Source organism: Methylobacterium sp. Leaf111 (assembly GCF_001423285.1).
Lineage (GTDB): Bacteria > Pseudomonadota > Alphaproteobacteria > Rhizobiales > Beijerinckiaceae > Methylobacterium.
Window position 1 is genome coordinate 1 of sequence record NZ_LMNE01000018.1, and the last position, 50,368, is coordinate 50,368.

The window sequence follows — 50,368 nt, forward strand, 5'->3', positions numbered from 1 at the left end:
AACGTGTCAGCAATCGTCTCACAATCCTCTTCACAGAGGATCCGCAAGAGCAAAATCGCCGCCCACGCTTCTCTTTCTCAGATTCACTTGTCAAAGAACATTGTACCGAACACGAACCGTTCGGTCCCAATGCCGCTACAGACAAAAACAGTTGGTCATCCAGCTCTTCGCCGGATCCCCATCCGAAAGTCTCTGCAGAAGCGTCGGTGCGCCGCCAAACCCGTTGGCCGGCGCCGATGAACCGGGGTATACGGGCGCCGGCCGGGGCCGTCAACACCCAACATCACATTTTTACGACGCCCATGCGCAAGGCATCCCAGCGACCGCCGGGTCGGGCGCGCAGGGCCCCCATGCGTCGCCCCCACCCCTATTCGGCGGTACTCTCGCACGGTGCCGATCGGCGGGGGAGGGGCGGTCTCGGCCTGTCCACGGCGGATTGTGCCACCGCAGCCCCGATCGGCCCCAATTTCGGCGGAGGGCGCATTCACCGCATCTTCACACGATTGCCACATGCCTATGGAATGCGCCGCGGCCGCTTCGCGGGGCGTCTTCGCTCCGACCTCGCAGCGCGCTCCGCTTCGGTATCAGATGTAATCCCGACTGATTACGGGCGCGCACGAGGGAGCATCAGCGCGCGGAGACACTTGCAACGACTAAGTGGCTCGCTCAAAATACAGTTGTGGAGAGGGGCGGGCCGCACCGGTCTCGCCGGGAAGGAAGCAGATCGTGACGCAGGCCCGGGATTCCGCCGAGCTGGCCTCGGCACTGGCGCAGTGCCGGACGGCCTTCATCGGCGTGGCCGCCATGAGCGGGCTCGTGAACGTGCTCTATCTCACCGGCTCGTTCTTCATGCTCGAGGTCTACGACCGGGTGATCCCGAGCCGGTCGGTACCGACCCTGATCGGCCTCTGCATCCTGGCCTTCGTGCTCTACATCTTCCAGGGACTGCTCGAAGCCCTGCGCTCGCGCATCCTGGCCCGCATCGGTGCCGCCCTGGACGAATCCCTGAGCGGGCGAGTCTTCGACATCGTGGTACGCGCGCCCCTGAAGGGGGCCGCCCCCGGCGACGGCCTCCTGCCTCTGCGCGACCTCGACCAGCTGCGCGCCTTCCTCGGCGGCTCGGGCCCCTCCGCCTTCTTCGATCTCCCCTGGATGCCGATCTATCTGCTGATCTGCTTCCTGTTCCATCCCCTGATCGGCGTCGCCGCCCTCGTGGGCGCGGCCGTCCTCGCCACCCTCGGCCTTCTCACCGACCGGGCGACCCGGCATCCGGCCCAGACCGCCACCGCCCACGGCCTGCGTCGGAACGGCCTGGCCGAGGCCGGCCGCCGCAACGCCGAGGTCTTGGCCGCCATGGGCATGCAGGGGCGCTTCGGCACCCGCTGGGCCCTGGCCAACCGCGACTACATGCAGTCCCAGCAGCGCGCCTCCGACATCGCCGGCGGCTACGGCGCCGGCTCCAAGGTGTTCCGCACCGCCCTGCAGTCCGGGGTGCTGGCGCTGGGCGCCTACCTCGTGATCAACGGTCTGGCCTCCGCCGGCATCATCATCGCCTCCTCGATCCTGGTGGCCCGGGCCCTGGCCCCGGCGGAGCTCGCCATCGCCAACTGGAAGAGCTTCGTCCAGGCCCGCCAGTCCTGGGCCCGCCTCTCCGAGCTCTTCGCCCGCATGCCCGCCGGCGCGCAGCCGCACGCGCTCCCGGCGCCATCCCGCGCGCTTCAGGTCGAGAGCGTCAGCGTCGCCCCGCCCGGAACCCCCCGCCTCGTGGTCCAGGACGTCAGCTTCGCCCTCCAGGCCGGCCAGGGCCTCGGCGTCATCGGCCCCTCGGCCTCGGGCAAGTCGAGCCTGGTGCGCGCCCTCGTCGGGGTCTGGCCGGCCGTGCGCGGCAAGGTGCGCCTCGACGGCGCCGCCCTCGACCAATGGTCGGCCGACGATCTCGGCCCCCATATCGGCTTCCTGCCCCAGGAGGTGGAGCTGTTCGCCGGCACGGTGGCGGAGAACATCGCCCGCTTCGATCCGCAGGCCCCCTCCGACGCCGTGATCGCGGCCGCCCGCGCGGCCGGCGTGCACGAGCTGATCCTGCGCCTGTCTGAGGGCTACGACACCCGCATCGGCGAGGGCGGTGCCGGCCTCTCCGCCGGCCAGCGCCAGCGCGTCGGCCTGGCCCGGGCCCTCTACGGCGATCCCTTCCTGGTCATCCTCGACGAGCCCAACGCCAATCTCGACGCGGAGGGCGAGAACGCCCTGACCCAGGCGATCATCGGGGTGCGCCGCCGCGGCGGCATCTGCATCGTCATCGCCCACCGGCCGTCCGCCCTCGGCGCGGTCGACCTCATCCTGATGATGGCGGAGGGCCGGGCCCAGGCCTTCGGGCCGAAGGACGAGGTCCTCAAGCGCGTGCTGCGTCCGGCCTCGGTCCCCGTGGAGGCCCGCCCCGTGGACACGCAGGCCGGCCCCGGCGCCCTGCAGGAGAGTGCATGATGTCCGTCGCCCTCAGCCCCGTCGACCTGCATCCCGCCCTCACGGCCCCGCGTCCCACCGCGCAGGGCTCGATCCGCCGCCACCTCGCCCTCGGCCTCGCCCTGGGCGCGGTGCTGGTGGTGGGCGTGGGCGGCTGGGCCACCTTCACCCAGATCTCCGGCGCCGTGATCGCGCCGGGCCAGCTCGTGGTCGAAACCGACGTGAAGAAGGTGCAGCATCCCACCGGCGGCGTCGTCGGCGAGCTGCGGGTCCACGACGGCATGCGCGTCAAGGCCGGCGACATCCTGATCCGTCTCGACGAGACCCAGACCCGGGCCAACCTCGACATCATCCTGAAGGCCCTCGACGAGCTCTCCGCCCGGCGCGCCCGCGACGAGGCCGAGCGCGACGGCGCCGCCACCATCGCCTTCCCGCCCGAGTTGCTGGCCCGCAAGGACAGCGATCCCTCGGTGGCCCACCTGATCGAGGGCGAGACCCGGCTGTTCAGGTCCCGCGTGGCCGGCCGCGAGGGCCAGAAGGCGCAGCTGCGCGAGCGCGTCCAGCAGCTGCGCGAGGAGATCAAGGGCCTGACCGAGCAGGTCGCGGCCAAGGCCCGCGAGGTCGGCTTCATCACCGGCGAGTTGCAGGGCGTGCGGGAGCTCTACGCCAAGAACCTGGTGCCCCTGGCCCGGGTCAACGCCCTCGAGCGCGACGCCGCGCGCCTCGACGGCGAGCGCGGGCAGCTCCTCGCCTCGACGGCCTCGGCACGCGGCAAGATCGCCGAGACCGAGCTGCAGATCCTTCAGATCGACGGCGACATGCGCACCGAGACCGGCAAGGACCTCGCCGAGATCCGGGGCAAGTGGTCGGAATACGTCGAGAAGCGCGTGGCCGCCGAGGACCAGCTCAAGCGTGTCGACATGCGCGCCCCGCAATCGGGCACGGTGCACCAGATGACGGTGCACACGATCGGCGGCCTGGTGACGCCCTCCGAGCCCGCCATGCTGATCGTGCCGGAGGCGGACCAGCTCGCGGTGGAGGTGAAGATCCAGCCGCAGGACATCGACAATGTCCGCCTCGACCAGGCGGCGGTGCTGCGCTTCTCGGCCTTCAACCAGCGCACCACGCCGGAGATCGACGGGGTGGTGTCGCGGGTCTCGGCCGACGTCACCTCCGATCCGAAGACCGGGATGAGCTACTACACGGCCCGCATCCGCGTGCCGGAGGACCAGAAGGAGCGCCTCGGCACCGCCCGCCTCGTCCCGGGCATGCCGGTCGAGACCTTCATGCAGCTCGGCAACCGCTCGGTGCTCAGCTACCTCACCAAGCCGCTCACCGACCAGATCGCCAAGGCCTGGCGAGAAAAGTAAGGCCTGGTGAGAAAAGTAAGGCTTGGCGCGAGAAGTAAGGCCTGGCGAGAAAAGGAAAACGTGGCGCGAGGCGTTCGTCTCGCCGGAAGCCGGATGGCCCCGGCCTGCGCGAAGGCCGCTGCGCCTGAACGGGGGATGGCCCGTGCGCTGGCGGGAGGGATCAGCAGGCCGGCTGGATCGCGGACATCAGGCTTCGAAGGACGGCCCGGAGATGGGCGCGGAGCGCCAGGACCCGCTCGTCCGGCAGGGCCTCGGTTCCTGCCCTCTCGCTTCCGGGACCTGCAAGATATCCGTCGAACCCGCTCATCGGCAGCGCCCCTCAATGCCACGACGCATTTTTGCAGTGCACAAAAGACAAAAAGTATTATTCCAGACCGATTGTCAATACCTGCTTCTAGCGCAATTGCGCATCCCATTCGCCAATTGCATCTTCGATGAATGAAGCGCTTAATTCTACCTGAAGTTAATCGGGATTGAGCAACGATATCCGATACTGAGCACGCCACGGCCTCCCTTTGACTGGCCCGTCGCCCATACCCTGAGACCTGGATCCCTTCCGGCCTGGAACGGACGTGCGGCGGTTCGGGCGGCAGGCCAGCGGGGGCGACAGGCCCATGCTCGTCCCTGCGTCCCGAGGGCCATTTCCCCGATGCGCTTCCATTTCGATCTCACCGATGGCCGGACCACGATGCCCGACGCGAGGGGCGCCGAAGCGGCCGACCTCGCCGAGGCCATCGCCCAGGCCGCGCTGGTCATCGAGGAACTTCGCAGGGGCGGCGAACTGGTCCATGTCGAGGGCGCCTGGGATCTCGTGATCCGGGATGCGGACGGGCGGGACCTGCACCGCATCCCCGTCGTCCCGAGGGCGTGAGTGCGCGGACCTGCGCGTCCGAAGCCGAAGCTATGCCGCATCGACGGGGCCGTGCATTAACTTTCCATGAGCGCTTCACGATCAGCGGTTCACGATGCGTGGCCTGCCCTGAGCCGAGGCGGGTCGGAGGAGGGGCCGACCGGGCGAAGGCGGGGCGATTCGCGTCCGGGACGACTCAGGAATGGCCCAACGCGGCGGCGATGCGGGCCAGGCGCCCGTCCGGATGCGCCAGGGCCTCGAGGATCGAGAAATGATCCGCGCCGTCGAGCGCGACGCAGCGGGTCTCGGGCTCCACCGCCGCGCGCGCCGCGGCGTAGGCCTTCGACTGGCGCCGAAGTTCGGGCAGTTCGTCGGCCCCGTAAGCGACCACCAGGGGGACGAAGCGGCGGGGGGCCAGGCGGATCGGCGACAGCGCCTCCACCTCCCCGGGCGTGAGCCGGAGCGCGTCGTCGAGGGACGTCCGGCGGATGGGCGCGAGATCGTAGATCCCGCTGATCGCGAGGCCGGCATCGGCGTCCGGCCCGTCCAGCGCCAGGGCGGCGAGGTGCCCGCCCGCCGACCAGCCGGAAACCACGAGGCGCCGACGCCCCAGGCCCACGGCGGCATCGTGCGCCCGCAGGGCGCGCAGGGCCGCCCGGATCTCGTCCGCGATCCGGGTCAGCGACGCCTCCGGCACCAGGGTGTAGCCGATCAGGGCCACGTCGAGGCCGAGGGCGAGCGGCCCCTCGGCCAGACAGGCGAAGCCCTCCTTGGCGTTCCGCTGCCAGTAGCCGCCATGGATGAAGGCCAGCAGCGGGGCGCCGGCCCGTCCGCAGGCGAACAGGTCGATCCGATTCCGGGGGCCGGCAGCGTGGGGCGGCCCCGGATCGTAGGGGAGATCGAGGGTGTGGCCCGGGCGGGCCCGGAGGGCGGCGCTGCGCGCGCTCCAGTCGGCGAGGCGGGCGGCGCTGTCGGCGACCGCCCCCGCATTGTCGTAGGCCCGGCTCAGGGCCGCGCGGTCGAGGTCCCGCCAGTCCGTCGGCGGCGTCCCGTCGGTCTCAAGCCTCATCGCCGGTTCCCCGATACCAGTCCACGAGTTCGCCCCCTTGGGCGAACCAGACGTCGTCGCGGGCGAGGAGCGCGTCGAGGAGCCGCTCCAGCAGCCCGATGCGGTGGGGGACGCCGGTGATGTAGGGGTGGAGGGCGAATCCCATCACCTTGGCGCCGCCCAGCGGCCCGTCGCCGGCCGCCTCCGCGGCGAGGCGCTCGACCTGGGCCAGCGCCCGGGCCACGAACTCGTCGGCACGGTGATGCTGGATCGCCAGCAGGGGGATGTCGTTCAGCTCCACCGAGTAGGGCAGGGCGATGAGCGGGCGCGTCGCGGTGGCGATGCGGCTTGGCCGGTCGTCCACCACCCAGTCGCCCACATAGTCGAGACCGGCGGCGGCGAGGTGGTCCGGGGTGTCGAGGGTCTCGGTCAGGCCGGGCCCGAGCCAGCCGCGCGGGTTCGTCCCCGTCACGGCGCGGATCGCCGCCAGGGTCCGGGCGATCATCGCGGGCTCGTCCGCGATGCGGTGGGTCGGGACCTGGTGGAAGCCGTGGCCCATGAACTCCCAGCCCGCGGCGTGGGCTTCGTGCGCCACGCGGGGATAGGCCTCGCAGACCGAGCCGTTGACCGACAGGGTCGGGCGGACCCCGCGCGCCTGGAACGCCGCGAGGAAGCGCCAGAACCCGACGCGCATCCCGTATTCGTGCCAGCCCCAGTTGGCGAGGTCGGGCAGGAGGGTCGCGCCGGTCGGCGCCACCAGGATCTGGCGCGGCATCGGGTTGTCGATGAGCCAGTGCTCGACATTCACCACCGGCCAGATCGCCACGTGCTTGCCCTTCGGCAGGACGAGGCGCGGCCGGTCGATGGCGGCCCGGTAGGCGAGGCGGCGCTCGGGGCGGCGGGGGTCCGACAAATCCGGTTCGGTCATGCGGGCTCGGCGCGGCACCAGGGGTTGGACATGTGGAGGGCGGCGGGCGCCGCCCGTTCCCCTTCCCCTCGAGGGGGAGAGGGACCCGTTCCGGACGTCAGCGCCTCACGCGGCGACGCGGCCGTGATGGCTGTGGAGCTGGGCCGAGAGCATCCGGCGGATGTCGTTGAAGGCCGGGCTCGAGACGTCGCGGCGGCGGGGCAGGGCGATGTCGTGCACGGCGTCGATCCGGCCGGGGCTCGGCGACATCACCACGACGCGGTCGGCGAGGAAGATCGCCTCCTCGATGGCATGGGTGACGAACAGCACGGTCAGGCCCGTGCGGCTCCAGAGCTCGAGGAGCTCGTCCTGCAGGCGCTCGCGGGTCATGGCGTCGAGCGCCCCGAAGGGCTCGTCCATCAGCACCACCTCCGCCTCGTTGGCCAGCACCCGGGCGATGGCGACGCGCTGCTTCATGCCCCCCGAGAGCTGGTGGGGATGCGCGTCCGCAAAGGGGCCGAGGCCCACGAGGTCGATGTAGCGGGCCACCGTGTCGCGGATCTCAGGCGCAGGGCGCCCGCGGGATTTCGGACCGAATCCGATGTTGTCGCGGACCGAGAGCCAGGGGAACAGGCCGTAATCCTGGAAGACCATGCCGCGCGACGGGTCGGGGCCGGCGATGGGCTTGCCCCACATGCACGCTTCGCCGGAGGAGGGCGCCTCGAAGCCGGCGGCGATGCGCAGCAGGGTGGACTTGCCGCAGCCCGAGGCGCCCAGCAGGCAGACGAACTCGCCCCGCGTCACCGTGAGGTTGGCCCCCTTCAGGGCGGTCACCGTCCTGCCCTGGACCGCGAAGGTCTTGCCGACGTCGCGGATCTCGAGAATCGGAAGCGTCGGATCACCCATGAGACGGACTCCAGGCCAGGAGGCGGCGGCCGATCAGCATGACGATCCGGTCCGACAGGAAGCCCGCGACGCCGATGACGATCATGCCGCAGATGACGATCTCGGTGCGGGAAAGCTGGCGCGCCTCCATGATGATGGCGCCGAGCCCCGTCTGCACGCCGGTCATCTCGCCGACCACGATCACCACCCAGGCGAAGCCGAGACCGAGGCGCAGGCCCGTGAAGATCGACGGCAGGGCGGCGGGCAGCACCACCCGGGCGAACTGGGCCGAGCCCCGGCAGCCGAGCATCGCCGCCGCCTCGAACAGGCGCGGCTCCACCGAGCGCACCCCGAAGATGGTGTTGACCAGGATGGGGTAGAACGCCCCGAGGAAGACGAGGAAATAGGCCGAGCGCGGCCCGAGGCCGAACAGGATCATGGCGAGCGGCAGCCAGGCGGTGACCGGCACCGGCCGCAGGATCTGGAAGGTCGGGTCGAGGAGCTGGCGCATCAGCGGCACCCGCCCGATGAGGAGGCCGAGGGGGAGCGCGAACAGCACCGCGAGAGCGAAGCCCCCGTAGACCCGCGACAGCGAGGCGCCGAGATGGGTGAGCAGGGTGGCGCTGAAGGCGTCGTCGTTGATGCCCCCCACGGCGAGGTCGACCAGCGCCGTCCAGACCTCCGCGGGCGGCGGGATCAGGCTGTAGGGCCGCCCCGTCGTCAGGAGATGCCAGATGACGGCGAGCCCGGCGGGGATCGCCAGGGCCAGGGCCGCCTCGCGCAGGCGCCCCCAGGGCCATGCGACGCGCGGGCGGGGCGGGGCCGCCGGCACGGACGCCGCGACGGCGGCCGGCGCGGCGCTCACGCGTCCCTCATGGCATCGACGAAGCGGGTGTCGATGAAGGTCGAAAAATCGGGCAGGCGCTTGATCTGCTTCAGGGCGAGCATGCGGTCGGCATAGACCTTGGCCTGGGCGACCTCGGTCTCACCGAGCTTCCATTTCAGCTCGACGTTCGGGGCGGAGAGTTCCAGCGCCTCCCGCTTCTGCCCGAGCTTGGCCACCGCCATGGCGATCATCGCCTCGCGGTTGCCCTGCGCAAACTCCGTGGCCTTGCGGTGGATCTCCAGCATCGTGCGGACGATCTCGGGCCGCTCCGCCGTGGTGTCGGCGTGCGCGCCGAACACCATGTTGAGGGCGCCCATCTCGGTCCCGTAGGGATACTCGACGAGGCTGCCGACGCCGCTGGCGAGGCTCACGCCCGGGGCCGGCTCGGCGCCCACATAGGCGTCGATGTCGCCGCGCGCCAGGGCGATGTGCATCTCCGAGAACGAGATCCGCACCGGGGTGATGTCCTTCACGCTCATCCCTTCCTGGCGCAGGCGCTCCAGGGCGAAGACCTCCTGGGTCGAGCCGGGCCACAGGGCGACGCGCTTGCCCTTGAGGTCCTTGAGGGCGGCGATGCCCGCATCCTTCCTGGCGATGATCGCCATGCCGCGGTTGCAGGTCGAGGCGATGATGACGAGGGGCTCGCCGGCGGCCGCTCCCAGGGTGCCGGCGGCGATGCCGAAGGTCCCGAAATCCACCGACTTCGTCACCACCGCGTTCTTGCACTCGGTGGGGCTCTCGAACGGCACGACCTCGACCTTGTATCCGGCCGGGGTGAACGACTCGTAGAAATGCGGCGCGATCGAGTGGATCAGCTTCAGGGAGCCCATCCGGATCACCGTGGGGGCCTGCGCCCGGGCCGGACGGGGAAGGCCGAGGGGCGTGGCCAGGAGGCCGGCGCCGAGGCCGGCCAGGAGGGTGCGACGGCGGATCATGGCGGGGCTCCGGACGGCAAGTCTCGACCACCGAGGCTAGGGTCATCGCCTGTTGCACGCGAGTGCTGTTTCTTGACTGCCCCGTTGCCGATCGGGCAACAGGGGCGGGACCAGCGGACCCGCACGATGAAGCACCTACGCATCCTCACCTACGTGGCCGAGGTGGCCCGCCACGGCGCGATCCGCCGGGCGGCGGAGCGGCTCAACATCACGCCCTCCGCCCTGACCCGGCAGATCCAGGACCTCGAATACGAGCTCGGCACGCCGATCTTCGAGCGGGTGGCCCAGGGCATGCGCCTCAACGCGGCCGGCGAATTGCTGGTGCGCCACATCCGCGACCAGCGCGCCGACCTGGAGCGGGTGCGCTCGCAGATCGCCGACCTGTCCGGGGTCCGGCGCGGGCACGTGGCGCTGGCCTGCAGCCAGGCCTTCGTCAACCACGTGGTGCCGGACGAGGTCGAGGCCTACCGGGCACAGTTCCCGCAGGTGACCTTCACCGTGCAGGTCCGCGATCACGTCCAGGCGGTGGCGGCGCTGGCCCAGTTCGAGGCCGACCTCGCCCTGGTGCTGCAGCCGCCGCCCTCGGCCGACATGCAGGTGCTGTTCTCCTGCCGCCAGACGCTGTGCGCGCTGATGCGGGCCGAGCACCCGCTGGCCGCGGAGACCGGCCCGGTGCGCCTGCGCGACTGCCTCGCCCACCCGATGGCCCTGCCGGACCGCTCGCTCGCCATCCGCCACCATTTCGACGACGCGCTGGGCCGCCGGGGCACACCGCTGAGGCCCGCCATCGAGTCGAGCTCGCTGGAATTCCTGCGCAACCTCGTCCTGCGCGAGGACGCGGTCAGCCTGCAGGTCCCGAGCGGCATCCCCGAAGATCCCCGCCTGCGCTCCCGCCCCATCGACGCCCGGGACCTCGCCCCGATGGCGCTGATCCTGGCGCAGCTGCGGGGCCGCACCCTGCCGGTGGCGACGGCCAAGTTCGCCGACCGCTTCGCGAGCAGCCTGCACCGGCGCTACGGCGTCGCGGCATCCTGACGGCGGAGGCGGAGATGCGCGTCCCCCGCCGCGTCCCCATCTCCACCCGGCCCATTGGCACGGGATCGGACATGACGCGGATGCGCCTGCGCGGCGGTGCGGCCTGGTTCTCCGCGGCCGCGGGCTGGATCGGCCTCCTGGCGGCCGGCGTGACCCTGGCGGTCGCGGCGGCACCGGTGCTCGTACCCGCCGCGCGCGCGGGCCGCCTCCTCGCGGCGGCCGACGATCCCGGCGCCCTGGCGGAGATCCGCCTGGAGCGCGCGGCCACGCCGGAGCGCCTGGAGGCCGGGCTCGATGCCGCGGTCGCGGCGGAGGACGAGGACCTCGCCCTGAGCTTCCTGGCGCTGGCCGAGACCCGCGGCCTGCCCGTCGATCCGGCCCGCCGGGGCCGCGTGGAGGCCCTGGCGCAGGGCCGGATGAGCCGCGCCGCCCGGGACTTCGCGGCCGGGGCGGTCTCGGGCACCGCGGAGGGGACGGCGGGTCTCGCCGGCACCCTCGCGGCCGACGTGACCGGCCTCGGCGACCTGCGCGACCTCCTGCGCGAGGGCGGGCGCTACGCCCGCGCCGAGCCCTACGACCCGCTCCTCCTCGGCATGGCGCTGGTGGGCCTGCCGCTCACCGTCGCCACCTGGACGGCCGGGGCGGGCGCGGGCGGGCGTGCCGGCATGACCGTGCTGAAGGCGGCCCGGCGCGGCGGCCGGCTCTCGCCCGCACTCGCCGCGAGCCTGGGCCGCACGGTCCGCGCCGGCCTCGATCGCGAGGCCGTGGCCGGCGCGGTCGCCGCCTCCGCCCGCCTGGACGTCGCCGGCGCGCGGGCCGCCGCCGGCCTCGCCATCCGGCCCGGCACGGTGGCGCGCCTGACGAACCTGGCCGGCGATGCCCTCGTGCTCGGCCGCCGCACCGGCCAGCGCGGGGTGATGCAGGTGCTCGGCCTCGCCCGGGACTCCGGCGACGTCACCCGCGCGGTCCGCCTCAGCGAGCGCCTCGGCCCCCGCACCCGCGCCACCCTGGCGCTCCTCGGCCGTGGCGCCCTGGCCCTCGGTGCCGGCCTCGCGGCCCTGGCCAGCGCCCTGCTGGCGGGGCTGGCCTGGTGCCTGGGTCTGGCGCTGTTCTGCCGACGCCTCGGACTGCTCCTCGGACGCGCGATCTGGCGCCGGCCCACGCCCCCGAGCCTGCGGGACGCGGGCCGGGCCGGGCCTGACGGGGTCTTCGGGCCGGAGCAGGTCCGGGACGCCCTAAGCCAGGCGCAGATCGGCGTGCGGCAGATCGGCGACCGGCACGTTGACCGGCAGGTCCACCACCGGGGGGTCGAGCGGCGTCGGATCGGCGAGCGGCAGGGCACGGGCCTGCCCGAGGCCACCCCCGACTGCGCCCCCCACTGCGCCGGGCGTCGGAGCCGCCTTCGGCTCGCAGCAGACGCGGTTCCGCCCCTGGGCCTTCGCCCGGTAGAGGGCGGCGTCGGCCTGCCGCGTCGCCTCCTCAAAGCTCGCCGCGTCCAGCCCCATCATGGCGGCTCCGATGCTCACCGTGACCGTCAGGGCCCCGGACCGATGCGGAAACGGCTCCTCGGCGACGGCCGCCCGCACGCGTTCGGCCACGGGCAGGAGTTCCTGCGGACCGGCGCCCGGAAGAACGATGAGGAACTCCTCGCCGCCCCAGCGGGCGATCAGGTCCGTGGCCCGGAGCGTTGCCCGCACGCGGGCCGCGAACGTCGCCAGGATGGCGTCCCCGCTCTCGTGGCCGTAGCGGTCGTTGATGGACTTGAAGTGGTCGATGTCCAGGATCAGGACCCCGCCCAGCGCCTGCCGGCCCGGGGCCGGAAGGCGGCGGCGCAGCTGCTTCTGCAGGCCGCGGCGGTTGGAGAGCCCGGTGAGCGGATCCGTCTCGGCCAAGCGCAGGAGCGTCCGGTTGGCGCGCTCGGCGGCCATCGCGATGTAGCCGAAATAGGCCAGGACCCCCATGACCTGATCCAGGATCATGGAGTTGCGCTCGGTCTCCGCCGAGGCCGTCGGCCAGTCGGTGCCGACGAGGACCCCGATCGAGACGAGGAAGACCAGCACATAGGATCCGAACGCCACGGTCACGATGGATTGCGACCACAGGCGTTCGACGCCCGGCGACAGGCGAACGGTCTCGCGGGCGGCCAGGAGGGCGACCCCGAGGCAGCAGAGGAACACGGCCGCGACCGCCAGGCGGTTGGCGACACCGGCCGAGAGCAGGAGCGGATAGAGGAGACCCGGGAGGGCGGTGAGACAGATCCCGAGATCGATCCGCACGGGGCGGCCGAAGAAGCTGCGCAGGCCCGTCCAGCACAGGACGAGACTCCCGGCGTAGAGCCAGTAGACGACCATCGCGATCCAGACCGGCGGCGCGTCGGACGACGGGACGTGCATCATGATGAGCGATCCCACCATCGACGTCCCCATGGCGCCCATCCATTGCCAGAGAAAGGTCTGCTGCCGCTGGCTGAGGGCCATGACGAGAAAGACGACGACGTAGGCACACCGGCTGGCAGCACTGGCAAAGTGAAGGGTGTGGAGATCAAGCATCACAGAACTCCGTCTCCAGACACAGCGCCACCACCGTCACAACAATCGCGGCATCTGTGGAGGCTGCCACGGGATTTATCATTTCATAAGATACGAATACGCAACGAATGCATAGGGGCGACGATCAGGAAGATTTATTGTATTTGCACTACTATATCAAATACATATCTGCGAAAATCGTCCTGCAATACTGTAAATCTGCAAAATTAAGGACATGGCAAAGGGCATGCTTAAGAGTATCTTCAGTCGATCCGCCTAGCTTTCCGGGACAGCCCCGCGACCGGGTGCGCCGCGCGAGCCCCGTCCCGGCGGCCTTCCGCCCGGGCCCCGGCGCCCGAGCGCGTCGCGCGGTCCGGCCTCTCCGAAAGCACGTCCCATGTCGAAGCTCGCCTCGTCCCTCGGTTCGCTCCTGGCCGTCGTCCTCGCGGACGGAGCGGGCCTCGCACGGGCGGCGGAGCCCGTCGGCGTCGATCGCGGCTTGCGGGCCGGGGACTGGCTCGTGCGCGGCCGCATCATGGGCACCATCCCCACGGAGCAGAGCACCCACATCGCCGTGATCGGCGGACAGAGCAAGACGCCCACCGCCCTGCTGCCGGACGGCGACGTCTCGTACTTCCTGACGGATCACATCGCCATCGAGGGACAGGCGGGCCCGATCCGGACCCGCCCGAAGATCCGGAACTCGCTGGTGGGCGACGTCGCGATCGGATCGGTCTGGAACGCCGCCGCCATGGCGACCCTCCAGTATCACCTCCTGCCCGGGGCGCGTCTCAATCCCTATCTCGGGGTCGGCCTCGCCGTGACCACGCCCATCGCGATCGACCCGGCGCGGGGGATCCCCGATTTCACGCTCGGGTCGCTGGCCAGCCCCGTGCTCCAGGCCGGCCTCGACTATCACCTCGGCGGCAACTGGTTCGGGAACGTTGCGGTGAAGTACCTCTTCGTGCCGCGTCAATCCTACACGATCGGCGGCGTGCGGGTGGCGGCCGACCTGGACATGCTCATGGTGGGCGCCGGCCTCGGCTACCGGTTCTGAGCGCGCCGCGCCCGAAGCGGGGCGGCGCCGTTCACAGGTCGAGCACGTCCACCGCATCCCCCAGGCGCGCCCGGGCCAGGTCCGCCACGTGGCGGTGGTGGGTGAACAGGATCGGCTGGATCGTGCCGCCCACCGCCGCCAGGGCCTCGAGGCCGTGGGCGGTGCGGGCGTCGTCGAAGGTGAGGAACAGGTCGTCGCCGATGAAGGGGGCGGGCTCGGCGCGGGCGGCGTAGTCCTCCAGGTAGGCCAGGCGCAGGGCGAGGTAGAGCTGGTCGCGGGTGCCCTCGCTCAAGCCCTCCACGGGCACGAGCTCGCCCGAGGCCCGGCGCCCCGCGAGGCGGGGGGTGTCGGCGGCGTCGTAATCCTGGGCGAGGCCCGCGAAGGCGCCTCCGGTCAGGGCCCCGAACAGGGTGCCGGACCGGGTGAGCAGCGGGTCCTGCTGGCCGGCCCGGTGGCGGCCGATGGCGGTGCCGAGCATCAGGCTCGCGAGCTTCAGCACCGCCCAGTGCCGGGCATTGGCCTGGAGTTCGGCCTCCGCCGCCTTGCGCTGGGCGAGCGCCAGCTCGGCCCCGATGCCCCCCTCCAGCTCGGCGCGACGGCGCTCGTGCCGGTCGCGGTCGGCGAAGGCCCGCTGTCCGCGCTGATCCAGGTCCTCGGCCTCCGCCGCCAGGTTGGCGAGCGATCCCTCGATGTCGTCGCCGGTGAGGGCGGCGAGGTCCGCCCGGAGATCGGCTTCGCCGTGGCCGTCGGCGGCCCGGGCGAGCTCGGCCCGGCGCTCGGCCAGCTCGGCCTGGCAGGCCCGGCGGGCGGTGAGGCGCCCGTGGAGCGCCTCCGGGTCGGTGCCGGGGGGCAGCCCGGCGGCCGCCCCCTCGGCCATGAGGGCGGTCAGGTCGGCACCCGCGGCCTGCGCCGCCTGGGCCGCCTGCACCCGCGCCGCCTCGGCGGCATCGCGCTGGCGCCCCAGCTCCGCCCGGCGGGTCTCGCCCCTGAGGGCGTCCTGCAGGCGGGTGTGCAGCGCCTTCATGGCGGCGGTGGGGGGCAGGGCGGCGAGATCGGGCGCCACCGCCGCGGTCAGGCGCGCCACCGCCTCGCGATGGACCCCGATGTCGCGCGCGATGCCGTTGACCCGGCCGAGGCGGTTGTCGCGCTCGGACAGGGCCGCCGGCACCGCGCGCCAGGCGGCCAAAGCCGCCTCGGCCTCGTCCGGCGTGGCCGCGGCCGCCAGGCCGAGATCGGCGAGGGCGGGCCCCCAGGCCGTGCGCCAGGCGGCCTCGCGGGCCAGGGCCTCGGCGAGGGCCGCCGCCGTGCGGGCGATCTGCTCCGCGGCGGTCTCGGCGCGGGTCTTGGCCTCGCGCACCGCCTCCCAGCGCAGGGCGAGTTCGCCGACCCGGTCCTCGAGGCGGGCGAGCATCCGGCCGAGATCGAGGCCGTCGAGGTCGGGCAGGCCGGCCCGGCGGCTGAGATCCGCCAGGGGCGCCCGGCAGGCCTCGACCCGGGCGGCCATGCGGGCCTGCTCCAGCCTTGTGGTCTCCAGCCCTTGCGCGGAATCCTGCAGGGTCTCGACCTCCGTGAGCCAGGTGGCCATCTCGGCCGGGGCGGCGGGGTCGATCCCGCAGGGGGCCCAGGCCGCCCGCCAGGCGGCGGCGCCCTCGGCCAGCCGCGCCTCGCAGGCGGCGAGGGCCTCGTCCGCCGCGGCGGCCTCGGCCTGCTCGGCCGCGAGGCTGCGGGTGTCGGCCCCCTGCTCGGCCACCCGGGCGGCGTCGCTCACGAGGTCGTCGGCCGCCCGGTCGGCGGCGGCGAGCGCCGCGCCGAAGCGGGCCAGGATCTCGGGGGCGCCCCCGGGCAGGTCGGCCAGGAGGGCGTCGCGGCGGGCGCGCAGGGCCAGGAGGTCCGCCAGGCTCGGGATCGGCCGACCGGCGGCGCGCGCCTCCAGGCGGGCGCGGCGCTGGGCCACCGCCGCCTGCGCCGCCGCCAGGCGGTCGGCGGCCCGGTCGCGCGCGCGCAGCGCCCCGTCGAGGGTGCTCCGGTAGCGCGCCACCGCCTCGGCCGAGGGCGGGCGTCCGGCGGCGTAGGCGTCGAGATCCGGGATCGGGGGGCTGAGGCGGCCGGCCTGGGTCCGGATCGAGGCCGCCTCGCGGGTGAGGGCGGCGTCCAGGTCGTCGCGCCGGTCGAGGTCGCGGCGCAGGCCCGCGAAGGCCTTCAGGTCGGCCCGCAGGGGGGCCGGATCGGCGAGGGCGCCCGCGCCCGCCGTGGCGGCGGCGAGGCGGTCCCGCTCGGCCTCGCGGGCGGCGAGGTCCTGGCGCAGGCGAGCGATCGTGGCGGCGTCCTCGCGGCCCGCGCGGATCAGGCCCTCGATGCGGGCGCGGGCCGCGTCCGAGGGCTGGCGCGCCCGCAGGGCCTCGGCATCCGGCAGGCCGATCCGGGCCGCGAGCTGGGCGAGCTCGCGCGCGACGGCATCGGCCTCGCCCTGGATGCGGGGCAAATCGATGCCGCCCTTGTCGAAGCGGTCGGTGCCGCGGAACGCCTCCAGGATCTCGTCGGCTCGGGCGAGCACGCCCTCCTCCACCGGCACCTGCTCCAGGGCAAGGGCGGCCTGCGCGGCGGCGGACCGGGTGCGGGCCGCCGCCTCCGCCGTGGTGCGCAGGGCCGCCAGGGCCTGGCCGAGGCGGTCGATCCAGGCCTCCGGCACCGCGATCAGGCCAGGCTCGGCCTCGGCGCGGGCGGCGGCCGCATCGATGGCCTGGAGAAGCGGGCCGACCCGGCGCAGGCGGGTGAGCCGGGCCTGCTCGGCGGCGATGCGCGCCCGCTCCGCCTTGAGGGCGACGAGGGCCGCCCCGGCGGCCTCGATCTCGCCGTTGAGGTCGCGCCAGTCGCCCGCCCGCAACTCCCCGGCGCGGATCGCCTTGCGGGCCTCGTCGTAGCGCTGGAGCGCCTGGTAGAAGGTCCGGCTCTGGGCGGCGCGCGGCATGAAGATGCCCGCGGCCTCGGTCTCGAGCTCGGCCTGGAGGCCGCTGTAGCCGCGCAGGCCCGAGGCCGCCGCGAACAGGCTGGCACCGACCTCGCCCTCGGCATCCATCATCTCGGCCGCCCCCGCCCGCAGGGCGCGGGCGTCGAGGCCGAAGGCGCGGCAGAACACCTCGCGGGACAGTCCGCCGAGGAAGGGCGCCAGGGCATCCTCCGGCAGGGCCGCGTCGGCGGCGTCCACGAGGGTGTTCCGGTTGCCCTTGCGCCGCCGGAACCCGAGCCGGCGGCCGTCGGCGGCGCGGATCTCGGCGCCGATCCGCATCTGCGGCATGTCGTGCAGGAAGTCGTAGCGGGTCCGCGTCTCGATGCCGAACAGCAGGTCCGTGACGGCGCTGAGCGCCGAGCTCTTGCCAGCCTCGTTGGCCCCCAGCACCACGTGCAGGCGCGCGTCCTCGCGGAACGTGACGGTGCGGTCCGTGAAGGGACCGTAGCGTTCGAGGGCGAGGGAGAGGAGACGCATCGGAACCTTGGGGGACGCTTCGGGAAGAGCTTCGGGACCCTTGGGGGGGTGCTTGCCGGCGGGCGGTCGTTCGACGGGGCGGCGTTCAGCAGGACCGCCCGGAGAGGCGCCCGAGGATCACCGCCTCGGCCTCCGCGCAGAGGGCCTCGAGGTCGGCGGCGAGGTCGTCCTCGGCGGCGAGGCCGGCTGGCATCTTGGCGGCGATCTCGGCCAGCGCCGCCCGGGCGCGGGCGCGGAAGTCCGGCTCGTGGTCCACCGCCGCCAGCAGGGTGGCGGGGTCGATGGCCGCGAAGGCGTCGGGGCGGGCCTCCGCGACGGGCCGGCGCGGACGGGCGGTCTCGATCTTCAGGCGCTCCAGCCAGATGTCCTCGTGGAGGCGGTGGGCGGCGGCCTGGATCTCGGCGGTGAGCCCGTCGCGGTCGGCCGCCAGGCGGTCGTGCGCCGGGGTCTCCCCCCGCAGGCGCACCCGCACGGCGATGAGGCGCGCCGCGGCGGCCTCCGCGAGCGGGCGCAGGGCCGCCTCGACGCGGGCGACCGCCGCGCGCTCGTCGACCACGCCGGAGAGATCGACGTCGACGGGTTGGAATCGGGCCTGGTCGACGATGAGGCGCTCGACGCCCTGAACCCGCCCGTCGGCGACGGACACCGCGACGGCGCCCTTCTGGCCGGGCTCCCGGATGCTGCGCCCCTGCAGGTTGCCCGGAAACACGATCCAGGGGTCGCGGGCGAGTTCGGCGTACTCGTGCACGTGGCCGAGCGCCCAGTAGGCGTAGCCCCGCCCCGCCAGGTCCGCCACCGAGCAGGGGGCGTAGGTGGCGTGGGCCGCGTGGCCGGTGCAGGAGGTGTGCAGGATGCCGATGTTGAACCAGCCCGGCAGGGCGGGCGGATAGGTGAGAGCGTAGTTCTCCTCCACCGCCCGGTTGGGAAAGCTGCGCCCGTGCAGCGCCACCTTGAAGGGCTCGAGGCGGTGGGTCTCGGCCCGGCTCGTCGGGAAGCTGCGCACGGAGTCCGGCAGGGTGATCGAGCGGGTGATGACGCTCTCGGCGTCGTGGTTGCCGCGCACCAGGATGACGGGGATGCCGGCCCGGTCGAGGCGGGCGACCTGCCGGGCGAAGAACAGCCCGATGGTGTTGTCGGACCAGTCGCCGTCATAGACGTCGCCGGCCACGATCAGGAAGGCGACGCTCCGCTCGATCGCCAGGGTGACGAGATCCTCGAAGGCCCGGCGCCCCGCCGAGGCGAAGCGCCGGGCGATGTCGGGGTCCTTGAGCGCGAGGCCGCTGAGCGGGCTGCCGAGATGCAGGTCGGCGGCGTGGATGAAGGTGAACGCGGACATGCGGTGCGGATGAGGGGCCCTGAGAGGCGGCCGGGGCGGGAAGATGCGGGCGCCAGGGTCGCGGGTTTGGCGCCCGATTGCAACGTGGGCGCCCGGATCCGCCCACAAGCCCCTGCGATCCCGAGGCTTTCGTCTCCGATCGCGCCGGCGGCCCTCACCCGTCCAGGGTCATCAGGCCGGCGTTGCCGCCGGCCGCCGCCGTGTTGCGGCTGACCACGCGCTCGCGGACGAGGCCCTCGACCGGGTAAGCCTCGGAGCCGGCGACCGGATCGGGGCGGGCCCGGTGGATGGCCACCAGGGGGCCGGGGCGGGCGGCGAGGGCCGCGGCGAAGGCCGTCAGGGCCTCGGACGCGCCCTCCCACAGGACCGCGTCGGCGGCGGTCTCCGGATCGGCGGCCCGGATGAAGCCGTCCAGATCGTGCGGCAGGGGGTGCGGCAGGGCGGCGAGGAGGACTTGGGCCGGCGCGGTGGGACTGAGAACGACGCGGTTGCCGGTGGCGAGCGCCGCGCCGATCTGGGCCGCGAGGCCCGGCCCGGTCGCCGCCCGGCACAGCATGGTGCCGCGCGGATGCAGGTCGTAGCGGTTCTCCTCGCCCACCGGGCCCGGCAGCCGGAGCCCGCCGCCCACCGGGCTTTGGGTGATCCGCGCTTCCGCAGCCGCGGCCTCCCCGGGCCGGCCCTGGTCGCGCAGCCATCGGACCCAGGCGAGGGCCGCCGGGGCGGGCGGCCCGGGCGGAAGGCCGGTCCCGGCCGGGGCGGCGGCGAGGAGGCGCCGCAGGAGGAGCGGACCGCCGGCCTTCGGGCCGGTGCCGGAGAGGCCGTGCCCGCCGAAGGGCTGCATCCCGACCACGGCCCCGACGAGGTTGCGGTTGACGTAGAGGTTGCCCGCCGCGCTCAGGGCGCCGGCCCGGGCGATCGCCGTGTCGAGGCGGGTCTGGACGCCGAAGGTGAGGCCGTAGCCGGTGGCGTCGACGGCCGCGATCGTCGCCGCGAAGGCGGTGCGGTCGAAGCGCACCACGTGCAGCACCGGGCCGAAGACCTCGCGGGTGAGGGCGGCGACGGACGGGATCTCGATCACGGTCGGGGCGACGAAGGTGCCCCGGTCGCAGGCCTCCGGCAGGGGCGCCCGGTACACGGGATATCCGGCGGCGCGCATCGCGGCGACGTGGGCCTCGATGGCGTCGCGCGCCTGTGCGCCGATCACCGGCCCGATATCGGTGGCCAGCCGGTCCGGGTTGCCGACCCGCCACGCGGCGAGGGCCCCCTTCAGCATGGCCAGGGTCCGGTCGGCGATCTCCTCCTGCAGCGCCAGCAGGCGCAGGGCCGAGCAGCGCTGGCCGGCGGAATCGAAGGCCGAGACCAGGGTATCGGCCACCACCTGCTCGGTCAGGGCCGAAGAATCGACCACCAGGGCGTTCAGCCCCCCGGTCTCGGCCACCAGGGGCACGGGGTGGCCCTCCGGGTTGAGGCGCCGCGCGAGGGTCGCCTGGATGCCCGCCGCCACCGCGGTGGAGCCGGTGAACAGGACGCCGTTCACGCGCGGGTCGGCCACGAGGGCGGCCCCGGTCTCGCCACCGCCGGGCAGGAGCTGGAGGGCGCCCGCCGGTACCCCGGCCGCGCGCAGGATCCGCACCGCCTCGGCGGCGACCAGCGGGGTCTCCTCGGCGGGCTTGGCCAGGACGCCGTTGCCGGCGGCGAGGGCTGCCGCCACCTGGCCGGTGAAGATCGCCAGGGGGAAGTTCCAGGGACTGATGCAGGCGACGACGCCGAGGGGCCGGTGCGTGGCGGGGGCGAAGTCCCGGGCCTGCCCGGCATAGTCGCGCAGGAAGTCCACCGCCTCCCGCACCTCCGCCAGCGCGTTGGCGGCCGACTTGCCGGCCTCGCGGATCAGAAGGGCGATGAGCGCCGGCTGGCGCGCGCTCAGCATCGCGGCCGCCGCCTCCAGGATCGCCGCCCGCGCCGCACCCGGCCGCGCGGCCCAGGCCGCGGCCCCGGTCCCGGCCTGGGCCAGGGCTTCCTCCACTAGGCCCGGCCCGGCCTCCACCACGGTGCCGACGCGGTCCGCCCGGTCGGCCGGGTTGCGGACGTCGCGGGCCGGCCCGGTGCGCTCGGCCTCGGCCAGCATCGGCACCGCCCGCCAGAGACGCGCGCCCTCCGCCGCCAGGCGGCCGGCGAGATCGGCCAGCCCCTGCTCGTCGGACAGGTCGAGGCCGGCGGCCGCGACCCGGTCGGGGACGAGGTCGCGGGGCTTTCGGATCGCCGGGTGGGGGGCGCCGGGAGGCTGCGCGGCCCGCACCACCGCGACCGGGTCGGCGGCGAGGTCGGCCACGGCCACCCGCGCATCCGCGACCCGGTTGACGAAGGAGGTGTTGGCGCCGTTCTCGAGGAGGCGGCGCACGAGGTAGGCCAGCAGCGTCTCGTGGGTCCCCACCGGCGCGTAGATCCGGCAGGGGCGGTCGAGCCCGTCCGGTCCCACCACCGCCGCGTAGAGGGCCTCGCCCATGCCGTGCAGGCACTGGAACTCGTAGCGTCCGAGATGGAAGTCGGGCCCCGCCAGGGTGTGGAGGGCGGCCAGGGTCTGGGCGTTGTGGGTGGCGAATTGCGGGAAGATCGCGTCGGGGGCGGCGAGCATCCGCTCCGCGCAGGCGCGGTACGACAGGTCGGTGTGGACCTTGCGGGTGAAGACGGGGAAGTCCTCCAGGCCCGCCACCTGCGCCCGCTTGATCTCGGTGTCCCAGTAGGCGCCCTTGACGAGGCGGACCATGAGGCGGCGCCCGGAGCGGCGGGCGAGGTCGACGAGGACCGCGACCAGCGTCAGCGCCCGCTTCTGGTAGGCCTGCACCACGAAGCCGAGGCCGTTCCAGCCGGCCAGGTCCGGGTCGGCGCAGAGGGCTTCCAGGATGTCGAGGGAGAGGTCGAGGCGATCGGCCTCCTCGGCGTCGATGGTGAGGCCGATGTCGTCGTGGCGGGCGAGGCGGGCCAGGGCGGCGACGCGGGGCAGGAGTTCGGCCATCACCCGGTCCCGCTGGGCGCGGACGTAGCGCGGATGCAGGGCCGAGAGCTTGATCGAGATGCCGGGGCCGGAGACGAGGCCCCGCCCCGCCGAGGCCGCCCCGATGGCGTGGATGGCGTGCGTGTAGTCGGCCGTGTAGCGCGCGGCGTCGGCCGCATTCATCGCCGCCTCGCCGAGCATGTCGAAGGAGTGGGTGAAGCCGCGCGCCTCCTGGTGGCGGGCCTGGCGCAGGGCCTGCGCGATGGTCTCGCCGGCGACGTACTGGCCGCCCATGAGGCGCATGGCCTGGTCGACGCCCTCGCGGACCAGGGGCTCGCCGCCCCGGGCGACGACCCGGGCGAGGGAGCCGGACAGCCCCGCCTCGCGGCGCTCCGCGGCGCGGGCGAGGCGTCCGGTGAGCACCAGCCCCCAGGTGGCCGCGTTGACGAAGAGCGAGGGGCTGTGCCCGAGATGGGCCGCCCAGTCCCCCTGTCCGATCGTGTCGCGGATCAGCGCGTCGCGGGTCTCCAGATCGGGAATGCGCAGCAGCGCCTCGGCGAGGCACATCAGGGCCACGCCCTCCTCCGTCGACAGGCTGTATTCCCGCAGCAGGCCCTGGACTCCGCCGACCGGGCCCTGGGCGCGCAGGCGTCCGACGAGCGCGTGCGCGAGGCGCGCGGTGACCGCCGCGGCCCCGGGATCCGTCGTCACCGCCTCCAGGCAGGCGGCGACGCGCTCGGGCTCGGGCGCGCGGGTCTCCGCGGTCAGGCGCCGACGCAGGGGCGTCGGCGCGGCACGCGGCCCCAGGAACGCACCGAAGGGGCGGGCTGACGGCGGTGCCGGATCGGCAGGGCGCATCGCGGGCTCACGGTTCGGGCGGAACCGCCGCCCCGGCCGGGGAGGATGGGACGCGACGCACCGCGAGTCGAGGCCCCGCCCGCGGAGGGACGTCCCGAGCCGTTTTCCCAGCATTAGGCAAGCAGGGATATCGCGAGAAATCCAGTATAGTCCCTGCGTAAACCGGACGCTCCAAAGCAGAAGCCGTAAGTTTTCCCGGGTCGAGCGATCGGCCCGCGCCTGGACGTCCGTGCCCGAGACCCCAGCCCCCCCTGTGTGCCTCGGGCCCGATGCTGGTGGGGTTGGCGCCGCGCCGCGAAGGGCATCACATCCGCGCCGCGCGCGCCTTCCTCGACGGGTCCATGACCGATCTGTCCCGGGCCAGCGGGCTCTCATTCTCGACCGTCCAACGCCTGGAGGGGGGCGCGGAGGCCCCCGGCCCAGCCAGCCGGTACCGGGCCGTCGCCGCGCGCCGGGCGTCCGGGATCCTGTTCTCCCTGATCGAGGGGGCCGCCATCGTCGCCGGCCAGGCCTGAACGCCGTCGCGCGCCCCCGAGCCCCGTCGAGCGGGTCCTGCGGCAGGCGTCGACGCGTCAGGGCCTACAGCAGGGCCTACAGAAAGTGGCGATACACCACGTGGGTGTCGGCTTCCGGCTGGAGGCTGCTCCGGCCGGCGGCGCCGCAGGTCGCGGCGGCGAAGGGCGAAACCATTGCGACGAGGGTCAGGAGCCAGCGAAACGGACCTGCGGCAATCATCGGAATCTCCTCGGCCGGGTGGGGATCGGCGGGTTGGGATCGAATCGTCGCCTGCGATGGCTGCGGGCCTGGGCCCGGGTCCTCCATGGAGCGTTCCGGCCCGTTTCGCGGTGCCGAGACGCACCCGGCCCGCGCTGTGGACGGCCGCACGCGACCGGGGCGCGCCGTCGCCTTTGGCCGTAGGGTGGGCCATGGCTGCACGGATCCTGGATCGCGACCGGTTCGCGAAGTGTCGCGCACTGATGGAGCGCGGGGCCACGCCCGGCGAGCGCGCGGCCGGACGCGCGGCCGCGACCCGGGTGGCGGCCGCCGCCGGTCTCAGCCTCGCCGACGCGCTCGTCCTGGCGGATGCCGGTCGCCCGGACGCCGGCCGGGCCCCCGCCCCGGACCACGACCGGCCGCGCCGGCCCGCCGAGCGGACCTACGCCTGGGCGACGCCCAGGCCCGCCCCGGAACCGGTGACGGTGGAGGAGTTGCGGCGGCAGAAGGCGACGGACGAGGCGCGGCGCAAGAAGGCAACGGCGCGTGCCCGCCGGCGCCCGCAGGCCGCCGATCCGGACTGGGAGCACTGGTCCGGCGAGGTCCGCGAGGCCCAGGCCGCCCGGGACCGGGACTGGGCGCAGCGGCGTCCCCCCCGCGCCGCCGACTGAGGTGCCGGCCCCGAGGCTGCAACCGGCCCGACGAACACGCGCGAAAGCCCATTCGGATCGGAACGTGCCGTTCCAAGGCGTCCGATCCATGATAAAAAGACGACAAAGGCGCAGGGTCGCACATCCATCCACGCCGTGATCTCTGTCCGTCGCGCAACGGTAGGCTTGCCGCCGCATGTGTCCGATCCCCGGGACGTCGCCCCCCGAGACAACGCCGGGATACGGTGCGCGCGGGAAGCGCCCCCTGCCAGGCGGCCCGCGCGGGGCCGGTGCGTCACGGACTCGCTCTCACGCGTCCGAGTGAACGCCATGCGCCTCACGCTCCACACCGATTATGCCCTCCGCACCCTGATCTACCTCGGGGTCAACGGCGAGCGGCGGAGTTCCACGGCGGAGATCGCCCGCGCCTATCGCATCTCGGAGAGCCATCTCACCAAGGTGGTGCACAAGCTGGGTCAGCTCGGGCTGATCCGGACCATGCGCGGCCGTGGCGGCGGTCTCCGCCTCGGGCGGCCCGCGGCCGAGATCTGCCTCGGCACGGTCGTCCGGGCGACGGAGGAGGATTTCGCCCTGGTGGCGTGCTTCTCCGGGGCCGCCTGCGTCCTGACCCCGAGCTGCCGCCTGCAGCAGGTTCTCGGGGATGCCCTGAACGCCTTCCTGGCGGTGCTCGACCAGGTCACGCTGGCGGACCTGATCGGCGGATCGGGGGGCGCGGTCGCGCAGCTGCTCGGCCTGGAGGCTCCACGCACCCAAACACCCCCCTGATACGGGCTCCGCTCGATCGCAGCGGTGGCCGTATCGGCGAGCCTGCGCGGCGCTCGAGCGAAGCCCGGATCCGCCCTCCCGAAGGGATCAGACGGTCGGTGTCCGGTGGGGACTGGGGGGGGGCCGCCCGGGACGCGGCCGGCGCCCCGGCGGGAGGCGGCGGGACGCCTCAGTAGCTCTGCGTCGGCCGGTCGAGCACGGTCCGGCCCATCAGGCTGGCGGCGAGATCCACCATGAGGAGGGCCGTGCGTCCGCGCTCGTCGAGGAACGGGTTGAGCTCGACGAGGTCGAGGCTGCCGACCAGGCGGGAATCGTGGAGCATCTCCATGATCAGGTGCGCCTCGCGGAAGGTCGCGCCCCCCGGCACCGTGGTGCCGACCCCCGGCGCGATGCCGGGGTCCAGGAAATCCACGTCGAGGCTGACATGCAGCCGCCCGCCGGCCGCGGCGACCTGCCCGAGGAAGGCCCGCAGGGGGGCGACGACGCCGACCTCGTCGATGCTGCGCATGTCGTGGATGAGCACGCCGGCCTCGAGCACCGCCACGCGCTCCGCCGGGTCGAGGCTGCGGGTGCCCATCAGGCAGACGTTGCGGGGGTCGATCGGGGCGGCGGGGGCCGGCAGGTAGCCGGAAAAGCCGCGCCGGCCGGTGGCGTAGGCGAGGGGGACGCCGTGGAGGTTGCCGCTCGTGGTGGTGTCGAGGGTGTGGAAATCCGCGTGCGCATCCAGCCAGAGCACGAACAGAGGCCGCCCCTCCTGCGCCGCGCGGCGCCCGAGCCCCGACAGGGTTCCGGCCGACAGGCTGTGATCGCCGCCGAGGAAAATCGGGAGGCCCTCGGCGCTGTGCCGGTAGGCGGCCTCGGCCAGGGCCTCGGTCCAGGCCGCGAAGGCGCCGAGGTGGCGCAGGGCCCCGTTGGGATGGGCCCGCTCCTCGGCGAGGGCCGGCGCGAGGTCGCCCGCATCGACGATGGAGAGGCCGAGGCCCCCGAGGGTCTCGGCGAGGCCCGCGGCCCGGTAGGCGCTCGGCCCCATGTCGCAGCCGAGGCGGCCGGCGCCCTCCTGCACGCGGGCGCCGAGAAGGATGCAGCGTCGGTTCGTCATGGTCGGGTCTCGCTCCGCAGCGCCGGTCGCGCGGCCCCCTCGCGGGGCCGTGTTGCCCAGGCGACGTTGCCCGGGCGGGTGTTGCCGACTCGGTCTTGCCAGGCCCGTGCCGGGGCCGGGCCCGGCGCGATCCGGCCTGCCGGACGCAGGATAGGCGATCCCCGTGACGCTCGTTCCGGGCGGGACGCCGCAGGTCTTCGTCGCCCCCTCGGTCTCCGCCGCCCCGTGCGGGGCTCGGCATCCCGGCCACCATGTTTTGTTAACCATTCCGGTCGCAGCGTGCCGCCGTTCCTCCGGCACCGGCGCGCGGCCGGCGGACCGGAGGGAGGCCTCGCCGATGAGTCCCGAATTCGGCGGCGGCTCCATAATCCCGCCCGTTTCTCCGAGCCCAGTGGGGCGGGTCGGGGCCCTGGATCACGCAGCGGCCACGACCATGCACAAGGAGTCTCTCCCATGATCAAAACGCTGCTGGCGCTCTTCACCGTCGCCGCCGTCCTGACGATCCGGGCGTTCCTGAAGCTCCTCTGGCTGCCGTTCCACAGCTTCGGCGGCCTCCTGCGCGGCCGTCCGGCCGCCACCTGAACCCGGGCCCGCAGCCGGGTCCCGATCAGCCGGCGCCGCGACCGGCCGTCCTCCGGCGCGGCCGCCCCGCCGCCGTGCCGGCCTCCTTCGCGATCCCCCGGCCGGCCTCCTTGCCGGCAGCCTTCGCGATGCCCCGGCCGGCCGCCCCGCCGGGCGTCGGCTTGACCGGCCCCGGCCTCGCCTGGCGCGCGGTCGGCCCCGTCCGCGTCGGCGCCGCCTGGGCGTCGAGGAACCGGCGGCAGGCCTCGAACTGCGTCTCGACCTCGGGCGGGCAGTCCAGGCCGCGCTCCGCCGCCAGGGTCCGGGCATAGCGCAGCATCGCCGCGCTGGGGGCACGCGGCCCGCCGGCCGCGCCCGGCGCCGCCGTTCGTGACGCGGCGGGACCGGCCTCGGCATCCAGGAAGGCCCGGCAGCGGGCGAGGCTGCTCTTGCAGCCGCGGGGCAGCGGGATGCCCTTGCGGGCCGCCAGCGCCACCGCGAAGGCGACCATGGCCGGCGTGGGCGGACGATCGCCGCCGCCCGCGGCTCCGCGTCCCCGCGACGGCGGGATCAGGCTCGGGTCCAGGCTGACCACCTCCGCCTGCGCGATGGCGGCGATCAGGCCGTCGAGGCGGGTGCGGGTGCGCTGCCGGAAGGCCTCGGCCCGCGCCCGCGCCTCGACCCGGGTGGGCGCCCGGCCGATCTCGGCGAGCTCCGCCTCGAACGACGCCCGGCCCACCGGGTCGCCATAGGCCGGAAACACCCGCCGCACCGCCGCGATGAAGGCGAGCCCCACCTCGGTCACCGTGAGGGCCGGGTCCTTGCCGTCCCCGAGGGCGAGGTAGTGGCTCTTCAGGAGCTTGGGCAGGATGGTGTCCCGGGTCGCGGCCGTGCCGAGCCCCTTCGGCTCGTTCGGATTGACGGGGTTCTCCAGGGCCCGCTTCGCCGCCGGATCGTCCACCTGGTCGATCAGGCGGCCCATCACCACGGGAAGCTCGCCCCGGGTGATCCGGCGGGGCGGCTCGGTCACGGCCTCGACGATCTCGGCACCGGCGGCCCTGGCCGCCTCCCCGTCGCGCAAGGCGGGCAGGCGGGTGGCGCGGGCCTCGTCCTCGGGCCGGGCCTTGCCCGGAACGGGATCGGCCTCGATCTCGGCCTCCGCCCCGTAGAGGGCGCGCCAGCCCGGCGCGCGCACGACGCGCCCGCCGACCGCGAAGCGCTTCGCGCCGAGGGGCGTCGCCACCTCGGCCACGACCTCGGTGCGCGCATCGATGCCGTCGGGCAGGTGCGCGGCGCCATAGGCCTTGGCGACGAGTTCCCAGAGGCGGGCGAGGTCCGCCGCGAGGCGCCCGGGCTCCGGCACCTTGCGCAGGGGCACGATGGCGTGGTGCTCGCCCGGATCCTTGACGTAGTGCCCCCGCGCCCCGCGCCGGATGACGGGCGGCGCCGCGGTCAGCAGGGCGCCGAGGTCCGGCAGCACGGAAGCGATGGCGGCCAGCACCGCGCCCGCATCCCCGGCCTGCCCCTCGGGCAGGGCATCCGACTCGGTGCGCGGATAGCTGAGATAGCCCTGGTCGTAGAGATCCTGCGCGAGCCGCGCCGTGTGCTGGGGGTCCCAGCCGAAGCGCTTGGCGCAGCGGCGGGCCAGGGTGTCCTTCGAGAACAGGCGCGGCGGCGCCCGGCGGACGTCCCGCTGCGTCACCCCGAGGGGCCCGGACCACGCGGTCGCCGCCGCCCGGATGGTCTCGGCCGCGGCGCGTTCGAAGATCCGCTCCTTGGGGAGGTGCCACAGGGTCAGGGCCGCTCCCGTGCCGGTCTCGGCGTGCAGCGCCACCTTGAAGAAGTCCTGCGGGACGAAGGCCCGGATGCGCGCCTCGAGGTCCGCCAGGATGGCGAGCGTGGGCGTCTGCACCCCGCCGAAGCGCCAGGGCTCGCGGAAGGCGGGCGGCCGCAGGCGCAGGGAGATCGCGCGCGTGCCGTTGAGGCCGAGATGGTAATCCTCGTATTGCCGGCACAGCGCCTCCAGGTAGGCGGCGTAGTCCCGCTCGCCGGATTCCGGCTCCCGGGCCAGCATGGCGAAGGCCCGCCGGACGGAGACGTCGTCGAGGGCGCCGAGCTTGAGGCGGTCGACCCGGCCGCGCCAGCCGAGATGCTCCAGCACCTCCCAGGCGATCATCGACCCCTCCCGCCCCGGATCGGTGGCGATGATGACGCGCTCGACGCCCCGCAGGGCCTGGCCGATCGCCGCGAGCTTGCCCGCATGCGACTGGCCGGACCGGTTGGTGCCGCAGATCACCGGCAGGGTGTCGAGGACGATCGGCAGGGCCTCGAACTGCCAGACCTTCCAGTCCGGCCGGATCCGGCCCGGCTCCTCGGCGGCGAGCAGGTGCCCCTCGGCCGCGACGCAGACGGTGCCGGGCGAGCGGAAGTAGCGCTGGAGCTGACGCATCGCCGACGGCTTCTCGAAGAAGAACAGCGTGCGGCCGGGCGGGGCAGGGGACATGGGATGGGGCACACGGGCTGGAAGGGGATCGCGCGCGCGGGGCTCAGGCGGCCTGCCCGAGGCCGTCCCCGTCGCGGGCCCGCCGCGCCGTCCGTGCGGGCCGGTCCCGGCCCTGCGCCGGAGGATCGACGGACAGGAAGGGCCGGACGAGGACGCGCCGGCCGCGCAGGTCGTGGACGGTCACGTGCCACTCCGCCCAGTCTCCTCCCGCGCCGAGGCTGCGCATCACGTCCCGCGCCACCGCCTCGGCCCGGCGCATCAGCCGATGGGGCGCCCGGATGTCGTTGCCCACGGCATCGAAGATGCATTCGCGGCCGTTGGTGCAGTGGAAGCGGTAGCGGGCCATGCTGCTCTGACTCCCCCGTCGCCGCGCGCCGGGACGCGCTCGAGTTCACTCTCTGTTCTCATATGCACGCAAGGGCGCCGGGATGGCAAGGGCGGGATGGCAAGGGCGGGATGGCAAGAGGTGGCCCGCGCACGCAAAGCCTGCGCGGGCAGGACCGCCGGGCGGCGGCGTCCTGGGGGAAGTCCTCATGGAAGAAGTCGTCAGCGCCCGCCGGCGCCCCCCCGCATGCTCCTCTGCCGACAGGTGCGGCCCATATCCTCGAAGCCCGCCGGGCAGCGCCGGACGCAGGCGCCGGCGGCGTACTTGAGCGGCGGCCGGCAAGCCCGGCTGAAGCGCTGTTCCTGGAACAGGTAATCCTTCGCGGGGCTCTGCGCCGCGGCCGGGCCGGTCAGCCCCAAGGGGACCACGCCCAACGGAAGCGCGCCCAGGGGAAGCGCGACGAGCGCGAGGCGGAGGGCGGCGTGGGGGAGGCGGGGCATCGATTGTTCCGGGGCGGGGGCTTGGGTCCGGGGGAGCCTTGCGGCCTTCGCCTCTACCACGTCCCGTCCCACCCGGACATGGGCGCCGACGCGCGGCGCGCCTCGGCCCGGAGGGGCGTCCAGCGCCCCCGGCGTCGCGACGGGCCTCGCGATCGGTCTCGATGCCACTATCCGCCGACATCTCTTCCTGATCCGCACCGATCTCGACCCGACAACACTTTTGCCATCCTGCTTTTTTGCAATGCACGGGTAATACCGCGGAGCACAAACTAGCCTATTGGTGGAACTTGTACCTTCGCGAACCGTAGGTAGTCTGAACGGGCCCAACCCTCGGGGACGCCATGTTGTACCTGTCCTTCCTTCTCCTGGGCGCCGTGGCCAGCCGCGCGTTCCGGATCTCGGGCCTGCTGGCGATCGTCGCGCTCCTGGCGGTGGCCATCGGACTCGAAGGCGCCCTCAACCAAAGGGACCCGGCCTCCGTGCTGGGCCATGCCGTGCTGATGCTGGCGGCGGTGGAAATCTCCTATCTCGCCACATCCTGGCTGTGGGACGCGGCGGCCCGTCCGCGGCCGCACGGGGAGATCGGAAGCGGGGAAGAGCCCGCGACCCCGAGGCCTTTCGGGCCAAGCCTCCCCGGCGAGCCCCGGGAGTTGTGAAGGTCCGCCCCGGACGCGACGGGGACAGGATCCCGCATCCGAACACCGCCGGCGCCGTCGAACGCCGACCGGCCCGCTATGATTCGGAAATTTCCTGCGCAACCTCCGCCCATCTTGCAGCATTATGCAGACTCGCCCCAAACGTCCGAACGGGGTCAAACGGAGTGTGACGGATGAGCGCCGGCTATCCACTTCTGATCCTCGCCCTGGGAACCCTCGGCGGCATCGGCTTCCTCGCCCTCGGGGCCCGCAAGCAGGTCGCCGACCTGAAGAACGACCCGAAGCGATCGAGCTTCGTGCGCGATCACGGCGGCACGCCGCGGGAGAACATGCCGGGCACCGAGCACTGACGGGGCGACCGGGACGTCCGCACGCGGCGTCCCGGTCGCCGAGACGGTCCCCGCCTGCCGAGTCGGAACCGGCGCCCGGCCCAGCCGTTGACAGCCAGATTGGAATTGATCTAATTCGCAACTGAGCGCGGCCTTCGCCGCCGCGCAGATCCCAAGGAGCTCCCATGGCCGGCCACGCGCATTGCGACAGCTGCAAGTTCTTCGACGAGCACAAGGTGAACGGCGCCCAGGCGGCCGGCGAAGAGGGCCTGTGCCGCTACAACCCGCCCGTGACCCAGCCCGCCCCCGAGTCGAAGGGCCTCTGGCCGGTGGTCGCCACCAGCGACTGGTGCGGCCACTTCACGCCCGAGATGTCGGCGGCCGAGTAAGCGGCCCGCACCGCATCCCACCAAGGGCCAGCCTTCGGGCTGGCCCTTCTCGTTTCGGCCGCGATCGACGAACGGGTCGGGTCGACCGCCATCCGGATCGCGGCGCGCACGGCGCGTCCCGCACCGACGGCCCTACAGGGTATTCCGCTTCAGGTGAGCGGCGACCCGCCCGCCGCTCACCTCGGCATCCGGGTTGCGAACCTCGCGCATCCGCGGAGCGGACCCGGTCGTCAGGTAGACCACCACCGTCAGTGCCAGGAGCACCTTCGCGCCCATCGCCCTTGCCCTCATCGTTAAGAGGGGGTGGATAGGATCGATCCCTTTCGACTTTGTTGCAGTGCGGCGGCTCCTCGCGCCGCCGCGGCGGCTTCGTCGGGTGTGGTGAACAGACCGTCACGGCGTGCCGCGATCCCCCGAACCGGCGCAGGCCGCCGTCACGGCCCGATCCAGGAACGCCGCCGCGGTGGCGATCGCCTCGCGCCCTTCGGCCAGTTCGGCATGGAACATGTGCCAGACGTGGAACATCCCCGGCCAGACCTCCAGCGAGGCGCGGACCCGGTTCTCGCCGAGATGCGCCGCGAGCCGGATGGCGTCGCTCAGCATCAGTTCGCCTTCGCCGATCTGCACCAGGATCGGCGGCAGCCCGCGGACATCGGCGAAGACCGGCGATGCCTCGGGGCTGTTCGGCAGCGCGCCGCCCAGGAAGGTCCTGGCCATCAGGTCGAGGCCGGCCTTGGTGTTCAGCCTGTCGAGGCCTTCGCGATTGGTCATCGACGCGCCGGTGTGCTCGAGGTTCGCCCAGGGCGAGAGCGCCGCCCCGCCGGCCGGCAGCGCCACGCCGGCATTGCGCGCCAGGACCATCACCGAGACGACCATCGCCCCGCCGGCCGAATCCCCCGCGAACGTCACCGAGGCCGGGTCCTGCCCCTGCTCGATCAGCCAGCGGTAGGCCGCGAACGTATCCGCGATCGGAACGGGGAACGGATTCTCCGGCGCCAGCCGGTAATCGGGCAGGTAGACGCGCGCCTTCAACGCCCTGGCGAACGCCGCGGCCAGCCCGTGATAGCCGCCCGGCCCGCCGACGATGTACGCCCCGCCGTGGATGTAGAAGAGCACGCGGTCGCCCGCGACCTCCGGCGGGGTGACGAGGGTCGCCGGCACGCCGCCCATGTCGACCTGTTCGATCCGCATGTCGGCCGGCGTCGGATGCTCGGCCATCGTGCGGACGTACGACCGCCGGATGTCGTCGATCGTCACGGACGCGGTCTCGCCGCGGAGGACGGGGGCGAGGTCCCGCAGGCTCGCGGCCCATCGGTCGAGGCGATGAATCACGGTGGGGTTGAAGGTCATGGCGCTGGCTCCCGATGGCGTTGATCCGTTCACGTCCCCGATATAGTCCGGTGATTGGCGACGGGACGTCGACACTGCGAGGGAGTGGCGGCGCCGCATGGCACCGGGCAACATCAACGACATCGTCGCCTTCGTCGCGGCCGCCGAGGCGGGCAGCTTCGTCGGCGCGGCCCGTGCGCGCGCGATGACGCGGTCGGGCATCGCCAAGAGCGTCGCCCGCCTCGAGGATCGCCTCGGCGTCCGCCTGTTCCACCGGACGACGCGCAGCCTGGGGCTGACCGACGACGGCCGCGTGTTCCTCGATCGCTGCACGCCGATCCTGGCCGACCTCGAAGCGGCGGAGTCGTCGATGTCCGATGGCGGCGGGGAGCCGCAGGGTCTGTTCCGCCTGACCGCGCCGATGACGTTCGGACGCGTCGTGATCCTACCGCTGCTCAACGATTTCCTGGCCCGCTGGCCCCGGCTGAAGGCCGAGGCGAGCTTCACCGACCGGATCGGCGACCTCATCGAGGACGGGATCGACCTGGCGATTCGGATCGGCGAGCCCCGCGAGACCAGCCGCCTCATCACCCGAACCCTGACCCAGCAGCACGATCGGGTCGTCGCGAGTCCTGCCTATCTGTCCACGCATCCGGCGCCGCGGCATCCCGACGATCTGGCGGGGCACGACTGCCTGAATTACATCGGCGCCGGGCAGAGGCGCCCGTGGCGCTTCACCGTCGAGGGCAGGACCGTCGCCGTCACCCCCCGCGCCCGCCTGTCGCTCGACAGCGGCGAAGCGCTCCGCGACGCGGCGGTCTCCGGGGCGGGGCTGGCGTTCCTGCCCGGCTATGTCGTCGAACGGGATCTCGCCGAAGGACGGCTCGTCGCGCTGTTGACGGACCATGGCGCCCCGCCGGTGCCGATCAGCCTCATCTATCCCAGCCGCCGCCATCTCGCGCCGAAGGTCCGGCGCTTCATCGATCTGCTGGTCCAGGCCGTCTGATACCCATCGGTACGGCTGAGGACGCACGGGTTCTACGCGCGCGCGTCGGGCGTGATCCGATGCGGCGAGCCAGGAGGTTTGCCCTGTCGAAGGCCGTGGACCTGCGCGCGGACTGGTGCCGATGCCCGACGACGCCGGGCGCGGACGAGCCGCGATGCCGGTCAGAGCCGGCGCCTTCGAGCGCGGGCCGCGATCGACGAGGGCGAAAGCCGCACCCGGGCTTGCGCGGATCGGCGCGGTCGGCCTGCAGAGGGTGCGCGACTGGGGGCTGGCCTTCGACACGGCTGGGCCGGACGGTTTGCTCGAGCGCAGGAGCCCCGGCCCACGGTTCACGCGCGACGATGCGCGGCGACACGCCCTGGCGGCTGTCATCGAGGAAGGGCCGAACCTGCAGCCGCACGGCGTGGTGCGCTGGCGGCGGAAAGACTCGGCCGCCTGGCTGTTCGAGCGCTTTGGGATCAGCCTCGACGAGAAGAGCGTCGGTCGAGCGGTGAAGCAGATGGCCGATGCCAAGCTGTCGGCCCGCCCGCGCCATCACCAGCAGGACTTGGCCGCGCTGACGCCGTACTTGGCGGCACTGACGCCGTACTTGGCCACGCTGACGGCGTTTCAAGAACCGCCCCGCCCGTCTGAGAGCGATCCGCGCCGATCTGCCGACCGGCACGCCGCTCGAACTCCGGTGGCAGAACGAGGCCCGCCTCGGCCAGAAGAACCCGACCCCGCGGCGCTGGGCACGCCAGGGCAGCCGGCCTGCCGCCCCGAGGGATCGGCGCACGGCTTCCGCCGACATCTTCGGGGCGATCTGCCCGGAGAAAGGCGAGGGCGCCGGCCTCGTCCTGCCCTGCTGCGCCAGGCCGGCCATGAACGCGCATCGGGCCGAGATCCATCGATCCCGGCGCTCACGCTGTCCCGATCCTTGAGGGAGCCGGCCGGCACGTCGCCGCCGACCTCGTGGCGCCCGACACCATCGCCTTGCCGACGTTGCCGTCTCATGCCCCCGAACTCGACCCGGTCGAGAAGGTCTGGCAGGTCCTGCGCGAGAACCGGCTCGGCGACAGGGTCTTCGCCTCCTGCGAGGACATCCCCGATCACGGCTGCGAGGCTTGGAACAAGCTGATCGCACAGCCCTGGACGATCCGGTCTCTCGGACTGCGCCAATTGGCCTATCGGTCGTGAACCACGCCGATTGGTCTCGGTCGAGTGCATCGAATGGATACTTTGGCGGAAGGGGTGGGATTCGAACCCACGGTAGACTTGCGCCTACGGCGGTTTTCAAGACCGCTGCCTTAAACCACTCGGCCACCCTTCCAAGCCCATGCGGGAGCGAGAGACTTCGCCGCCGCGGAAGCACCGGGCCCGGACCCGCCGCTCCTGTTCGCCCTCGTTCGAACCGGCGATCCTGTCTATGGCTGCCCGCGGGGCGGCGTCAACCGTCGCCGCGGGGCCCGCCCTTGCGCCGCCCGGTGGAGCGGGATGGCGCAAGCCCGGTCGCCCGAGGGCTTCGGCGCGATCGGCGCGTCGCCCGTCCGCCCCGCCGCCATCGTCCACGCCCGAAAAACCCGCCGCGGCTGGGCCGGGCGGGTGAAGGTGTTCCTCGGTGTTCCTGGGTGGAACGCCGTATCCTGCCACTTGGTATCCCAGCAGCAAAGGCGTGGGGGCCGGCCCCGGTGACGAGAGGCCGGGATTGAAACGGGAAACCCCGTCCGGGCCCGGCGGCGGCGCGTCACCGCCGGCGCCTCGGTGCGGTCAGGCCGGACGGCGCGGGCTCAGGGCGCCAGGCGGGTGAGGCGGTCGAGGAGGGCGCGGTCGTGCAGGAGGGCCATGCGCTCCTTCGGCGTCAGCCAGGCCCGGGCCTCGGCGATGCCCTCCGCCTCCACCACCTTGGCCTGGGCCAGCGCCCGGTCGGGGTCGATGGCCCCGCGCGGGCGGGGGGCGGTCTCGGGCAGCATCGCCGCGTGGGCCGCGGCGAGGTCCGCATCGGCGTGGAGGGCACTGAGCGCATCCGCGTCGTCGAGGCCTGCCTCGGCGTTGCGCCGGCTCAGGGCCCCGGCCTGCACGGCGATGGCGGGGGGGTCACGCTCCTCCGGGGTCATCAGCAGGCCGAGGCGCCGCAGGGCCAGCCCGAGGCCGAGCTGGCCGCTCGCCCAGGAGATGGGAATCGCCAGGACGAGGCCCAGGATGGTGGGCGACATCCACAGGAACAGCGAGGTGGCGATGGCGAAGGCCGCCACCCCCGTGACCAGGCCGAGCGCCATGTGCCAGCGGTGGCGGCGCACGATGTCGGACCAGGGGATCGAGCCGTCGTCGCGCCGCTGCGGGTTCCAGCCGGTGTCGCGCCCGAGCAGGATCTGGAACACCGAGCCCGACTGGATCAGCATCGCGATCGGGGCGATCAGGGCCGAGAGCAGGACCTCGATCAGGCTCGACAGCACGAGGCGGACCGCGCCGCCGCAGGCCCGGCGCACGGGTCCGTCGATCAGCGCGAGGCCCAGTCCCAGAAACTTCGGCGCCAGCAGGATGCCCATGGTCAGGCCGAAGAGCTGGAGCGCGCGCACGGGATCGAAGCGCGGCCAGACCGGGTAGAGGCCGAACTCGGAGGTGAAGTATTCCGGCCGCACATAGGCGGTCTGGAGCACCAGGGCGATACCGACCACGAGCTGGGCCAGCCACAGGGGCGAGGCGACGTAGCCGGCGATGCCGGTGGCGAAGTGCTGGCGGGAGGCGAGGGCCAGCCCCGCCGTGCCGATGATGCGGCTGTGCTGGAGGTTCCCTTGCGCCCAGCGCCGGTCGCGCACCGCCACGTCGATGAGCGAGGGTGGGCTCTCCTCGTAGGAGCCGGGCAGCGCCGGCAGCATGGTCACGCTCCAGCCGGCCCGCCGGATCAGGGCCGCCTCCACGAAGTCGTGGCTGAGCACGTGCCCGCCGAAGGGCGGCTTGCCCTTCAGGTCGGGCAGGCCGCAGGCCGCCGCGAAGGCGCGGGTGCGGATGATGGCGTTGTGGCCCCAGTAGTTGCCGTCGCGGCCCGACCAGACGGAGAGGCCCGTGGCGATCACCGGCCCGTAGATCCGCGCGGCGAATTGCTGGACCCGGGCGAACAGGGTGTTGCGGTTGATGATGAGCGGCAGCGACTGGATGATGCCGGCATCCGGGTCCGCCTCCATGGCGGCGGCCAGATGCACCACGCAGGAGCCGGTCATCAGGCTGTCGGCGTCGAGGACCAGCATGTGGGCGTAGGCGCCCCCCCAGCGGGAGACGAAGTCACCGATGTTGCCGGCCTTGCGGTGGTGGTTCTTGGCGCGATGGCGGTAGTACAGCCGCGCCCGTGCGCCGCCCCAGCGGGCCCGGAGCTCGAGGAAGGCGCGCTCCTCGGCGATCCAGGCGTCGCCCTGGGTCGAATCCGACAGGACGAAGTAGTCGAAGGCCTCGCCCAGGCCCGTGGCGTCGATCTCGGCGCGCATCGCCTCGATGGCCGCGAAGGTGCGCGCGGTGGCCTCGTTGTAGACCGGCATCACCACCGCGGTGCGGGTGGCCAGACGCGCCGGCAGGGCCGGGGTCGTTCCGCGGCGCAGAAGGACGAGGAAGCCCAGGATCGCGCCGGTGAAGGCCAGCGCGATCCAGGAGAAGTTCAGGGTGAAGAGGGCGAGCAGCACGTATTGCAGCGCCGTGGTGCCGCCCGAGACCGCCACCACCTCGTACATCTGCATCGCGCCGTAGGCGGTGAGCAGCGCCGCCCCGCCGAAGACGAAGGCGCGGGCGAGCCAGGGCTGGGCGTGGCGCGCGGCCGGGCGGTGGCCGTCGGCCGGGTCCCAATGCTCCAGGTCCTGCACGGGCATCGGCAGCGGCGCCTCGGGGGGCATCGCGGCGGCGAAGGGCCGGGGGGCCGGACGGGCCGGGGCGGCCGGATCCACGGGACGGGCCGCGGCGGCCGGAGCCGCCGCGTCGGGGGAGAGGGGGGATGCGGTCACGGGGTCCAACGGTAGAGCCAGGTTTCGGTGAGGGGGATGCCGCCGCGCTGCAGGTTGAGCCGCAGCTCGCAGGACTTCTCGCCCTTCGGGTCGAGCTCGAAGGCCACCCGCAGGGTGTCGCGCTCGGGGTAGCGGTAGAGGGTGCTCGACGGGATCGCCCCGGAGGCCGCGCCGAGCTGGGTCTGGAGGTCCCCGGGGGCGGCGATGCCCGCGCCGGTGAAGTCCACCAGGAACAGGCGGCGGTTGTCGCCGCCGCGCCCGCTGCGCGTGCCCGAGACCAGGGCGACCTTCGGCGGCTCGGGGGGCTGCCAGCACCAGTGCTGGCGGTAGCTGAAGGGCATCTCGGCCCCGGCCGCCAGGGTCGCCTTGGGGCGCCAATAGGCGAGCACGTTCTCGTTGAACTCGGAATCGCTCGGGATCTCCAGCAGGGTCACCGCCCCCGGGCCCCAGGCGCCGAGGGGCTCGAGCCAGAGGGAGGGGCGCCATTCCCAGTGCTGCACGTCGTCCTGGAAGGCGGCGTAGTCCCGCGCCCGCTGCATCAGGCCGAAGCCCTTCGGGTTCTCGTCGAGGAAGGAGGAGATCTGCAGGGTCTGGGGATTGCGCACCGGGCGCCAGATCGCCTCGCCGGCGCCGGTGCGGATCTGCAGGCCGCCGCTGGCGGAGGCGCCCGCGCGGGCGTCGTCCGCCCCGCGCCGGTCGTGGGGGCCGAACAGGTAGCTCGTGGTCATGCCGCCGAGGCCCAGATGGTCGATGGCCGCGCGGGCGAAGACCGTGCCCTCGACGTCGCAGAGGGAGGCGTCGCCGGGGCGCAGGCTCATGCGCAGGGCCGCCGCGGCGGAGGGCGAATCCACCAGGGCGTGCAGGACGAGGGGGCCGCCGGGGCCGGGCCGCTCGATCCAGATCGCGCGGAATTCGGGGAATTCCTCGCCCTTCGCGTCGGCCGGGCGCAGGGTCAGGGCCCGGGCCGTGACGCCGAAGCCCTGGCCGGTGGCCAGGAGGCGGAAGAACGACGCCCCCTGGACCATCGCGAAGTCGCTGAGCTCCCCGCCGCGGAAGCGGGCGCGGATGCGGAAGCCCGAATAGCCGGGGTCGTCCTTGAAGGCCGGGAGGGCGACGCCCTCCGTCTCGAACCGGGCCGGATCGTAGGGCAGGGCGCGCACGGTGCCCTCCTCCACCAGGGCCAGCGCCACGCGGGAGCGGAAGACCGAGCCGCGATGCAGGGGCTCCAGGGTGAAGCCCAAGCCCGCCTCGGCCCAGACCGCGCTGCCGGGCCGGGTGCGGATGGCGGCGTACTGCTCGCGGTTGAGGCCCGTCAGGGCGTCCGGCAGGTCGTCGATGCGGGGGGCCGCGTAGGGGCGCCTGGCCAGGGCCCGGGCGAGATCGGTGACGAGGCCCGGCTGGAACGGCGTGCCGTCGGCGGGCAGGGCGGGGGCCTCGTCGGCGGCGGCGGCCCCCGGCAGGGCCGCGAGACCGCCGGCAAGCGTCGCGAGGCCGGCCTGCCGGAGAACGGTGCGGCGGCTCGGGCCGGTGCAGCGGGTCGGGCCGCTGGCGGACGGGGCGTCGAGGAAATCCGGGTTCGGCGGCGTCATCAGGTCCGTGGGGTCGGCGGGGGCGCGCGGAGAAAGGCGAGGGCGTCGATGTGGGGGGCTCGCGGAGGTCGAGCGTCGGTCGTGTCTACCATGCCGGGCCCTGAACCGGGGGTTAAGCCCTCCCGAACCGCGCCGGTCAACGCCGAAGGGCGCGTTTCCGTTCGGTCCGGGCCGGGCCAAAGCTTGCCCGACAGGTCCTGTGACCCGACCGATACTGCCGGAGACCCTGCACGAGGTCCGGACCGATGAAGCCCATGCCGTTCGAGCCCGGACTTGAAACAGCCCCATCGGCGCTTTAGCCCGCGCAAGAGCACCCGCAAGAGCACCAGCTTGACCCGGGCACCAGCTTGACCCGCGGCGGAACCCTCGATGACGGATCAGATGACCAGGAACGCAGACCGCAGCCTCACCGCCATCGTGCTCGCCGCCGGCAAGGGCACGCGGATGCGCTCGGACCTGCCGAAGGTGCTGCACCGGGTCGCCGGCCGGACCCTGCTCGGGCACGTGCTGGCCGCCGCGCAGGGGGCCGGGGCGACCCGCATCGCCGTGGTGGCGGAGCCGGGCCAGGACGCGGTCGCCCGCGAGATCGCCGCCCTGGCGCCCGGCGCGGCGGTCTACCCCCAGGCCGAGCGCCTCGGCACCGCGCACGCGGTGCTGGCCGCCCGCGCCGCCCTGGAGGCGGGCGACGACGACGTGGTGATCGCCTTCGGCGACACGCCGCTGATCACCGCCGACACCCTCGCGCGCCTGCGCGCGCCCCTGGCGCAGGGCGCGGCCGTGGCGGTGCTGGCCTTCGAGAGCCCGAATCCCACCGGCTACGGCCGGGTGCTGACGGAGGGGGACCGCGTCCTGGCGATCCGCGAGGAGAAGGACGCGAGCGCGGCCGAGCGCGCCGTCACCCTGTGCAATGCCGGCCTGATGGCCCTGTCGGGCCCCCATGCGCTGCCCCTCCTCACCCGCATCGGCAACGCCAACGCGGCGGGCGAATACTACCTGCCCGACGCCGTCGCCCTGGCGGTGGCGGACGGCCTGCCCGTCGCGGTGGTGCCGGTGTCGGAGGCCGAGGCGCAGGGGGTCAACGACCGGATCCAGCTCTCCGTGGCCGAGGCCGAGATCCAGGGGCGCCTGCGCCGGGCGGCCATGGCGGCGGGGGCGACCCTGATCGCGCCGGAGACGGTTTTCTTCAGCATCGACACGGTGTTGGGACGGGACGTTGTGGTGGAACCTCACGTGGTGTTCGGGCCTCATGTGACGGTGGGCGAGGCCTGCGTGGTGCACAGCTTCTCGCATCTGGAGGGCGCCACGCTTGAGTCCGGCGTCCAGATCGGCCCCTATGCCCGCCTGCGCCCGGGGGCGGTGCTGGAGACCGGCGCCCGCATCGGCAACTTCGTCGAGGTGAAGAACGCCCGGATGGGCGCCGGCGCCAAGGCGAACCACCTGACCTACGTGGGCGACGCCGAGGTCGGGGCGGGGGCCAATCTCGGAGCCGGCACCATCACCTGCAACTACGACGGGGTGAACAAGCACCGGACGCAGATCGGGGCGGGGGCGTTCATCGGCTCGAACACCGCCCTGGTGGCGCCCGTCCGCGTCGGCGCGGGCGCCATCGTGGGCGCCGGCTCAGTGATCGCCGGGGACGTGCCGGACGACGCCCTGGCGGTGTCGCGCGGTCGCCAGCGCAACCTGGCCGGCTGGGCGCCGGGCAAGCGCGCGGCCCTGCAGGCGGAGAAGGCGGCGCGGGCCACGAAACCGAAGCCGTGAGGCCGACGCGGGCGTGTGCTGAAAGCCCGCGTTCAGGATTGTCGGCGCAGGCTCCGGGGCGGGCTTGGCTGGCCGAAGCGGGCTTGGCTGGCCGAAGCGGGCTTGGCTGGCCGAAGCGGGCTTGGCTGGCCGAAGCGGGCTTGGCTGGCCGAAGCGGGCTTGGCCGGCTCCGAAGCAGGCTTGGCGGCCGCCGGGTCACGCGGCTGGCGCGCCCCTGTCCCGATCCGGTACAAGCCCGGACGCATGCGACCGCGTCCGGGCCTCGCGCCGGGCATCTGAGAAACACCTGAGAGACCCAGACCCATGTGCGGAATCGTTGGCATCGTCGGACGGGACGCCGTGGCCGGGCAGCTGGTGGAAGCCCTGCGCCGGCTCGAATATCGCGGCTACGACTCGGCCGGCATCGCCACCCTGACGGAGGGGCACCTGGAGCGCCGGCGCGCCGAGGGCAAGCTCGCCAACCTGGAGATGCGCCTGCGCGACGCGCCGCTCGGCGGCAGCCTCGGCATCGGCCACACCCGCTGGGCCACCCACGGGCGGCCCAACGAGACCAACGCCCATCCGCACGCCACGACGCGCGTCGCCGTCGTGCACAACGGCATCATCGAGAATTTTCGCGCGCTGAAGGCCGAGCTGCAGGGCCAGGGCGTGCGCTTCGAGAGCGAGACCGACACCGAGGTGGTGGCCCAGCTCGTCAGCCACGCGATGGAGGGGGGCCTGGGGCCGGTCGAGGCGGTGGCGGCCTGCCTGCCGCGCCTGCACGGGGCCTTCGCCCTGGGCTTCATCTTCACCGGACACGACGACCTCCTCATCGGCGCCCGCCACGGGGCGCCGCTGGCCATCGGGTTCGGCGAGGGCGAGACCTATCTCGGCTCGGACGCCCTGGCGCTGGCGCCCTTCACCCAGGAGATCACCTATCTCGACGAGGGCGACTGGGCGATCCTGTCGCGCGCGGGCGCCGAGATCTGCGACCCGGACGGACGGCCCGTCACCCGCGAGCGCCAGCGCATCGTCGCCCAGGCCTATCGGGTGGAGAAGGGCAACCACCGCCACTTCATGGCCAAGGAGATCCACGAGCAGCCCGAGGTGGTGGGCCGGACGCTGGCCCATTACGTCGACCTCGCCAACGGCCGCGTGGCCCTGCCCGAACCCCTGCCCTTCGACTTCGCCGCGCTCTCGCGGATCTCGATCACCGCCTGCGGCACCGCCTACTATGCCGGCCTCGTGGCCAAGTACTGGTTCGAGAGCCTGGCGCGCCTGCCCGTCGAGATCGACGTCGCCTCGGAGGCGCGCTACCGCGAGCCGCCGCTGGACCGGGACGGGCTCACCCTCGTGATCTCGCAATCGGGCGAGACCGCCGACACCCTGGCGTCGCTCCGCTACGCCAAGAGCCAGGGCCAGCACACCCTGGCGGTGGTCAACGTGCCGACCTCCACCATCGCCCGGGAGGCCTCCGCCACCGTGCCGACCCTAGCCGGGCCGGAGATCGGCGTCGCCTCCACCAAGGCGTTCTCGTGCCAGCTCACCGTGCTGCTGTGCCTCGCCATCGCGGCGGGCCGGGCCCGCGGCGCCCTGAGCGCCGAGGCGGAGCGCCGCCTCGTCGACGCGCTGATCACCGTGCCGGGCCTGATGGCCGACGCGACCAAGCTGGAGGGCGAAATCGAGCTGCTGGCCCGCGAGGTCGCCAAGGCCCGCGACGTGCTCTACCTGGGGCGCGGCACCAGCTACCCGATGGCGCTGGAAGGCGCCCTGAAGCTCAAGGAAATCAGCTACATCCACGCGGAAGGTTATGCGGCGGGTGAACTCAAGCACGGCCCCATCGCCCTCATCGACGAGAGCGTGCCGGTGATCGTGATCGCGCCCCACGACGCGATCTTCGAGAAGACGGTGTCGAACATGCAGGAGGTGGCCGCCCGCGGCGGGCGCATCATCCTGATCGGCGACGCCAAGGGCGCGGCCGCGGCCGGCCTCGACACCATGGCCACCGTGACGATGCCCGACCTCGACCCGGTGGTGGCCCCCATCGTCTACGCGGTGCCGATCCAGCTCATCGCCTACCACACCGCCGTCTTCATGGGCAAAGACGTCGACCAGCCGCGCAACCTCGCCAAATCCGTCACGGTGGAATAGGGCGCCCGCCCGCTTCCGGACGTGGAACAAGGGGGCTGGAAGTGGAAAGGGGGCGCGGACCAGTCGGTCCGCGCCCCCTTTCTTTCATTCGTGGGGACCGGGCGCGGCGCGCCCGGTCCCGTCTCGCCTTCACTCGGCCGGCTGCAGGGCCGGGAGCTCCGAGTCGAGGGGCATCGGGTTGCCGCCGAGCGCCGCCGCGAGCTTGACGTCGTCGACCTCGCCCTCCCAGCGGGCGACCACGATGCAGGCCACCGCGTTGCCGATGAAGTTGGTGAGCGCGCGGCACTCGGACATGAAGCGGTCGACGCCGAGGATCAGCGCCATGCCGACGACCGGCACCGAGGGCACCACCGCGAGGGTCGCCGCCAGGGTGATGAACCCCGAGCCGGTGACGCCGGCCGCGCCCTTGGAGGACAGCATCGCCACGAGGAGCAGGAGGCCCTGCTCGCCGTAGGTGAGGGGCGTGTCCGTGGCCTGCGCGATGAACAGCGCCGCCATCGTCATGTAGATGTTGGTGCCGTCGAGGTTGAACGAGTAGCCGGTGGGGACCACGAGGCCGACCACGGGCTTCGAGCAGCCGGCGCGCTCCATCTTCTCGAGGAGCGAGGGCAGGGCGGACTCGGAGGACGAGGTGCCGAGCACCAGCATCAGCTCTTCCTTGATGTAGCGGATGAGCTTGAGGATCGAGAAGCCGTTGTAGCGGGCGACGAGGCCCAGCACGCCGAGGACGAAGATCGCCGAGGTCAGGTAGAAGGCGCCGACCAGGTAGGCGAGGTTGGCGAGCGAGGCGATGCCGTACTTGCCGATGGTGAAGGCCATGGCGCCGAAGGCGCCGATGGGGGCGACCTTCATGATGATGTTGACGACGCCGAAGATGGCTTCCGACAGCACCTTGATGATGTCGAGGACCGGCTTGCCGCGGTCGCCCAGGAAGGCGAGCCCGAAGCCGAACAGCACCGAGAAGAACAGCACCTGGAGGATCTCGCCGCCCGAGAACGCCCCCACCGCCGTGGTCGGGATGATGTTCATCAGGAAGTCGGTGATCGTCTGCGTCTTGGCCTTGTCGGCGTACATCGCGATCGACTTCGGATCGAGCGACTTCGGATCGATGTGCATGCCCGCGCCCGGCTGGACGAGGTTCGCCACGATCAGGCCGACGATCAGCGCCAGGGTCGAGAAGGTGATGAAGTAGATCAGCGCCTTGCCGCCGACGCGGCCGACCTTCTCCAGGTTGGTCATGCCGGCGATGCCGGACACCACGGTGAGGAAGATCACCGGCGCGATGATCATCTTGACGAGCTTGATGAAGGCGTCGCCGAGCGGCTTCATGTCCGCGCCGACCTGCGGGTAGAAGTGACCGAGGGCGATGCCGATCGCCACGGCGACGAGCACCTGGAAATACAGGGTCCGGTAGATCGGCTTGGGCTGGGGCGGCGCGTGGGGCGCGGTGAGGGGCGATGGTACAGCGGCCATGATGGCGTTCTCCCGGTGGGTCTCTCGAACGATGCCGGCGCGGCTCGGGGACGGCGTCCCGCGTCCGCGCTCTCTTGCTCTTGCGCCGAGGGGTCCGGCCTCCCCCGGCCGCGCCCCGGAGGGGTGCGGCGGCGGGGACGGCGGCCCTGCGGCGGACAGTCCTGCGGTCGACGCAGGGCTGCATTACCCCTCCGGAATGGCAACCGGCATGCCAGGGCGAGCGCCGGCGAAACGTTTCGTTAAGCCCCTGAAATCGGGATCGTTTTCACGATGAGTCCGCGGCGCGCGCAGGATCGCGTTGCGAAAACCCGGACGCGGCGGCGAAATCCTTTCCGGGAAATCGCAGGGGTCCGACCGGCATGAGGCCCCGCGCCCAGCCGGCCCGATCCCGGCCGGAGGAGGGGCCCGGCGCGCCCCGGGCCCCCGCGTCGCAGGGGCCGAGCCGGCGGAGCCTCGTCCTGCTGGCGAGCGTCGCCGCGATCCTGCTCGCGGCCTGGCTCGCCGGGGGGATCGCCGAGCGCTGGGCCCTGGCCGATTTGCGCCGCACGGCCGCGGCGACGCTGGGGCTGCAGGTCGGCGTCCTGGCGGCCGAGATGCAGAAGCAGACCTCCCTGCCCCTGGCCCTGGCGGCGGATCCGGAGATCGCCGCCGCCGCGCAGGCCGCGCCCCCGGCGGACCTGATCGACCGCGTGAACCGGCGCCTCGCAGAGGTCGCCGCCGCGACGGACTCGGCGGTGATCTACGTCATCCGGCCGGACGGCGTCACGGCCGCGGCCAGCAATGCGGGGAGCCGGGGCAGCTTCCTCGGCCGGGACTACGCCTTCCGGCCCTATTTCCGGCAGGCGATGCAGGAGGGGTCCGGCTCGCAGTTCGCCCTCGGCACCGTGAGCGGCCGCGCCGGCCTCTACCTGTCCCGGCGGATCGGCGCCGCCGGCGGCGTCGTGGTGGTCAAGATCGAGTTCAACGGCGTCGAGGCGGCCTGGCGCGCGGCGGGGGACGGGGTGTTCGTCGCGGATGCGCGCGGCATCGTCCTCGTGGCGAGCGAGCCGGCCTGGCGCTTCACCACCCTGCGCCGGATCGACGAGGCCGAGCGGCGGCGCATCCGCGAGGCCCTGGAATTCGGCGACGCGCCCCTCGACGACATGCCGCTCTATCCCGTCGCCGGCACGGAGGATCTCGTGCGCGTCGGCCAGGGCGCGCGCCCGGCCTGGGCCGCCCTGCGCCTGGACGCCCCGATCCCCGGCACCGCCTGGCGGCTCACCGCCCTGACGCCCCTGGGCCGCACCGTGGAGCGCGAGCGGGTCCAGGCCTGGATCATCGCCGCCCTGGTCACGGGCCTCGCCTGCCTCGGCCTCACCGCGCTGGCGGGCCGGGGCCGGCGCAACCGCGCGCGCCTCGCCCGCGCCTCGGCCCAGCGGGACGCCCTCGAGACCCGCGTCCGGGAGCGGACCCTGGAGCTCACCGACGCCAACCGGATGCTGCGCCTCGAGATCGAGGAGCGGCAGCGGGCGGAGGCCGAGCGCGAGCGCCTGGGGCGCGAGCTCGCCCAGGCGGGGCGCCTGGCCGCCCTCGGGCAGTTCGCCGCCAGCATGGCCCACGAGATCAACCAGCCGCTGGCCGCCATCCGCTCCTACGCCGACAACGCCGCCATCCTGGTCCGGCGCGGCCGGACGGAGGAGGCGGCCGAGAACGCCTTCGCCATCGGGCGCCTCACCGACCGCATCGGCGGCCTCACCCGCCAGCTCAAGGGCTTCGCCCGGCGCTCCTCCGCCAGGCGGGAGCCCGTGGCCCTGTCCGAGATCCTGCACAACAGCCTGGAGCTGGTGGAGGCCCGCGCCTCGGCCGCCCGCATCCCCCTGGTGGTGGAAGGCGCGCGCCCCGGCCTGCGGGTGCTCGGCGACGGGCCGCGCCTCGAACAGGTCGTGGTGAACCTGCTCCAGAACGCCCTCGATGCCGTCCAGGGCCGGACCGACCCGCGCGTCGGCGTGCAGGTCGCCGAGGAGGCGCCGGACCGCGTGGTGGTCGCGGTCCGCGACAACGGGCCCGGCATCCCCGAGGCGGTGCGAGCGCAGATCTTCGACGCCTTCTTCACCACCAAGTCGGACGGGCTCGGGCTCGGGCTCGCCATCGCCCGCGGAATCGTCGAGGATTGCGGCGGCAGCCTCACCGTCCAGGGCGATCCGGCGGGCGGCACGATCTTCCGCATGGCCCTGGTGAAGGCCGCGGCACAGGGGGGGACCGGGGTGGTCGGACCGGCGGAGGCGACGACGTGAGCGAGACCATGGCGGGGGCGGCCTCGGCGGAGCGGGTCGTCTTCATCGACGACGAGGCGGAGGTCTGCCGGGCCAACCGCCAGAGCCTGGAGCTCGACGGGTTCACGGTGGAGACCTTCGGGGCCGCCGGGCCGGCCCTGACCGCGATCCTGGCCGATCCCCCCGGCCTCGTCATCACCGACGTGCGCCTGCCCGACCTCGACGGGGTCGCGCTGTTCGCCCGCCTGCGCGCCCTCGACCCGGAGCTGCCCGTCATCCTGATCACCGGCCACGGCGACATCCGCATGGCGGTGGGGGCGATGCGCGACGGCGCCTACGACTTCCTGGCCAAGCCCTACCCGGCCGAGGCGCTGCTGGCCTCGGCCCGGCGCGCCCTGGAGCGCCGCCGCCTGGTCCTGGAGAACCGCCAGCTGCGGGCGCGCCTCGACGCCGCCCTGGAGGAGGATCCGGCCTTCCTCGGGGTCTCGCCCGGCATCGTGCGCCTGCGCCAGCTCGTGCGCGAGGTGGCCCAGGCCGACGTCGACGTCCTCGTGTTCGGCGAGACCGGCGCCGGCAAGGAGGTGGTGGCGAGCGCCCTGCACCGCTGGGGCCGGCGGGCCAAGCGCAACTTCGTGGCGATGAATTGCGGGGCGCTGCCCGACAGCGTCGCCGAGAGCGAATTGTTCGGCCACGAGGCCGGGGCCTTCACGGGCGCCCTGAAGCGCCGGGTCGGCCGGATCGAGCACGCCCAGGGGGGCACGCTCTTCCTCGACGAGATCGAGAGCATGCCGCTCAACCTGCAGGTGAAGATGCTGCGCGTGCTGCAGGAGCGCCGGGTCGAGCCGCTCGGCGGCAACGAGTCCCTGGCCGTCGACATGCGGGTGGTGGCCGCCACCAAGGTCGATCTCGGCCAGGCCGCGGCCCAGGGCACCTTCCGGGACGACCTCTACCACCGGCTCAACGTGATCACGATCGCGATCCCGCCCCTGCGGGACCGGCGCGAGGACGTGATCCTGCTGTTCCAGGAATTCCTGCGGCGGGCGGCCGCCCGCTTCGGCCGCGCGGTCCCGGCGATCACGGGCCCGGTGCTCGACCACCTGCGCCGGCACGACTGGCCCGGCAACGTGCGCGAACTCGGGCACTTCGCCGAGCGCTACGCCCTGGGGCTCGCCGACCTGGAGCGCCCGGCCCCGGAGGCCGTCACCGCTGGCACCCTCGCGGATCAGGTCGACCGCTTCGAGCGCGGCCTGATCCGCGAGGAGCTGATCATGGCCGGGGGCGACGTCCGGCTGGCGGCGGAGTCCCTGGGGACGCCGCGCAAGACCCTCTACGACAAGATCGCCCGCCACGGGCTCACGCCGACCGACTACCGCTGACGGCCCCGGTCGGGGAGGCCGGCCCTGGGGCCGGCCGCCTGCTTCAGATCAGTCGACGACCTTGCCGTCGGGGCCGACCTTGACCTTCTGCTCGCGGTCGGGGAGCGCCACCTTGATGTCGTACTGCACCGAGGCGCCCTCGCGCTCGACCTCGGCCTCGTAGGCCTTGCCGCCGCCGGCCTTCTGCTCGGCGATCTTCAGAGCGTCCTTGAGCGAGGTGGTGGCCTTCTGGAAATCGGCCGGCTTCAGGCGGGTGAAGTAGCGCTCGATCGGCTGGTTCTCGGTCTTGTACAGGGCGCCGTCATCGGCGTTGATGCCGTACTCCACCAGCTTGCCGTCGGGGTAGACGACCTTGATGCTGTAGTGGTTCGGGTTCTTGCCGTCGGCCTTCTCGAAGTCGGCGTCGATGGCGCGGCCCTTCTCGCCCTGCTGCTCGGCGGTGGTCAGCGCCTGGGCGAGGGTGACCTTGCTGACGGCGGCGCGCTGGTACTCCTTCAGGTCCTTGTCCGTGTTGGCGTCCATCTTGGCGGCGGGGGTCTGGGCCAGCACGAGGCCGGAGCTCAGGGCGAGGAATCCGGCGGCGGCGGCGAGGCGGTACATCATGGCGGGTCGTCCCGTTTCGGGTTCGTTGAAGGACCCTGGAAACGGGCACCGGCCCGTTTGGTTGCCCCGCGTCGATCCGGTTGCCGCCGCCGGACCTCAGCGGGCCGACGGGCCCGTCGGGGCGAGGCCGCCGAGATGCGCGCGGTGCGGCGGGGAGGCGGACGCGGCGGGGGTCGATCCCGCCGCGCCGGACGCGGCGGCCGCCCGGGCCGCCTGCCGCGGCCCGGCGTAGCGGGCGAGCTTGCGCGCCGCGCCGGCGAACAGGCCCGCCAGGGCCAGCAGCGTCGCGTCGAACCAAACGAAGCGCGCCTGCCCGGCGAGGAGCCCGGCCCAGCCGTGATCGACCAGGGCGAGGTCGGCGGCCACCACCGCGAGATAGAGGCCGGCGGTCGCGGTCAGCGCCGCGCCCCAGGCCCGGCGCCCCGGCCCGGCGAGGGCCGCCAGGGTGACGAGGCCCCAGGTGGCGAAGAAGGCGGCGATCTCCCCGTCGCTCCGCCCCGGCAGGCCGAGGGGCAGCAGGCGGTTGGCGAGGAAGTAGGCCGCGATTCCCGCCGGCAGCCCGGCGACGGCGCCGATGTTGAGGGCCTGGACCAGGCGCAGGCCAGGCAAGCCCCGTTCGCCGGCCTTGGGCAGGCGCGCCACCGCCCACAGCACGAGGCCGGTGGCCACCATGGCGGAGCCCATCAGGCCGCAGACGAAGAACAGGATGCGCAGGGCCGGTCCGGCGAAATGCGCCTCGTGCAGGCCGACCAGGGTGGTGAAGGTCCGGGTCGCCGGCTTGAGGCCGCCCTGCCGGACCTCGCGCACCGCGCCGGTCACCCCGTCGAAGGCGACCTGCGGGTGCTCGTGCGAGAGCCCGTGCGGCTCCTCGAACACCGCCGTCACCACGGCGTTCGCGTCCCGCGGATTGGTGATCGCCAGCCGCTCCAGGGGCTCGGGCACCGTCGCCATGGCCGCGCGCACCATCGGGCCGATGGGCGCCAGGGTGCCGGGCTGCCCGGCGGGGGGGCGCGGCGCCGGGATCTGGCCGCTCTCGGCGAAGAAGGTCTGGGCCTCGCCCCTGTAGGCCGTGGTGATGCCCCAGGGCATGTACATCACGCTCAAGGTGACGATGCCCGTGTAGGTGATCATCAGGTGGAAGGGCAGGGCGAGGACGCCGGTGACGTTGTGGGCGTCGAGCCAGCCGCGCTGGGCCGACTTGTCCCGCCGCAGCGTGAAGAAGTCCGCGAAGATGCGCCGGTGCGTGATCACGCCGGAGATCAGCGCGACGAGCATGATCATGGCGCAGAGGCCGACGATCCAGCGGCCCCAGAGGGGCGGCATGTGCAGCTCGAAGTGGAAGCGGTAGAGGAAGTCGCCGCCCTTCGTGTCGCGGATCACCGCCGGCGCCCCCGTCGCCGGGTCGAGGCGGGCCTGCCCCGGCGGGGTGCCCGGCCTCGTCCGCCAGAACAGGTCGACGACCGGGCTGTCGGGGGTCGGCAGGCCGATGAACCAGCTCCGCGCCCCGCCCGCATGGGCGGTGAGGTGGGCGACGCCGAACTCGGCCGCCCGCACCTGGGCGTCGGGGCTGAGCGATTCGACCTGGCGGAGCTCGGGCCGCATCCAGCGCGAGATGTCCGTCCGGTAGTAGCTCGCCGTGCCGGTGACGAAGACCGCCAGCAGGACCCAGCCCACGACGAGGCCGGACCAGGTGTGGAGCCAGGCCATCGCCTGGCGGAAGCTCGTTCCCATGCATCCTCCG

At 73.4% G+C, this 50,368-nt stretch carries 38 protein-coding genes, 1 tRNA gene and 1 pseudogene; 18 read left to right on the plus strand and 22 right to left on the minus strand.

Annotated elements, in window-relative coordinates; genetic code table 11:
• The first annotated feature begins 723 nt into the window (after positions 1-723).
• From ASF41_RS11965 to ASF41_RS11975, 3 genes are all read left to right on the plus strand, one after another.
• Positions 724-2,481, plus strand: coding sequence for a type I secretion system permease/ATPase (locus tag ASF41_RS11965; protein WP_407067277.1), 1,758 nt, complete (start codon positions 724-726; stop codon positions 2,479-2,481).
• Entirely contained in the window at positions 2,481-3,830 is a 1,350-nt protein-coding gene (locus ASF41_RS11970; RefSeq protein ID WP_056221817.1) for an HlyD family type I secretion periplasmic adaptor subunit, read from the plus strand. The genes ASF41_RS11965 and ASF41_RS11970 overlap by 1 nt, the downstream gene beginning before the upstream one ends.
• A gap of 649 nt (positions 3,831-4,479) precedes the next feature.
• A complete protein-coding gene (locus ASF41_RS11975; RefSeq protein WP_056221819.1) occupies positions 4,480-4,701 on the plus strand; it encodes a DUF6894 family protein in 222 nt (73 codons plus the stop codon).
• A 175-nt stretch (positions 4,702-4,876) separates the two neighbouring features.
• On the opposite strand, the gene ASF41_RS11980 is transcribed toward ASF41_RS11975, so the two are convergent.
• From ASF41_RS11980 to ASF41_RS12000, 5 genes are all read right to left on the minus strand, one after another.
• Positions 4,877-5,749 (minus strand): alpha/beta hydrolase, encoded by an 873-nt coding sequence (locus ASF41_RS11980; RefSeq protein WP_056493489.1) that lies wholly within the window; start codon positions 5,747-5,749, stop codon positions 4,877-4,879.
• Positions 5,739-6,656, minus strand: a complete 918-nt coding sequence (locus ASF41_RS11985; RefSeq protein WP_056276980.1) for a polysaccharide deacetylase family protein — start codon at positions 6,654-6,656, stop codon at positions 5,739-5,741. The genes ASF41_RS11980 and ASF41_RS11985 overlap by 11 nt, the downstream gene beginning before the upstream one ends.
• Positions 6,657-6,761: 105 nt before the next feature.
• On the minus strand, positions 6,762-7,541 hold the full coding sequence (locus ASF41_RS11990; RefSeq protein WP_056221828.1) for an ABC transporter ATP-binding protein: 780 nt from the start codon (positions 7,539-7,541) through the stop codon (positions 6,762-6,764).
• Positions 7,534-8,385, minus strand: coding sequence for an ABC transporter permease (locus tag ASF41_RS11995; RefSeq protein WP_056221830.1), 852 nt, complete (start codon positions 8,383-8,385; stop codon positions 7,534-7,536). Before ASF41_RS11995 ends, ASF41_RS11990 begins: the two co-directional genes overlap by 8 nt.
• Positions 8,382-9,341: an ABC transporter substrate-binding protein gene (locus ASF41_RS12000; protein WP_056493492.1), complete on the minus strand. Its 960-nt coding sequence runs from the start codon at positions 9,339-9,341 to the stop codon at positions 8,382-8,384. The genes ASF41_RS11995 and ASF41_RS12000 overlap by 4 nt, the downstream gene beginning before the upstream one ends.
• 126 nt (positions 9,342-9,467) lie before the next feature.
• Here ASF41_RS12000 and ASF41_RS12005 point away from each other — a divergent pair, with 126 nt between their 5' ends.
• Positions 9,468-10,376, plus strand: coding sequence for a LysR family transcriptional regulator (locus ASF41_RS12005; RefSeq protein ID WP_056381005.1), 909 nt, complete (start codon positions 9,468-9,470; stop codon positions 10,374-10,376).
• Positions 10,377-11,611: 1,235 nt separating this feature from the next.
• Here the strand turns inward: ASF41_RS12005 and ASF41_RS12015 are convergent.
• On the minus strand, positions 11,612-12,925 hold the full coding sequence (locus ASF41_RS12015) for a GGDEF domain-containing protein (RefSeq protein ID WP_056276966.1): 1,314 nt from the start codon (positions 12,923-12,925) through the stop codon (positions 11,612-11,614).
• A gap of 376 nt (positions 12,926-13,301) precedes the next feature.
• On the opposite strand from ASF41_RS12015, the gene ASF41_RS12020 reads away from it, so the two are divergent.
• Positions 13,302-13,961: an OmpW family protein gene (locus ASF41_RS12020; protein ID WP_056493498.1), complete on the plus strand. Its 660-nt coding sequence runs from the start codon at positions 13,302-13,304 to the stop codon at positions 13,959-13,961.
• A 31-nt stretch (positions 13,962-13,992) separates the two neighbouring features.
• Here ASF41_RS12020 and ASF41_RS26455 read toward each other — a convergent pair whose 3' ends face one another.
• The 3 genes from ASF41_RS26455 to putA form a co-directional block, all read right to left on the minus strand.
• Complete coding sequence (locus ASF41_RS26455; RefSeq protein ID WP_056493501.1) at positions 13,993-17,445, minus strand: YhaN family protein; 3,453 nt, start codon at positions 17,443-17,445, stop codon at positions 13,993-13,995.
• Between the two features lie 85 nt (positions 17,446-17,530).
• The gene (locus ASF41_RS12030; RefSeq protein ID WP_056221851.1) at positions 17,531-18,781 is read right to left on the minus strand and encodes a DNA repair exonuclease; all 1,251 of its coding nucleotides are present in this window, start codon (positions 18,779-18,781) and stop codon (positions 17,531-17,533) included.
• A gap of 154 nt (positions 18,782-18,935) precedes the next feature.
• A complete protein-coding gene (putA, locus tag ASF41_RS12035) occupies positions 18,936-22,631 on the minus strand; it encodes a bifunctional proline dehydrogenase/L-glutamate gamma-semialdehyde dehydrogenase PutA (RefSeq protein WP_056493504.1) in 3,696 nt (1,231 codons plus the stop codon).
• Positions 22,632-22,972: 341 nt separating this feature from the next.
• Between putA and ASF41_RS12040 the strand changes: the two genes are divergently transcribed.
• Positions 22,973-23,146, plus strand: coding sequence for a hypothetical protein (locus ASF41_RS12040; RefSeq protein ID WP_200941272.1), 174 nt, complete (start codon positions 22,973-22,975; stop codon positions 23,144-23,146).
• Positions 23,147-23,222: 76 nt separating this feature from the next.
• Here the strand turns inward: ASF41_RS12040 and ASF41_RS24795 are convergent, their stop codons facing one another.
• Positions 23,223-23,366, minus strand: a complete 144-nt coding sequence (locus ASF41_RS24795; RefSeq protein WP_156389683.1) for a hypothetical protein — start codon at positions 23,364-23,366, stop codon at positions 23,223-23,225.
• 191 nt (positions 23,367-23,557) lie between these two features.
• Here ASF41_RS24795 and ASF41_RS24800 point away from each other — a divergent pair, with 191 nt between their 5' ends.
• Entirely contained in the window at positions 23,558-24,016 is a 459-nt protein-coding gene (locus ASF41_RS24800; protein ID WP_056493507.1) for a hypothetical protein, read from the plus strand.
• Positions 24,017-24,325: 309 nt separating this feature from the next.
• Positions 24,326-24,781: an Rrf2 family transcriptional regulator gene (locus ASF41_RS12050; RefSeq protein WP_056221865.1), complete on the plus strand. Its 456-nt coding sequence runs from the start codon at positions 24,326-24,328 to the stop codon at positions 24,779-24,781.
• A 169-nt stretch (positions 24,782-24,950) separates the two neighbouring features.
• Here the strand turns inward: ASF41_RS12050 and rocF are convergent, their stop codons facing one another.
• Positions 24,951-25,880 carry an arginase gene (gene rocF / locus ASF41_RS12055; RefSeq protein ID WP_056493510.1) on the minus strand — a complete coding sequence of 310 codons (930 nt, stop codon included), beginning with the start codon at positions 25,878-25,880 and terminating at the stop codon, positions 24,951-24,953.
• Positions 25,881-26,333: 453 nt separating this feature from the next.
• Here rocF and ASF41_RS26460 point away from each other — a divergent pair, with 453 nt between their 5' ends.
• Positions 26,334-26,462: a hypothetical protein gene (locus tag ASF41_RS26460; protein WP_274533541.1), complete on the plus strand. Its 129-nt coding sequence runs from the start codon at positions 26,334-26,336 to the stop codon at positions 26,460-26,462.
• A 25-nt stretch (positions 26,463-26,487) separates the two neighbouring features.
• Here ASF41_RS26460 and ASF41_RS12060 read toward each other — a convergent pair whose 3' ends face one another.
• The 3 genes from ASF41_RS12060 to ASF41_RS12070 all read right to left on the minus strand — a co-directional run bounded on the left by ASF41_RS12060 (position 26,488) and on the right by ASF41_RS12070 (position 29,769).
• Positions 26,488-28,944: a DNA topoisomerase gene (locus ASF41_RS12060; RefSeq protein WP_200927246.1), complete on the minus strand. Its 2,457-nt coding sequence runs from the start codon at positions 28,942-28,944 to the stop codon at positions 26,488-26,490.
• 43 nt (positions 28,945-28,987) lie between these two features.
• Complete coding sequence (locus tag ASF41_RS12065) at positions 28,988-29,290, minus strand: DUF6894 family protein (RefSeq protein ID WP_244479638.1); 303 nt, start codon at positions 29,288-29,290, stop codon at positions 28,988-28,990.
• Between the two features lie 200 nt (positions 29,291-29,490).
• On the minus strand, positions 29,491-29,769 hold the full coding sequence (locus ASF41_RS12070) for a hypothetical protein (protein ID WP_244472567.1): 279 nt from the start codon (positions 29,767-29,769) through the stop codon (positions 29,491-29,493).
• A 341-nt stretch (positions 29,770-30,110) separates the two neighbouring features.
• Here ASF41_RS12070 and ASF41_RS12075 point away from each other — a divergent pair, with 341 nt between their 5' ends.
• The 3 genes from ASF41_RS12075 to ASF41_RS12080 all read left to right on the plus strand — a co-directional run bounded on the left by ASF41_RS12075 (position 30,111) and on the right by ASF41_RS12080 (position 31,143).
• Complete coding sequence (locus ASF41_RS12075) at positions 30,111-30,425, plus strand: hypothetical protein (protein ID WP_056221872.1); 315 nt, start codon at positions 30,111-30,113, stop codon at positions 30,423-30,425.
• Between the two features lie 173 nt (positions 30,426-30,598).
• Complete coding sequence (locus ASF41_RS25605) at positions 30,599-30,775, plus strand: hypothetical protein (protein ID WP_200917502.1); 177 nt, start codon at positions 30,599-30,601, stop codon at positions 30,773-30,775.
• Positions 30,776-30,939: 164 nt separating this feature from the next.
• Positions 30,940-31,143, plus strand: coding sequence for a hypothetical protein (locus tag ASF41_RS12080; RefSeq protein WP_055953942.1), 204 nt, complete (start codon positions 30,940-30,942; stop codon positions 31,141-31,143).
• Positions 31,144-31,275: 132 nt separating this feature from the next.
• Here the strand turns inward: ASF41_RS12080 and ASF41_RS25610 are convergent, their stop codons facing one another.
• Positions 31,276-31,419 carry a hypothetical protein gene (locus ASF41_RS25610; RefSeq protein ID WP_200917504.1) on the minus strand — a complete coding sequence of 48 codons (144 nt, stop codon included), beginning with the start codon at positions 31,417-31,419 and terminating at the stop codon, positions 31,276-31,278.
• A gap of 117 nt (positions 31,420-31,536) precedes the next feature.
• A complete protein-coding gene (locus ASF41_RS12085) occupies positions 31,537-32,493 on the minus strand; it encodes an alpha/beta hydrolase (protein ID WP_056493513.1) in 957 nt (318 codons plus the stop codon).
• Between the two features lie 97 nt (positions 32,494-32,590).
• On the opposite strand from ASF41_RS12085, the gene ASF41_RS12090 reads away from it, so the two are divergent.
• The gene (locus ASF41_RS12090; protein WP_056493516.1) at positions 32,591-33,478 is read left to right on the plus strand and encodes a LysR family transcriptional regulator; all 888 of its coding nucleotides are present in this window, start codon (positions 32,591-32,593) and stop codon (positions 33,476-33,478) included.
• Positions 33,479-33,561: 83 nt separating this feature from the next.
• Positions 33,562-34,654: pseudogene (locus ASF41_RS23735) on the plus strand (IS630 family transposase).
• Positions 34,655-34,697: 43 nt separating this feature from the next.
• Here ASF41_RS23735 and ASF41_RS12100 read toward each other — a convergent pair.
• The 3 genes from ASF41_RS12100 to ASF41_RS12110 all read right to left on the minus strand — a co-directional run bounded on the left by ASF41_RS12100 (position 34,698) and on the right by ASF41_RS12110 (position 39,032).
• Positions 34,698-34,787 (minus strand) — tRNA-Ser (locus tag ASF41_RS12100).
• Positions 34,788-35,244: 457 nt separating this feature from the next.
• A complete protein-coding gene (gene mdoH / locus ASF41_RS12105) occupies positions 35,245-37,386 on the minus strand; it encodes a glucans biosynthesis glucosyltransferase MdoH (protein ID WP_280138144.1) in 2,142 nt (713 codons plus the stop codon).
• A 53-nt stretch (positions 37,387-37,439) separates the two neighbouring features.
• Positions 37,440-39,032: a glucan biosynthesis protein gene (locus ASF41_RS12110; protein WP_056221885.1), complete on the minus strand. Its 1,593-nt coding sequence runs from the start codon at positions 39,030-39,032 to the stop codon at positions 37,440-37,442.
• A 381-nt stretch (positions 39,033-39,413) separates the two neighbouring features.
• Between ASF41_RS12110 and glmU the strand changes: the two genes are divergently transcribed.
• Together glmU and glmS are read left to right on the plus strand one after the other, a co-directional pair.
• Positions 39,414-40,793 carry a bifunctional UDP-N-acetylglucosamine diphosphorylase/glucosamine-1-phosphate N-acetyltransferase GlmU gene (glmU, locus tag ASF41_RS12115; RefSeq protein WP_244472568.1) on the plus strand — a complete coding sequence of 460 codons (1,380 nt, stop codon included), beginning with the start codon at positions 39,414-39,416 and terminating at the stop codon, positions 40,791-40,793.
• A gap of 303 nt (positions 40,794-41,096) precedes the next feature.
• Positions 41,097-42,923: a glutamine--fructose-6-phosphate transaminase (isomerizing) gene (gene glmS, locus ASF41_RS12120; protein WP_056493519.1), complete on the plus strand. Its 1,827-nt coding sequence runs from the start codon at positions 41,097-41,099 to the stop codon at positions 42,921-42,923.
• Between the two features lie 129 nt (positions 42,924-43,052).
• On the opposite strand, the gene ASF41_RS12125 is transcribed toward glmS, so the two are convergent.
• A complete protein-coding gene (locus tag ASF41_RS12125; RefSeq protein ID WP_056221902.1) occupies positions 43,053-44,396 on the minus strand; it encodes a dicarboxylate/amino acid:cation symporter in 1,344 nt (447 codons plus the stop codon).
• Positions 44,397-44,755: 359 nt separating this feature from the next.
• On the opposite strand from ASF41_RS12125, the gene ASF41_RS12130 reads away from it, so the two are divergent.
• Together ASF41_RS12130 and ASF41_RS12135 are read left to right on the plus strand one after the other, a co-directional pair.
• Positions 44,756-46,669, plus strand: a complete 1,914-nt coding sequence (locus tag ASF41_RS12130; RefSeq protein ID WP_082504311.1) for an ATP-binding protein — start codon at positions 44,756-44,758, stop codon at positions 46,667-46,669.
• A gap of 8 nt (positions 46,670-46,677) precedes the next feature.
• Positions 46,678-48,024 carry a sigma-54 dependent transcriptional regulator gene (locus ASF41_RS12135; protein WP_056493530.1) on the plus strand — a complete coding sequence of 449 codons (1,347 nt, stop codon included), beginning with the start codon at positions 46,678-46,680 and terminating at the stop codon, positions 48,022-48,024.
• A gap of 48 nt (positions 48,025-48,072) precedes the next feature.
• On the opposite strand, the gene ASF41_RS12140 is transcribed toward ASF41_RS12135, so the two are convergent.
• Together ASF41_RS12140 and ASF41_RS12145 are read right to left on the minus strand one after the other, a co-directional pair.
• Positions 48,073-48,627, minus strand: a complete 555-nt coding sequence (locus ASF41_RS12140; RefSeq protein ID WP_056221905.1) for a PepSY domain-containing protein — start codon at positions 48,625-48,627, stop codon at positions 48,073-48,075.
• Positions 48,628-48,723: 96 nt separating this feature from the next.
• The gene (locus tag ASF41_RS12145; RefSeq protein ID WP_056493522.1) at positions 48,724-50,358 is read right to left on the minus strand and encodes a PepSY domain-containing protein; all 1,635 of its coding nucleotides are present in this window, start codon (positions 50,356-50,358) and stop codon (positions 48,724-48,726) included.
• Positions 50,359-50,368: the final 10 nt, after the last annotated feature.

What these genes read in the sequence shown, in the direction of transcription:
- ASF41_RS11970 (WP_056221817.1), top strand. Translation starts at nt 2,481, where the DNA reads ATGTCCGTCGCCCTCAGCCCCGTCGACCTGCATCCCGCCCTCACGGCC.
- ASF41_RS11975 (WP_056221819.1), top strand. Translation starts at nt 4,480, where the DNA reads ATGCGCTTCCATTTCGATCTCACCGATGGCCGGACCACGATGCCCGAC.
- ASF41_RS11980 (WP_056493489.1), bottom strand. Translation starts at nt 5,749, where the DNA reads ATGAGGCTTGAGACCGACGGGACGCCGCCGACGGACTGGCGGGACCTC.
- ASF41_RS11985 (WP_056276980.1), bottom strand. Translation starts at nt 6,656, where the DNA reads ATGACCGAACCGGATTTGTCGGACCCCCGCCGCCCCGAGCGCCGCCTC.
- ASF41_RS11990 (WP_056221828.1), bottom strand. Translation starts at nt 7,541, where the DNA reads ATGGGTGATCCGACGCTTCCGATTCTCGAGATCCGCGACGTCGGCAAG.
- ASF41_RS12000 (WP_056493492.1), bottom strand. Translation starts at nt 9,341, where the DNA reads ATGATCCGCCGTCGCACCCTCCTGGCCGGCCTCGGCGCCGGCCTCCTG.
- ASF41_RS12005 (WP_056381005.1), top strand. Translation starts at nt 9,468, where the DNA reads ATGAAGCACCTACGCATCCTCACCTACGTGGCCGAGGTGGCCCGCCAC.
- ASF41_RS12015 (WP_056276966.1), bottom strand. Translation starts at nt 12,925, where the DNA reads ATGCTTGATCTCCACACCCTTCACTTTGCCAGTGCTGCCAGCCGGTGT.
- ASF41_RS12020 (WP_056493498.1), top strand. Translation starts at nt 13,302, where the DNA reads ATGTCGAAGCTCGCCTCGTCCCTCGGTTCGCTCCTGGCCGTCGTCCTC.
- ASF41_RS26455 (WP_056493501.1), bottom strand. Translation starts at nt 17,445, where the DNA reads ATGCGTCTCCTCTCCCTCGCCCTCGAACGCTACGGTCCCTTCACGGAC.
- ASF41_RS12030 (WP_056221851.1), bottom strand. Translation starts at nt 18,781, where the DNA reads ATGTCCGCGTTCACCTTCATCCACGCCGCCGACCTGCATCTCGGCAGC.
- putA (WP_056493504.1), bottom strand. Translation starts at nt 22,631, where the DNA reads ATGCGCCCTGCCGATCCGGCACCGCCGTCAGCCCGCCCCTTCGGTGCG.
- ASF41_RS12040 (WP_200941272.1), top strand. Translation starts at nt 22,973, where the DNA reads ATGACCGATCTGTCCCGGGCCAGCGGGCTCTCATTCTCGACCGTCCAA.
- ASF41_RS24795 (WP_156389683.1), bottom strand. Translation starts at nt 23,366, where the DNA reads ATGATTGCCGCAGGTCCGTTTCGCTGGCTCCTGACCCTCGTCGCAATG.
- ASF41_RS24800 (WP_056493507.1), top strand. Translation starts at nt 23,558, where the DNA reads ATGGCTGCACGGATCCTGGATCGCGACCGGTTCGCGAAGTGTCGCGCA.
- ASF41_RS12050 (WP_056221865.1), top strand. Translation starts at nt 24,326, where the DNA reads ATGCGCCTCACGCTCCACACCGATTATGCCCTCCGCACCCTGATCTAC.
- rocF (WP_056493510.1), bottom strand. Translation starts at nt 25,880, where the DNA reads ATGACGAACCGACGCTGCATCCTTCTCGGCGCCCGCGTGCAGGAGGGC.
- ASF41_RS26460 (WP_274533541.1), top strand. Translation starts at nt 26,334, where the DNA reads ATGATCAAAACGCTGCTGGCGCTCTTCACCGTCGCCGCCGTCCTGACG.
- ASF41_RS12060 (WP_200927246.1), bottom strand. Translation starts at nt 28,944, where the DNA reads ATGTCCCCTGCCCCGCCCGGCCGCACGCTGTTCTTCTTCGAGAAGCCG.
- ASF41_RS12065 (WP_244479638.1), bottom strand. Translation starts at nt 29,290, where the DNA reads ATGGCCCGCTACCGCTTCCACTGCACCAACGGCCGCGAATGCATCTTC.
- ASF41_RS12070 (WP_244472567.1), bottom strand. Translation starts at nt 29,769, where the DNA reads ATGCCCCGCCTCCCCCACGCCGCCCTCCGCCTCGCGCTCGTCGCGCTT.
- ASF41_RS12075 (WP_056221872.1), top strand. Translation starts at nt 30,111, where the DNA reads ATGTTGTACCTGTCCTTCCTTCTCCTGGGCGCCGTGGCCAGCCGCGCG.
- ASF41_RS25605 (WP_200917502.1), top strand. Translation starts at nt 30,599, where the DNA reads ATGAGCGCCGGCTATCCACTTCTGATCCTCGCCCTGGGAACCCTCGGC.
- ASF41_RS12080 (WP_055953942.1), top strand. Translation starts at nt 30,940, where the DNA reads ATGGCCGGCCACGCGCATTGCGACAGCTGCAAGTTCTTCGACGAGCAC.
- ASF41_RS25610 (WP_200917504.1), bottom strand. Translation starts at nt 31,419, where the DNA reads ATGGGCGCGAAGGTGCTCCTGGCACTGACGGTGGTGGTCTACCTGACG.
- ASF41_RS12085 (WP_056493513.1), bottom strand. Translation starts at nt 32,493, where the DNA reads ATGACCTTCAACCCCACCGTGATTCATCGCCTCGACCGATGGGCCGCG.
- ASF41_RS12090 (WP_056493516.1), top strand. Translation starts at nt 32,591, where the DNA reads ATGGCACCGGGCAACATCAACGACATCGTCGCCTTCGTCGCGGCCGCC.
- ASF41_RS12110 (WP_056221885.1), bottom strand. Translation starts at nt 39,032, where the DNA reads ATGACGCCGCCGAACCCGGATTTCCTCGACGCCCCGTCCGCCAGCGGC.
- glmU (WP_244472568.1), top strand. Translation starts at nt 39,414, where the DNA reads ATGACCAGGAACGCAGACCGCAGCCTCACCGCCATCGTGCTCGCCGCC.
- glmS (WP_056493519.1), top strand. Translation starts at nt 41,097, where the DNA reads ATGTGCGGAATCGTTGGCATCGTCGGACGGGACGCCGTGGCCGGGCAG.
- ASF41_RS12125 (WP_056221902.1), bottom strand. Translation starts at nt 44,396, where the DNA reads ATGGCCGCTGTACCATCGCCCCTCACCGCGCCCCACGCGCCGCCCCAG.
- ASF41_RS12130 (WP_082504311.1), top strand. Translation starts at nt 44,756, where the DNA reads ATGAGGCCCCGCGCCCAGCCGGCCCGATCCCGGCCGGAGGAGGGGCCC.
- ASF41_RS12135 (WP_056493530.1), top strand. Translation starts at nt 46,678, where the DNA reads ATGGCGGGGGCGGCCTCGGCGGAGCGGGTCGTCTTCATCGACGACGAG.
- ASF41_RS12140 (WP_056221905.1), bottom strand. Translation starts at nt 48,627, where the DNA reads ATGATGTACCGCCTCGCCGCCGCCGCCGGATTCCTCGCCCTGAGCTCC.
- ASF41_RS12145 (WP_056493522.1), bottom strand. Translation starts at nt 50,358, where the DNA reads ATGGGAACGAGCTTCCGCCAGGCGATGGCCTGGCTCCACACCTGGTCC.